The 57671-nt window shown below is 64.3% G+C and carries 51 protein-coding genes and 1 riboswitch (2 of these 52 running past the window's edge); of the genes, 25 read left to right on the top strand and 26 right to left on the bottom strand.

Going from position 1 to position 57671, the window contains the following annotated elements; translation table 11 throughout:
• The 12 genes in view from M2331_RS13720 to M2331_RS13775 are tightly spaced (at most 31 nt apart) and all read left to right on the top strand, a layout consistent with a single transcriptional unit that may run on beyond the window.
• Window positions 1-283, top strand: the end of a protein-coding gene (locus M2331_RS13720; RefSeq protein ID WP_264592403.1) for an SDR family NAD(P)-dependent oxidoreductase. Its footprint begins 494 nt before the window's first position; the window shows 283 of its 777 coding nt (coding positions 495-777); its start codon lies off the left edge, out of view; the stop codon is at window positions 281-283.
• Between the two features lie 17 nt (window positions 284-300).
• A complete protein-coding gene (metC, locus tag M2331_RS13725) occupies window positions 301-1497 on the top strand; it encodes a cystathionine beta-lyase (protein WP_181560795.1) in 1197 nt (398 codons plus the stop codon).
• Window positions 1498-1514: 17 nt separating this feature from the next.
• Window positions 1515-1931 (top strand): DUF3830 family protein, encoded by a 417-nt coding sequence (locus M2331_RS13730; protein ID WP_181560796.1) that lies wholly within the window; start codon window positions 1515-1517, stop codon window positions 1929-1931.
• 4 nt (window positions 1932-1935) lie between these two features.
• On the top strand, window positions 1936-3393 hold the full coding sequence (locus M2331_RS13735; RefSeq protein WP_181560797.1) for an aldehyde dehydrogenase family protein: 1458 nt from the start codon (window positions 1936-1938) through the stop codon (window positions 3391-3393).
• Window positions 3394-3395: 2 nt separating this feature from the next.
• Window positions 3396-4214 (top strand): urease accessory protein UreD, encoded by an 819-nt coding sequence (locus M2331_RS13740; RefSeq protein WP_264592404.1) that lies wholly within the window; start codon window positions 3396-3398, stop codon window positions 4212-4214.
• Between the two features lies 1 nt (window position 4215).
• Window positions 4216-4518 carry an urease subunit gamma gene (locus M2331_RS13745; RefSeq protein ID WP_181560798.1) on the top strand — a complete coding sequence of 101 codons (303 nt, stop codon included), beginning with the start codon at window positions 4216-4218 and terminating at the stop codon, window positions 4516-4518.
• Window positions 4519-4549: 31 nt separating this feature from the next.
• Window positions 4550-4858, top strand: a complete 309-nt coding sequence (locus M2331_RS13750) for an urease subunit beta (RefSeq protein ID WP_181561538.1) — start codon at window positions 4550-4552, stop codon at window positions 4856-4858.
• Complete coding sequence (gene ureC, locus M2331_RS13755; RefSeq protein ID WP_181560799.1) at window positions 4858-6567, top strand: urease subunit alpha; 1710 nt, start codon at window positions 4858-4860, stop codon at window positions 6565-6567. Before M2331_RS13750 ends, ureC begins: the two co-directional genes overlap by 1 nt.
• 17 nt (window positions 6568-6584) lie before the next feature.
• On the top strand, window positions 6585-7094 hold the full coding sequence (locus M2331_RS13760; protein WP_181560800.1) for an urease accessory protein UreE: 510 nt from the start codon (window positions 6585-6587) through the stop codon (window positions 7092-7094).
• Entirely contained in the window at window positions 7030-7782 is a 753-nt protein-coding gene (locus tag M2331_RS13765; protein WP_264592405.1) for an urease accessory protein UreF, read from the top strand. The genes M2331_RS13760 and M2331_RS13765 overlap by 65 nt, the downstream gene beginning before the upstream one ends.
• A 5-nt stretch (window positions 7783-7787) precedes the next feature.
• Window positions 7788-8426 carry an urease accessory protein UreG gene (gene ureG, locus M2331_RS13770; RefSeq protein WP_264592455.1) on the top strand — a complete coding sequence of 213 codons (639 nt, stop codon included), beginning with the start codon at window positions 7788-7790 and terminating at the stop codon, window positions 8424-8426.
• The gene (locus tag M2331_RS13775) at window positions 8423-8992 is read left to right on the top strand and encodes a HupE/UreJ family protein (RefSeq protein WP_220128569.1); all 570 of its coding nucleotides are present in this window, start codon (window positions 8423-8425) and stop codon (window positions 8990-8992) included. Before ureG ends, M2331_RS13775 begins: the two co-directional genes overlap by 4 nt.
• A gap of 14 nt (window positions 8993-9006) precedes the next feature.
• Here the strand turns inward: M2331_RS13775 and M2331_RS13780 are convergent, their stop codons facing one another.
• Entirely contained in the window at window positions 9007-9594 is a 588-nt protein-coding gene (locus M2331_RS13780; protein WP_181560801.1) for a TIGR00730 family Rossman fold protein, read from the bottom strand.
• Between the two features lie 191 nt (window positions 9595-9785).
• Between M2331_RS13780 and M2331_RS13785 the strand changes: the two genes are divergently transcribed.
• Window positions 9786-11114: an aromatic ring-hydroxylating dioxygenase subunit alpha gene (locus M2331_RS13785; RefSeq protein ID WP_181560802.1), complete on the top strand. Its 1329-nt coding sequence runs from the start codon at window positions 9786-9788 to the stop codon at window positions 11112-11114.
• Window positions 11111-12550, top strand: coding sequence for a glutamine synthetase family protein (locus tag M2331_RS13790; protein WP_181560803.1), 1440 nt, complete (start codon window positions 11111-11113; stop codon window positions 12548-12550). Before M2331_RS13785 ends, M2331_RS13790 begins: the two co-directional genes overlap by 4 nt.
• A gap of 291 nt (window positions 12551-12841) precedes the next feature.
• On the opposite strand, the gene M2331_RS13795 is transcribed toward M2331_RS13790, so the two are convergent.
• Both M2331_RS13795 and M2331_RS13800 read right to left on the bottom strand, forming a co-directional pair.
• On the bottom strand, window positions 12842-13621 hold the full coding sequence (locus M2331_RS13795) for a hypothetical protein (RefSeq protein ID WP_181560804.1): 780 nt from the start codon (window positions 13619-13621) through the stop codon (window positions 12842-12844).
• Between the two features lie 107 nt (window positions 13622-13728).
• A complete protein-coding gene (locus M2331_RS13800) occupies window positions 13729-14271 on the bottom strand; it encodes a tetratricopeptide repeat protein (protein WP_181560805.1) in 543 nt (180 codons plus the stop codon).
• A gap of 287 nt (window positions 14272-14558) precedes the next feature.
• Between M2331_RS13800 and M2331_RS13805 the strand changes: the two genes are divergently transcribed.
• On the top strand, window positions 14559-15758 hold the full coding sequence (locus tag M2331_RS13805) for an MFS transporter (RefSeq protein WP_181560806.1): 1200 nt from the start codon (window positions 14559-14561) through the stop codon (window positions 15756-15758).
• Here the strand turns inward: M2331_RS13805 and M2331_RS13810 are convergent, their stop codons facing one another.
• The gene (locus M2331_RS13810) at window positions 15759-16475 is read right to left on the bottom strand and encodes an SDR family NAD(P)-dependent oxidoreductase (protein WP_181560807.1); all 717 of its coding nucleotides are present in this window, start codon (window positions 16473-16475) and stop codon (window positions 15759-15761) included.
• Between the two features lie 131 nt (window positions 16476-16606).
• Here M2331_RS13810 and M2331_RS13815 point away from each other — a divergent pair, with 131 nt between their 5' ends.
• From M2331_RS13815 to M2331_RS13830, 4 genes are all read left to right on the top strand, one after another.
• A complete protein-coding gene (locus M2331_RS13815; RefSeq protein ID WP_181560808.1) occupies window positions 16607-17422 on the top strand; it encodes a D-glutamate cyclase family protein in 816 nt (271 codons plus the stop codon).
• A 5-nt stretch (window positions 17423-17427) separates the two neighbouring features.
• Window positions 17428-18285 (top strand): phytanoyl-CoA dioxygenase family protein, encoded by an 858-nt coding sequence (locus tag M2331_RS13820; protein WP_181560809.1) that lies wholly within the window; start codon window positions 17428-17430, stop codon window positions 18283-18285.
• Window positions 18285-19073 carry an SDR family NAD(P)-dependent oxidoreductase gene (locus tag M2331_RS13825; protein ID WP_181560810.1) on the top strand — a complete coding sequence of 263 codons (789 nt, stop codon included), beginning with the start codon at window positions 18285-18287 and terminating at the stop codon, window positions 19071-19073. Before M2331_RS13820 ends, M2331_RS13825 begins: the two co-directional genes overlap by 1 nt.
• A 442-nt stretch (window positions 19074-19515) precedes the next feature.
• Window positions 19516-20883: a lipase family protein gene (locus M2331_RS13830; RefSeq protein ID WP_220128570.1), complete on the top strand. Its 1368-nt coding sequence runs from the start codon at window positions 19516-19518 to the stop codon at window positions 20881-20883.
• 321 nt (window positions 20884-21204) lie between these two features.
• Here the strand turns inward: M2331_RS13830 and M2331_RS13835 are convergent, their stop codons facing one another.
• Complete coding sequence (locus tag M2331_RS13835) at window positions 21205-23556, bottom strand: TonB-dependent receptor (RefSeq protein WP_264592406.1); 2352 nt, start codon at window positions 23554-23556, stop codon at window positions 21205-21207.
• A gap of 334 nt (window positions 23557-23890) precedes the next feature.
• Here M2331_RS13835 and M2331_RS13840 point away from each other — a divergent pair, with 334 nt between their 5' ends.
• Window positions 23891-25345 (top strand): amidohydrolase family protein, encoded by a 1455-nt coding sequence (locus tag M2331_RS13840; protein WP_181560812.1) that lies wholly within the window; start codon window positions 23891-23893, stop codon window positions 25343-25345.
• A 41-nt stretch (window positions 25346-25386) separates the two neighbouring features.
• Here the strand turns inward: M2331_RS13840 and M2331_RS13845 are convergent, their stop codons facing one another.
• The 7 genes from M2331_RS13845 to M2331_RS13875 all read right to left on the bottom strand — a co-directional run bounded on the left by M2331_RS13845 (window position 25387) and on the right by M2331_RS13875 (window position 33380).
• A complete protein-coding gene (locus M2331_RS13845; RefSeq protein ID WP_181560813.1) occupies window positions 25387-26316 on the bottom strand; it encodes a DUF4402 domain-containing protein in 930 nt (309 codons plus the stop codon).
• 131 nt (window positions 26317-26447) lie between these two features.
• On the bottom strand, window positions 26448-29099 hold the full coding sequence (locus M2331_RS13850; RefSeq protein ID WP_181560814.1) for a hypothetical protein: 2652 nt from the start codon (window positions 29097-29099) through the stop codon (window positions 26448-26450).
• A 16-nt stretch (window positions 29100-29115) separates the two neighbouring features.
• On the bottom strand, window positions 29116-30105 hold the full coding sequence (locus M2331_RS13855) for a hypothetical protein (protein WP_181560815.1): 990 nt from the start codon (window positions 30103-30105) through the stop codon (window positions 29116-29118).
• The gene (locus M2331_RS13860; RefSeq protein WP_181560816.1) at window positions 30098-30670 is read right to left on the bottom strand and encodes a hypothetical protein; all 573 of its coding nucleotides are present in this window, start codon (window positions 30668-30670) and stop codon (window positions 30098-30100) included. The genes M2331_RS13855 and M2331_RS13860 overlap by 8 nt, the downstream gene beginning before the upstream one ends.
• Before the next feature lie 19 nt (window positions 30671-30689).
• Window positions 30690-31217, bottom strand: coding sequence for a DUF4402 domain-containing protein (locus M2331_RS13865; protein ID WP_181560817.1), 528 nt, complete (start codon window positions 31215-31217; stop codon window positions 30690-30692).
• Window positions 31218-31482: 265 nt separating this feature from the next.
• Window positions 31483-31559, bottom strand: a riboswitch (cyclic di-GMP riboswitch).
• A gap of 520 nt (window positions 31560-32079) precedes the next feature.
• On the bottom strand, window positions 32080-33159 hold the full coding sequence (locus tag M2331_RS13870) for an FAD-dependent monooxygenase (protein WP_220128572.1): 1080 nt from the start codon (window positions 33157-33159) through the stop codon (window positions 32080-32082).
• Window positions 33160-33179: 20 nt separating this feature from the next.
• Window positions 33180-33380: a hypothetical protein gene (locus tag M2331_RS13875; protein WP_181561543.1), complete on the bottom strand. Its 201-nt coding sequence runs from the start codon at window positions 33378-33380 to the stop codon at window positions 33180-33182.
• A gap of 294 nt (window positions 33381-33674) precedes the next feature.
• On the opposite strand from M2331_RS13875, the gene glpD reads away from it, so the two are divergent.
• From glpD to M2331_RS13895, 4 genes are all read left to right on the top strand, one after another.
• Entirely contained in the window at window positions 33675-35192 is a 1518-nt protein-coding gene (gene glpD, locus M2331_RS13880) for a glycerol-3-phosphate dehydrogenase (protein WP_181560819.1), read from the top strand.
• A gap of 28 nt (window positions 35193-35220) precedes the next feature.
• On the top strand, window positions 35221-36057 hold the full coding sequence (locus M2331_RS13885; protein WP_181560820.1) for an MIP/aquaporin family protein: 837 nt from the start codon (window positions 35221-35223) through the stop codon (window positions 36055-36057).
• Window positions 36058-36096: 39 nt separating this feature from the next.
• Complete coding sequence (gene glpK / locus M2331_RS13890) at window positions 36097-37584, top strand: glycerol kinase GlpK (protein WP_181560821.1); 1488 nt, start codon at window positions 36097-36099, stop codon at window positions 37582-37584.
• 131 nt (window positions 37585-37715) lie between these two features.
• Complete coding sequence (locus tag M2331_RS13895) at window positions 37716-38504, top strand: DeoR/GlpR family DNA-binding transcription regulator (protein ID WP_181560822.1); 789 nt, start codon at window positions 37716-37718, stop codon at window positions 38502-38504.
• Window positions 38505-38570: 66 nt separating this feature from the next.
• On the opposite strand, the gene M2331_RS13900 is transcribed toward M2331_RS13895, so the two are convergent.
• The 12 genes from M2331_RS13900 to ectA form a co-directional block, all read right to left on the bottom strand.
• Window positions 38571-39908 (bottom strand): hypothetical protein, encoded by a 1338-nt coding sequence (locus M2331_RS13900; RefSeq protein WP_184117278.1) that lies wholly within the window; start codon window positions 39906-39908, stop codon window positions 38571-38573.
• Window positions 39909-39946: 38 nt separating this feature from the next.
• The gene (locus M2331_RS13905; protein ID WP_181560824.1) at window positions 39947-40858 is read right to left on the bottom strand and encodes a LysR family transcriptional regulator; all 912 of its coding nucleotides are present in this window, start codon (window positions 40856-40858) and stop codon (window positions 39947-39949) included.
• Between the two features lie 34 nt (window positions 40859-40892).
• The gene (locus tag M2331_RS13910; protein ID WP_181560825.1) at window positions 40893-41963 is read right to left on the bottom strand and encodes a hypothetical protein; all 1071 of its coding nucleotides are present in this window, start codon (window positions 41961-41963) and stop codon (window positions 40893-40895) included.
• A gap of 34 nt (window positions 41964-41997) precedes the next feature.
• Window positions 41998-43470 (bottom strand): FAD-dependent oxidoreductase, encoded by a 1473-nt coding sequence (locus M2331_RS13915; protein WP_181560826.1) that lies wholly within the window; start codon window positions 43468-43470, stop codon window positions 41998-42000.
• An 80-nt stretch (window positions 43471-43550) separates the two neighbouring features.
• The gene (locus M2331_RS13920) at window positions 43551-46451 is read right to left on the bottom strand and encodes a TonB-dependent receptor plug domain-containing protein (RefSeq protein WP_181560827.1); all 2901 of its coding nucleotides are present in this window, start codon (window positions 46449-46451) and stop codon (window positions 43551-43553) included.
• 179 nt (window positions 46452-46630) lie between these two features.
• Window positions 46631-47977 (bottom strand): MFS transporter, encoded by a 1347-nt coding sequence (locus tag M2331_RS13925; RefSeq protein WP_181560828.1) that lies wholly within the window; start codon window positions 47975-47977, stop codon window positions 46631-46633.
• Window positions 47974-49209: an MFS transporter gene (locus M2331_RS13930; protein WP_181560829.1), complete on the bottom strand. Its 1236-nt coding sequence runs from the start codon at window positions 49207-49209 to the stop codon at window positions 47974-47976. The genes M2331_RS13925 and M2331_RS13930 overlap by 4 nt, the downstream gene beginning before the upstream one ends.
• Before the next feature lie 22 nt (window positions 49210-49231).
• Window positions 49232-50668 carry an aspartate kinase gene (locus M2331_RS13935; RefSeq protein WP_181560830.1) on the bottom strand — a complete coding sequence of 479 codons (1437 nt, stop codon included), beginning with the start codon at window positions 50666-50668 and terminating at the stop codon, window positions 49232-49234.
• On the bottom strand, window positions 50665-51585 hold the full coding sequence (gene thpD, locus M2331_RS13940; protein WP_181560831.1) for an ectoine hydroxylase: 921 nt from the start codon (window positions 51583-51585) through the stop codon (window positions 50665-50667). The genes M2331_RS13935 and thpD overlap by 4 nt, the downstream gene beginning before the upstream one ends.
• Window positions 51586-51617: 32 nt before the next feature.
• On the bottom strand, window positions 51618-52031 hold the full coding sequence (locus tag M2331_RS13945) for an ectoine synthase (protein ID WP_181560832.1): 414 nt from the start codon (window positions 52029-52031) through the stop codon (window positions 51618-51620).
• A gap of 15 nt (window positions 52032-52046) precedes the next feature.
• Entirely contained in the window at window positions 52047-53357 is a 1311-nt protein-coding gene (gene ectB / locus M2331_RS13950) for a diaminobutyrate--2-oxoglutarate transaminase (protein ID WP_181560833.1), read from the bottom strand.
• Window positions 53354-53869, bottom strand: a complete 516-nt coding sequence (ectA, locus tag M2331_RS13955; protein ID WP_181561544.1) for a diaminobutyrate acetyltransferase — start codon at window positions 53867-53869, stop codon at window positions 53354-53356. Before ectA ends, ectB begins: the two co-directional genes overlap by 4 nt.
• 270 nt (window positions 53870-54139) lie before the next feature.
• Between ectA and M2331_RS13960 the strand changes: the two genes are divergently transcribed.
• Window positions 54140-54634 carry a MarR family winged helix-turn-helix transcriptional regulator gene (locus tag M2331_RS13960; RefSeq protein ID WP_181560834.1) on the top strand — a complete coding sequence of 165 codons (495 nt, stop codon included), beginning with the start codon at window positions 54140-54142 and terminating at the stop codon, window positions 54632-54634.
• 23 nt (window positions 54635-54657) lie between these two features.
• On the opposite strand, the gene M2331_RS13965 is transcribed toward M2331_RS13960, so the two are convergent.
• A complete protein-coding gene (locus M2331_RS13965; protein ID WP_181560835.1) occupies window positions 54658-57147 on the bottom strand; it encodes a PAS domain S-box protein in 2490 nt (829 codons plus the stop codon).
• Between the two features lie 314 nt (window positions 57148-57461).
• Window positions 57462-57671, bottom strand: the 3' portion of a protein-coding gene (locus M2331_RS13970; protein WP_181560836.1) for a hypothetical protein. Its footprint extends 93 nt past the window's final position; 210 of the gene's 303 nt are visible here — the last part of the coding sequence; its start codon lies off the right edge, out of view — the gene reads right to left on this strand; it ends in the stop codon at window positions 57462-57464.

Below are 57671 nucleotides of genomic sequence, written 5' to 3' on the forward strand. Positions count from 1 at the left end.
CGTCAAATCCGCCGCGCTCGATGCCGCGCCTTATGGCGTGCGGGTCAACCTCATCTCTCCGGGCGGCGTGGAGGGCGAGCGCCTGTCGCGCATGTTCCGTGAATCCGCGCAGCGCAATGGCGAGCCGGAGGACGCGCCGCTCAAGCGCTTCCTCGCCACCACGGTGCTGGGCCGTCTCGTCACCGAGGAAGATGTCGCAGCGGCGCTCTTCCATCTTGTCGGGCCGGCAGGCAACATGATCACCGGGCAGGACATCGTCGTGGATGCCGGCACCGTCATCTAAAGGGGAAAGCAAAGAGCATGGCCGATCTCAAGGGCTTCCATCGCGACACGCAGGCACTGCACGCCGGGCGCAATCCGGAAGCCAATTTTGGCGTCGTCAATCCGCCGGTCTACCACTGCTCCACGGTCCTGTTCGAGTCCGTGGATGCGCTGCTGGAAACGCGGCGGGACCGGGCTTCGGGCGCGTTCGAGGGCTTTACCTACGGACGCGAAGGCACCGCGACCACGCGCGCGTTCGAAGATGCGATCACCCTGCTGGAAGGCGGCTATCGCGGCATCACGACGAGTTGCGGCCTCGGCGCTATCTGTGCTTCGCTCACGGCCTTCCTCTCCGCTGGAGATCATCTGCTGATCGTGGACAGCCTCTACGGCCCGGCACGCGATTTCTGCGAAAGCTTTCTGCGCAAGTTCGGGGTCGAGGTGACCTATTACCGTCCCGACGTCGGCGCCGGCATTGTCGATCTCTTCCAGCCCAACACTCGCGTCGTCTATATGGAAAGCCCCGGCTCGCTCACCTTCGAGATGACGGATGTGCCCGCCATTACCAGAGAATGCCGTGCGGGCGGCATCTGGACGATCTTCGACAACACGTGGGGATCGCCGATCAATTTCCGGCCGCTCGAACATGGCGTGGACGTGTCGATCAACGCCGCGACGAAATATATTTCCGGCCATTCCGATCTGATGCTCGGCATCGCCGTGACGACCGAAGCGGCCTTCATTCCGGTCAAGAAAACGGCCTCGGCCTCGGGCTATTGCGGCGGGCCGGACGATATCTACATGGCGATGCGCGGCCTGCGTACCCTGCCACTGCGGATGAAGCAGCATCACGCCTCCGGTCTTGCCATCGCGCAATGGCTGCAGGCTCGGCCGGAGGTTCACCGGGTGATGCATCCCGCGCTCCCGAATGATCCGGGTCATGCGATCTGGAAGCGCGACTATGACGGCGCTTCGGGTCTGTTCGGCTTTGTTCTGGAAGCATGTAGCGAGGCACAGTTCGCGGCTTTCATGGACCATATGGATCTCTTCAAGCTCGGCTACTCCTGGGGCGGCTATGAGAGCCTCGTCGTGCCGACCTATCCCAACACGCTGCGCTCGGCGACCGAGTGGTCCGCGCCTGGCCCGGCTGTGCGCATCCATGTCGGTCTCGAGGCGGTCGACGATCTCATCGCCGATCTCGAGCGCGGCTTCGCCCGGCTTCATGCCGCAGCCTGATTTTGATGGAACACCCCATGACCCTGATCGACATTACCGCCGGCCCGTTCAGCTTCGTCGCCAAGCTGGAAGAAGAGCTGGCGCCCGTGACCGCCGCGCGCTTCAAGGCAATGCTGCCTTATGACGAAAAGCTGATTCACGTCCGCTGGAGCGGTGAGGGCGTGTGGATTCCGCTTGGCGATGCAACATACGATCTGCCCTGGGAAAACCCGACGCGCTATCCGGCTCCGGGCCAGTTCATCTTCTACCCCGGCGGCTACAGCGAATGCGAGATCCTGCTCGCTTATGGCGGCGTGGCCTTTGCCAGCAAGCTGGGGCCGCTGGCGGGCATCCATTTCCTCACGATCATCGAAGGACTTGAGCATCTGCCCGAACTCGGCCGCACCGTCTTGTGGGAAGGCGCCCAATCCGTCAGCTTCCGGGTGAGGGGCTGATCGCATGGCGCCGCGCATCGAAAAGCTCCTGATCGACGGCCAATGGACGGAAGCGAGCGGCGGCGAGACGTTCGAGACGATCAACCCCGCCGACGGCAGCCTGCTGGCTCATATCGCGCGCGGTACGGCGCAGGATGTCGACCGCGCTGTCGCCGCTGCGCGCGCGGCGTTCGAGCAGGGGCCATGGTCGCGCTTCTCTCCCGCCGACCGACAGGCGTTATTGATGCGCCTCGCCGACCTGCTTGAGCGCGACGCCGAGCATTTCGCGCGGATCGACACGCTGGAAATGGGGTCTCCCATCCGCCACACGCGCGGATCGGTGGCGATGCTCGTCGATCTGCTGCGCTATTTCGCCGGCATTGCCCGTTCAATCGAAGGTACGACCAACGCCCCTTCCGATCCCGGCTTGTTCGCCTGTACCGTCAAGGAGCCGGTCGGGGTTTGCGGCGCGATCATCCCCTGGAACGGCCCGCTCTGGGCTTCCGTGCTCAAGCTCGGCCCGGTGCTGGCGAGTGGCTGCACGCTGGTTCTCAAGCCTGCCGAAGACGCCAGCCTCGCACCGCTGCGCCTTGCTGAGCTCGCGCTGGAAGCCGGCGTTCCGGATGGCGTGTTCAATGTGGTCACGGGCTTCGGCACGGAGGCCGGCGCCGCCCTCGCCACCCATCCGGGCGTCGACAAGATCGCCTTCACCGGATCGGTGGAGACCGGCCAGCAGATCATCCGCGCCTCTGCCGGCAATCTCAAGCGCCTGTCGCTGGAGCTGGGCGGCAAGTCGCCCAATATCGTCTTTGCCGATGCCAATCTCGAAGCCGCAGCGCGGGCCGCAGTCGGTGCCGCCTTTGCCAATTCCGGTCAGGTGTGCAGCGCCGGCACAAGGCTGTTCGTCGAGCGCCCGGTGCATCGCGCGTTCGCCGCCGAGGTGGCGCGCATCGCGGCCGATCTCAAGATCGGCGATGGCCTCGATCCGCAGGCCGATCTCGGCCCGCTCGTGTCGGCGCGGCAGCTAAGCCGGGTTTCTGCGCATATGGAGGATGCGCTGGCCGAGGGCGCGCAAGCCCTGTCCGGCGGCGCGCGACTCTCCGGCGCGGATTATGATCAGGGCTTTTTCTTCCCACCCACGGTGCTGGTCGATGCGCATGACGAGATGCGCGCGGTGCGGGAGGAGATTTTCGGCCCCATCCTTGCCACACTCCCCTTCGACAGCGAGGATGAGGTCATCGCCCGCGCCAATGCCACGCAATTCGGCCTTGGCGCGGGCGTGTGGACGAGCAGCGTCGGCCGTGCGCATCGCCTGTCGCGCGCGCTCAAAGCCGGCTCGGTGTGGGTGAACTGCTATAACCGCATCGATCCTGCCGTGCCCTCCGGGGGCGTCAAGGCGAGCGGACAGGGCCGGGAATATGGTCGACAGCATGTCGAGGAGCATTTCCAGCTCAAGTCCGTCTGGATCGATACGGCGGTCTGACGGTGCTGCAGGCCGTCCCCTCCTACCTTCGTAGCCATGGGACGCTTTCGCTGCGCTTCGAGCAACGCGCCGGCACGACGGTGTTGCGCCGCCGGCAGGAGGGCGGCTGCCTGCGCGTGCGGGTGCCGCGCGGCCCGGCGGTGGAGGCGGTGGTCATCAACACATCCGGCGGCCTGTGCGGCGGCGATAGCATCGGCCAGAGCTTCGAATGGCACGACGAAACCACAGCGTTGCTGACCACGCAGGCCGCTGAGAAGGTCTACGGCAGTGCTGGTCCGGCCTGCACCGTCGCCACCCGCCTTGATGTCGGGGCTCGTGCCCATGCCGAATGGCTGCCTCAGGAGACCATCCTGTTCGATGGCGCCCGGCTGGAGCGCATGACCGACATCGCGTTGGAGGCCGACGCTGCTTTGCTCTGGTGCGAATCCGTCGTGCTCGGCCGCCTCGCGCGCGGCGAGCAGTTTTCAACCGGCCAGTTGTTCGATCGCGTTCGGGTCCGTCGCGGGGGCGCGTTGATCTATGCCGATGTGCTGGCCCTCGGCGAGGCGCCGGCTGCCCAGCTCGGTCGCCCGGCGCTGGGCGACGGCGCCCGTGCCAGCGCGGTGCTTCTGGCCATTGGCGGCGATGCGGTCACCCGCCTCGATGCGGTGCGCGCCATGCTTGAGGATCATCTCGATGTGCTGGCCGGCGCGAGCCTGTGGAACGGCATCCTCGCCGTCCGACTGCTCGCTCGGGATCCGCCGGCGCTGCGTCGCTGTCTGGCGGCATCGCTCAAATTGCTGCGGGGCCGGCCCGATCTGCCCGGTCTGTGGAGGTGCTGAGATGCAATTGACACCCAGAGAGAAGGACAAGCTGCTGCTCTCCGTCGCTGCCATGGTGGCGCGGCGGCGGCTGGAGCGCGGGGTGAAGCTCAATTATCCCGAGGCCATCGCCCTGATCAGCGACTTCGTGCTGGAGGGCGCGCGCGACGGGCGCAGCGTCGCCGATCTCATGGAAGCCGGCGCGCATGTGCTCACCCGCGAGCAGGTCATGCCGGGCATCGCCGAGATGATCCCCGATGTGCAGATCGAAGCGACTTTTCCCGATGGCACGAAACTGGTGACAGTCCATGACCCGATCCGCTGACGCCCCGGCCCACCCCCTCGCGCCGGCCGAGATGATTCCCGGCGAACTTCTCCCCGCCGATGGCGAATTGGAGCTGAATGCCGGTCGTCCCGTGCTGCGGCTAACCGTCGCCAACACCGGCGACCGGCCGGTGCAGGTCGGCAGCCATTATCATTTTGCCGAGACCAATCCGGCGCTCGATTTCGACCGTGCTGCCGCGCGCGGGCACCGGCTGGATATTCCCTCCGGCACGGCCGTGCGCTTCGAGCCCGGGCAGAGCCGCGAGGTCGATCTGGTGCCGGTGGCCGGCGGGCGCACGGTCATCGGCTTTCGGCAGGACGTGATGGGAGCACTGGACTGATGGCATATCGCATGACCCGCGCGGCCTATGCCGACATGTATGGCCCCACCACCGGCGATCGCCTGCGCCTCGCCGATACCGATCTTGTCATCCGCATCGAACACGACCTCACCGACTATGGCGAGGAGGTAAAGTTCGGCGGCGGCAAGGTTATCCGCGATGGCATGGGCCAGAGCCAGGTCACCCGCGCTTCCGGGGCGGCCGATACCGTCATCACCAATGCCGTGGTGCTGGACTGGACCGGCATCTACAAGGCGGACATTGCGCTGCGCGATGGGCGCATCGCCGCCATAGGCAAGGCCGGCAATCCGGACATCCAGCCGGGCGTCGATATCGTCATCGGCCCTGGCACGGAGATCATTGCAGGTGAGGGCAAGATCCTCACCGCTGGCGGCGTCGATGCCCATATTCACTTCATCTGCCCGCAGCAGGTGGAGGAGGCTATCGCCAGCGGCGTCACCACCATGATCGGCGGCGGCACCGGCCCGGCGACCGGCACAAACGCCACCACCTGCACCCCCGGCCCCTGGCATATCGAGCGGATGCTGATGGCCGCCGAGGGCTTGCCGGTGAACCTCGGCTTTGCCGGCAAGGGCAATGCCAGCCAGCCCGATGGCCTCATTGAGCAGATCCGCGCCGGCGCCTGCGCACTGAAGCTGCATGAGGACTGGGGCACCACGCCTGCGGCCATCGACTGCTGCCTGAGCGTCGCGGATGCGATGGACATTCAGGTGATGATTCACACCGACACGCTTAACGAGAGCGGATTCGTGGAGGATACGATCGCCGCCTTCGCCGGGCGCACGATCCACGCCTTCCACACCGAGGGTGCAGGCGGCGGCCACGCCCCGGACATTATCCGCCTCGCCGGGCTGGCGCATGTGATCCCGTCGTCAACGAACCCGACCATGCCCTTCACCGTCAACACCATCGACGAGCATCTCGACATGCTGATGGTGTGCCATCATCTCGATCCGTCGATCCCGGAGGATCTCGCCTTTGCCGAGAGCCGGATTCGCAAGGAGACGATTGCGGCCGAGGACATCCTGCACGACCTCGGCGCGCTTTCGATCATCTCGTCGGACAGTCAGGCAATGGGCCGCGTGGGCGAGGTCATCACTCGTACCTGGCAGACGGCGCACAAGATGAAGCGCCAACGTGGGCCGCTGGATGGCGACGATGCGCAGGCCGACAATGCGCGCGTGAAGCGCTATGTTGCCAAATACACCATCAACCCTGCGCTGGCGCAGGGCCTCGCGCATGAGGTCGGCTCGGTCGAGGTCGGCAAGCTGGCCGATCTGGTGCTGTGGCATCCGGCGTTCTTCGGCGCCAAGCCAGAGTTGGTCATCAAGGGCGGCATGATCGTCCATGCGATGATGGGCGATGCCAATGCGTCGATCCCGACGCCGCAGCCGGTTCATGCCCGGCCGATGTTCGGCAGCTACGGCCGCGCCATGGCCGCAAGCTGCATCACCTTCGTGAGCGCCGCCTCACTGGACACCGATCCTGCGGCACGCCTCGATCTCTCGCGGACGCTCAGCGCGGTGCGCGCCACCCGCAGCATCGGCAAGCGCGATATGAAACTCAACGATGCCCTGCCGCATATCGAGGTCAATCCCGAGACCTATGAGGTACGGGCGGATGGCGAATTGCTGGCCTGCGAGCCTGCGTACGAGTTGCCCCTCGCCCAACGCTACTTCCTCTATTGAAAGGGTCGGGACGCAATATGCTCCGTATCACCGCCATCCAGCCGGGCCACAGCCATGACGCCACCGACACGGTGCTGCTCGATCATGACCAGCGTCGTCGCCGCCGCATCGTCTATCGTACGCAGGCCGGCCACGCGATCCTGCTCGATCAGCCCAATGTCGTGCATCTGCGCCATGGCGATGGGCTGCTGCTGGACGATGGCACGCTTGTCGCCGTCGAGGCGCTGCCCGAGCGACTCACCGCCATCACGGCGCCGGACCTTCCCGCGCTGGTCCGCATCGCCTGGCATCTGGGCAACCGCCATCTGCGGACCCAGCTCGATGGCGAACGGCTGTTGATCCGTGAGGATCATGTGATTGCCCATATGGTCGAGGGGCTGGGCGGCACCTGCCATGCGATCGAGGCGGCCTTCGATCCCGAGGGTGGCGCCTATGAGGGCGGGCATGATCATGGGCATGGCCATGCGCACGACGATAGTGATCACGATCACGCTCATCGTCACCACCACCATCACAGCCATGGATGACGGCGCGCTCTTCGATTTGCTGAGCTGGATGTCGCCCGCCTGGCCCATCGGCGCCTTCGCACATTCCGGCGGCATCGAGTGGGCTGTGGAGGCCGGGCATGTCACCAGCCGCGACGAGACGGTGGCGTGGATCGGCGACTTACTGGAGCACGGCCCGCTGTTCAACGAGGCGGTGTTTTTCCTCCACGCCCTTCGCGCCGCGCTGGCGGGTGATGTCGCACGGCTGACCGAAGTGGCCGAACTGGCGGTTGCCGCCCAGAGCGGCTTCGAGCGCCATCTGGAAACCACGGCGCAAGGTGCGGCCTTTCGCCGCATCGCGCTTCAGTCGACGCAGCCTTCCGCCTTTGCAGCGCTGATCGCGCATGTGCCGGATGGCGCGCTCGCCTATCCTGTAGCGGCGGGCTGCCTCTTCGGCTGCCAGGGCATATCGGAGCGGCATGGTCTTGTGGCCTATCTCCATGGCTGCGCCGCCAATCTCGTTTCCGCCGCCCAGCGGCTCGTGCCGCTCGGTCAGACCGATGGCCAGCAGGCTTTGCTGGCCTTGCGCGGACCGATCCGCGCAATGGCCGCAGAGGTGATCGCTCTGCCCGACGGCGATCCCTTCCTCGCCCTGCGCGGCTGCACGCTCGTCGCCGAGATCGGCTGCATGGCGCATGAAACCCAATATACGAGGCTGTTCAGGACATGACGACAATGGAACAGAATGGCGCCATGCAGGCGCAGACCACCGGCGCCCTGCGCGTCGGAATTGGCGGGCCGGTCGGCTCGGGGAAGACGGCGCTGATGGACGCGCTCTGTAAATCGCTGCGCGAGCGCTACCGGATCGCCGCGATCACCAACGATATCTACACACGCGAGGATGCCGAGTTCCTCACCCGCGCAGGCTCACTGGAGCCGGAACGTATTCTTGGCGTCGAGACCGGCGGCTGCCCGCATACCGCGATCCGCGAGGATGCGTCGATGAATCTGGCGGCGGTGGACACGCTGGAAAAGCGCTTCCCGGGCCTGCAACTGGTGCTGATCGAGAGCGGCGGGGACAATCTCGCCGCCACCTTCAGCCCCGAGCTGGCGGACTTGACGATCTACGTCATCGACGTGTCGGCGGGCGACAAGATCCCGCGCAAGGGCGGACCGGGCATCACCCGCTCGGACCTGCTCGTCATCAACAAGATCGATCTCGCGCCCCATGTCGGTGCCAGCCTTGAGGTGATGGACCGGGATGCGCGCAAGATGCGCGGACAGCGCCCGTTCGTCTTCGCCAATGTGCGGGCGGGCCAGGGCGTCGCGGAGATCGAGGCATTTATCATCGAACATGGAGGGCTGAACGGATGATCAGACATTGCAAAACGGCGCTCGTCGCCATGATCGCGCTGATGCTGCCGGCGGCGGCACAGGCACATCCCGGCCATGAGGTCGCCAGTCCGCTGGTCTCGGGCCTGCTGCATCCGCTCACCGGCGCCGATCACCTCGTCGCGATGGTCATGGTCGGACTGTGGGGCGGCATGTTGGCGGGCCGTGCGAAATGGGCCGCACCGGCCGCCTTCGTGGGCGCGATGGTCATCGGCTTTGGCTATGCGCTGCTCGGCCAACCAGCCGGCCTTGCCGAAGGCGGCATTCTGCTCTCCATCCTCCTGCTTGGTCTGGCGCTGGCCCTTCGACTGAAGGCCTCATGGGCTGTCGCGGCGGCAGTGACGGGTGCTTTCGGCTTTGTGCACGGCATGGCGCATGGTCTTGAGGCTCCGGCTGGTGACGTCGCCACATTCGCGCTCGGCTTCATCGCGGCGACAGCGGCGCTGCACGCGCTGGGCGTCGTGATCGGAAGCCGCGTTCCCGCACAGGCCTTGCGGGCGATGGGTGCGGTGGGCGCCGGTTTCGCGGTGTTCCTGCTCGCGGCCTGATCGCGCTCAGGCAATCAGAGCCACTTCGGCACGTCGGGCTTTTCGAAGGCGATGAGGGCGTCGATGAGCGCATCTGGATCGCCTTCGACGACGATGCCGTTGCGATGCTCAGGCGGGAGGAATTTCTGCCCGATCATCGTGTCGATAAAGGTCATGAACGGCTCGTGGAAGCCGCCGACATTGTAGAGGCCGACCGGCTTGTCGATCTCGCCAAGCTGATTGAGCGTCCAGGCCTCCATGAACTCCTCCAGCGTCCCGATGCCGCCGGGCAGGGCGATGCAGGCATCCGCGACGCTGAGCATCCGCTCCTTGCGCACCCGCATCGTCTCGACGATCTCGTGCAGGGAGAGCTTGGGGTGAAGGTGCCCCCGATCGAACAGCCGCTGGTTGATCACGCCGTGAACATGGCCGCCGCCCGCCAGCGCGGCATCGGCCAGGATGCCCATCAGCCCCTTGTGCGTGCCGCCATAGACGATGCCGATGCCGCGCCGGGCCAGCGCCGCACCGAGATCGGCCGCCGCGCGTTCATAGGTGTCGCCAAGGCCCGGATTGGATCCGCAGAAGACGGCAACGGTACGGATGTCGCGCTTTGGCTGGCTCATTGATGTGCTCGCATGTTCGAATGGTCGATGCGCGAGCCTATGTTTCGAAATCCGTCACGGCAAGCGCTGATGGGTTCTGATTCCAGCAACGCAGCGGGCGCCAGTCGGCAACACGCGCGCGCGAGCGGTTGAGGCAAAACGGACGTGATCAGGGCACCAGCACCGCACAGACGACCCACGGGAAGCCAAGCATGACACCAGCACAAAATGATCTCATCACCCTGAGCGCCAAGGGTACGCCGCTCGGCGCACTCCTGCGCCGCTACTGGCAGCCCATCGCATTGCTGGAGGAGCTGGAAGGGCCGCGGCCCGCCAAGGCCGTAAAGGTGCTGGGGCAGGACATGGTGCTGTTCCGCGACGAGCAGGGCCGCCTCGGCCTGCTCGATCGCGATTGCCCGCATCGCGGCGCCGATCTCGCCTTCGGGCGGCTGGAAGATGGCGGCCTGCGCTGCCTGTTCCATGGCTGGCTGTTCGATGTCGATGGCAATTGCATCCAGACCCCCGGCGAGCCGGCCGGCTCCAGCCTGTGCAGCCGCGTCAAGCAGCGCAGCTACCCGGTGGTCGAGCGTGCCGGTATGATCTTCGGCTTTCTGGGCGAGGGCGATGCGCCGGCCTTCCCCGGCCTGGATTGCTTCGCCGCGCCGGACAGCCATGTCTTTGCCTTCAAAGGCTATCTGGATTGCAACTGGCTGCAGGCGCTGGAGGTCGGTGTCGACCCGGCTCATGCCAGCTTCCTCCACCGTTTCTTCGAGGACGAGGAGGCGGACGCTTATGGCAAGCAGTTCCGCGGCCGCTCGGCAGACAGCGACCTCACCATGATCCAGGTGCTGCGCGAGTTCGAAAACCCGGACATCACGATTACCAAGACGGATATCGGCTTCCGCCTCACCGCCTTGCGCTCGCTGCCCGAGGGCAAGACGCATGTGCGCATCACCAACCTGTTCTTTCCGCAGGCCTTCGTCATCCCGCTTTCGGAGACGATGACGATCACGCAATGGCATGTGCCGATCGATGATCACAGTTGCTACTGGTACGCCGCCTTCACCAGCTTCACCGATGCGGTGGACAAGGAAGAGATGCGCCGGCAGCGGCTCACGCTTTATGAGCTGCCGGACTACAAGCCCCGCCTCAATCGCCAGAACGACTATGGCTATGACGTGGTGGAGCAGCGCAGCCGCACCTATACGGGCATGGGCGAGGACATCAACGTGCACGACCAGTGGGCGGTGGAGTCCATGGGCCGCATCCAGGATCGCACCCGCGAGCATCTCGGCACCACGGACAAGGGCATCGTCGCCTATCGCACCATGCTCATCCGCGAGATCGGCAAGCTGCAGAAGGGCGAGCGCCCCCTGCTCGATCTGACAGCGGAGGAAGCGCAGCAGGTGCGTGATCCGGGCACCGTGGATGGCGTCGCGCCCGCCGGAGCGGATTTGGAGGCCTATTGGCGTGAGGTGGACCGCCGCCGTCGCGATGCCGCACCCTGGGCCTCCCAGCCGACTCCTGTTTCCGCGGAATGAGCGACTTCATCGCCACCCATGGCCTGTGGAACGACGAAGCCCGTCGCCAGGCCTCCGACGTCCTCAGGCGCGTTGAAGCCGACGGGATCAATACCATCCGCCTCGTCTTTGCAGACATGCACGGGATCACTCGCGGCAAGACGTTGCTGGCCGGCTCCCTCGCTGGGGCCTTCGAGGATGGCTGCGCGATCACCTCGACGCTGCTGCTCAAGGATACCTCGCACCGCACAGTGGTGCCGGTCTTCGCCGCCGGCGCCGGGATTGGCGATGCCGATCTGCAGGGCGGCGGCGATGTCATCATGGTGCCCGATCCGGCAACCTTCCGCGTTCTGCCCTGGGCGCCCGGCACCGGCTGGATGCTGTGCGATCTCTATCATCATGATGGTCGCCCGGTGGTCGCCTCCACCCGCCAGCTCGCCCGCGCGGCGGTGGACCGGCTGGCGGCGCGCGGCTTTGAGTATGTGAGCGGGCTCGAAGTGGAATTCTACCTCACCCGGCTGGAAGACGCGGCGCTCGCGCTGGGTGATGCCGGCCAGCCCGGCCGCCCCCCGCAGGTCTCATTGCTCCATCAGGGCTATGCGTATCTCACCGAGCAGCGTTACGATCAGGTCGAGCCAATCGTCGAGATCCTGCGCGAAAACTGCCTCGCGCTCGGCCTGCCGCTGCATTCGCTGGAAGTGGAGTTCGGCCCCAGCCAATGCGAGTTCGTCTTCAAGGCGGGCACCGGCATTGGCCCGGCGGACGACATGATTCTTTTCCGCAGCGCCGCCAAGCAGATCGCCCGGCGCCATGGCTATCATGTCAGCTTCATGTGTCGCCCCCAATTGCCCGAGGCGATGGCGAGCGGCTGGCACCTCCACCAGTCGCTGCGCAATATCCGCACCGGCGAGAATGCCTTCGCACCCTCGGACGGGTCGGATGGCCTTTCCGGCGTTGGCCAACAATTCCTCGCCGGCCTGCTCGCCGGCGCAGCCGGGGCCGCGCCCTTCTCCACGCCCACCATCAACGGCTACAAGCGCTACCGGCCCAACAGCCTCGCGCCCGACCGCGTAGCCTGGGCGGAGGACAATCGCGGCGCCATGCTGCGCGTGCTCGCCAGAGGCGCCGCCAAGCTGCGCCGTATCGAGAACCGCGTGGGCGAGCCGGCCGCCAATCCCTATCTCTACCTCGCCTCTCAGATGGTCACCGGCCTTGCCGGAATCGAGGGCGGCATGGACCTGCCCCCGCCGGTGGACTCACCCTATGCTGCGCAGGTCGAAAAACTCCCCCAGACGCTCGATGCCGCGCTCGACCGGCTGGACACAGACCCCCTCCTGCGCGCCGCCTTCGGCAATGATTTCGTCGACCACTTCCTCCTCATCAAACGCGCCGAAGTCGCCCGCTACAACCAGACCGTGACGGACTGGGAACATCGCGAATATTTCGATTTGTTTTGAGGGACGAAGGCAGATCGACAGGACGGGCATCCCCCCAACCCACGGCCCAGTCCTTCGGTACGCTGCTTCGATAAGCTCAGCGGCTACTCACGATGAACGGACTGCCGTCCACTATGTTTGTCGTGTCCGGTCAGCCCGCTTTTAAGCGCTCATGAATGGCCACGAACAGAAAAAGTTGGCGTAGGAAGCGGAACGGAAGCTTTCCGCCAGTTGATAGCGAAAGCTGCCGGAATGATCCGTGGACAGGGATGTACTTTAACTTCTATCCGAAAATCGGCATCTCCAAAAATTCTACTTCGCAATCCCTGGAGGTAATAGCTGAATTGTCAGATGCACGACCTGCTCGGGCTTGTTCAGTTCATCCGCAGTTACGGTGACGCGAGCGATGCGTCCATCAACAGGCAATCCTAGCCATACGCCATATCCATACTTGGGTTTATCTACGCGTTTCGCAACCGTATATCCGGGCAGGGCAGCTTGAATTGCATCGAGAAGCTCATTGCTTTGCGTAACCCCGTTTACCTTGACGATGAGGTTGCACTGCGGGGCATAGCTTTTTTTCGCTTCGAACGGTCCCGTAATGATGAGGCTACCAGAGAAACGCGCATAGGGGCGGTTGTTGAGTTTTTCTCCGTTCTCGCCCAGCCAGATATTGGAAATTCCATAACCTGCGACATTCTGTGAAAATGTCACCGCAGGAACACTGAACGTTCCGATCAGCGGTTTTGGCGCCGAGAAATCAGGAAGGTTGCTAACCGTGGCGTGAAAGTCAGGAGCGCTAGATTTCACGGCCTCGGCGTAGGCGGCTACGTCGAAGGGTTTGGAGAGACAGATTTTCTGAAAGAGAGAAGCCACCTCAGGGCCGGACATGCTCCGCGCGGAGAAGCTATCCATGGGATCGTCCACTGACCTCTCGCCATAAGCCGGCACCAGGCCGACATAGCTGGGACTGCCGTATTTATCTGTAATAAGCATGTAATCCGCGCCCTGCCCGGTCTGGGCAAGTGCCACTGCTGGCAGTGCGATTGCGGAAAGGATGCTGAGACTGAAATAAACCTCATATTTCATCATAAGCTCCGAAAAGGCCAAGTTCCGGCACCCGTGACTTAAGTAAGGGGTGGCTCGGAAGTCTATTATGAGATTGCGGGTTAGAACAGGATTGAAGGGGTCGGCCGTGCTCAGCCCGGTACATAGATCCAGACATGGCGGGGGCCGCCAGCAAGGGATCTCAGTGTCTTTGCCGCTTCCCACTGGACAGGACGCCCCGGGCAGGGGTCGGCATACAGGTCCGACATGGCCAGTAAGGTGCCCGGGGGCGCGTTATTCAGTTCGTAGGTGCCGTAGACCATGTTGCGGTACAATACCAAGCTGCCCCACAGATCGTGAAGTTTTCTGTCCTTGGAGCATAGGGCGCTATTTTCCAGCATCTGCCGGATAGCCGCTACGGCACGAGGATCGCCGCCCACAGCGGCGCCGGTTAGGAGCAGTTCGGCCTGGACGGGGTCTTGCGCCACACCGTTGCCGTCGCGATAGGCCAATCCCAGAGAATAACGAGCAGAAATATCGCCCTGCTCAATTTCTTTCTTCAGTAGCGGTATAGCAGTGGCGTAGTCGCCATTACTGTAGGCTTTCATCCCCTCGGTGCGTTTAACCCCGATAGAGCAACCCGACAAGCATAGCGCAAGCGAAGCTGACAGTAACAATTTTATGGTGAATTTCATGTCACCCCTCCCCGAGGTGGGGCTAAAAAAGCCTATGCTGGTTGTCCAGCAAAAATGTTGGCTATCGAGCACTTCAAAATTGCGACTTAGAAGCCGGGACTATTGGATCCGTCCCATAGCTATATCAGCTAAAAAACTAGGTGAGTGACAGGTTGGCCTTGATCCCCCAAAAAATGTGAACACCTCGGTGCAGATTGCGAACCCCGCTTGTGGGCACCGGGCGTCTCCTTATCCTGCCTCCTCATGCCGGAGCGCTCGTCCGGTCGTCGCATGATGAGGGACTGCCGATGCTGCCGCCGCGAACGCAAGGAAACTGGAGCACCATAGCGCTGGTCTATCTCATCGGCCTGATGAGCATGGCGCTGGTCGGCATTCTCTCTCCGCTGGCGCTGCGCATTACCGAGGCGATGGATGCGCCCGCTGCCGCGATTGGCCTCACCATTGCGCTCTTCTCCCTGCCCGCGACGATCGTGGCGACGGTTGGCGGCGGCATTGTCGATCGCCTTGGTCCGCGCCTGGTGCTGCTGCTCACCTCGCCGGTCTTCGTGCTGGCGGACGTAATCCTGTGGTTCGCGCAGGATATCTGGCTGTTCAACCTGGGCGTGCTGATGGCAGGCGTGGGATATCTCGGCATCCTGAACGGCGGCGCGGCGATGCTGATGGGCTCGCTGGAGGGCGGCACGCGCACCCGTGCGCTCACCTTGTGGTCTACTTATGCGCCGACCGGCTTTTCGCTCGGGCTGCTGATGGCAGCGCCATTCACCACCAGTGACAGCTGGCGGCTGGCGATTGCCTTCCACGGCGCGATCATGCTCGGATGCACTGCGCTGGCCTTCATCCTCCCGCATGTCGCGGCAATCCGCAAGGAAGGGCAGAGCGGGCGTGAGAAGCTGGCTGCCCTGTTTGCCGGCCTGCGCCGTCCGCCGATTCTGATGCTCGGCTTTGCCATGGCGATGCCGGCGATGATCTCCTACGGCACCAGCCTTGCCGCGCCGACTTATCTGGCAAAGGTGCATGGCGTCTCGCTTGCCGCGTCTGCGAGCATCGTGGCCATTGCCAAGATCGCCGCGGTGCTGCTCGGCGGCACGATTACCGGTGCGCTGCTCTCGCGGGATTTCCCGATGCGGCGGCTGCTCGGCATCGTCGTGGTCATCGGTATCGTCGCGCAGATCGCTTTGTTCCTGCCGTCCAGCCCGATGATCATCGCCATTGCAGGATTGATGGCTTGGCTATTTACTTATGGCGCCGCCACCGGAATCTGCATGGCGACTATGCCGGCGCTCGCGACCGGAACGGTCGGCGGCGGTACAGTGGCAGGTTCGGTCAACCAGTTCGTGTCGCTGGCCTCGTTCCTCACCCCCACCGTCTATTTCGCGCTGACGCACTGGTCAGGCTATGTCGGCGTCGCGATCGTCGGCCTGCTGGTCTGCTTCATTGCGTTGCCCCGCGTGCCGACGGCGCCCAAAGCGGCCACGTCGGCGGCTTGATCAGACCGCCGTGTCGCCGCCGTCCACCGGCAGGATGGCCCCGGTGAGATAACTGGCGGCGGGTGACGCGAGGAAGCAGACCAGCGCCGCAGCCTCCTGCGCTGAACCATGCCGCCGCAGCGGAATGCGCGCCTCGATCTGCGCGCGCTCATCGGCGGCATTTTCCCGCGTAGTCCAGTATGCGTCAGTCAGCGGCGTATCGAGCCAGCCTGGCAACACCGCATTCACGCGGATGCCGTCCGGCCCCAGTTCGGCAGCGAGGCTGCGCACCAGCCCCGCAACACCGGCTTTGGTCGCCTGATAGCCATGAGTGAAGGGCTGCCCGCGCAGTGTTGCGGTGGATGAGAGCAGGGTGATGCTCGCATTGGCCGATTGGCGCAGCTCCGAAAGCGCCGCTTGCGCCGCGAGGAAAGGCAGGCGCAGGTTGATCGCTGCCGCCCGGTCCCACATCGCCGCGGTCCAGCGTTCGATGGGTGCACTCTCCATGGCGCTGGCGGCGATCACCAGCGCATCGAGCGTGGGGAGGTGGGTGAGCGCTTGCGCGACGGCGTACGCTGGAGCCTCAGGATCGGCGAAGTCGATGGCGACGTAGGGATAGACACCTTCAGGCGCTGCTCCTTCATCCGCCAGCGCCACCTGATGTCCAGCCCGCGCAAATTCCCCTGCAATCGTGCCGCCCAGTCCGCGCGTGCCGCCGATGATCATCATGCCCGCCATATCTGCGCACTCCCGCAACCGAAAGGCGCAGCCAAGCACGGCCGCGCGGTGCCGCCCATGGCCGGATCGGCAACGGGGGAGGCATCAAAAAGCAACTCTCGGCAACGCCCCGCGCGCGTAAAAGAGCAAATATGACCCAAGTCCTCTCCGCAGGGGCGTCCACGCCCGCATTCGACCGCGCCGATCCGCGCGCCGTGCGGCGTGCGATCCGCGCCGGGGCATTCACCGATTTCACCAACCACGTCGCCCGCGACTTCATGCAGGGCAATCTCGTCGCTGTACCCGCTGCCTATGCCGATGATTTCGAGGCTTATTGCCGCGCCAACGCCCAAGCGCTGCCGATACTCGGCCGCAGCGAGCCGGGCGTCCGTGCGATCCCCGCGCTCGCCGACGATCTCGACATCGCCCGCGATACCGGCGGCTATATGGTGTTCCGCGATGGCGAGTTGGTCGAGACCCCGCGCGATGCCTCTGCCGTCTGGGCGGACGATCTCGTCGCCTTCGTGCTTGGCTGCTCCTTCTCCTTCGAAGCCATTCTTCAGCGCGCCGGTGTACGTCTGCGCCATCTCGATGAGGGCAATGTCTCGGCCATGTACGAGACGGATCGCGAGACCACCCCCGTCGGCCCGTTCGGTGGGAAGCTCATCGTCTCGATGCGCGCGCTCAGCCCCGCCGATGCCATCCGCGCGACGCTGCTCAGCGCCCGCTACCCGCAATGTCACGGCGCGCCGGTTTCGCTCGGCCTGCCTGGCGATCTGGGGATCGCCGATCTTTCGCACAGCTATGGCGGCCACGGCCTCACGACCCTGAACCCCGGCGAGTTGCCGGTCTTCTGGGCGTGCGGCGCGACGGGCCAGAATGCCGTGCGCAACGCCCGTCTGCCGCTCTGCATCACGCACCACAAGGCGCACATGGTCGTCACAGACCTGCCGCTCCCCAAGGACTGACCCTCATGAACATCGATCAGATCGTCTCCGATTATTACGAAAACGGCTATGTCGTCCTGCCCGGCCTGCTGGCGGGTCCGGTGCTGGACAATCTGCGCGCGCTCACCGACCGCGTCGCCGCCAAGGCGGAGACGGTGGAGGGCGATGACGCCTGGTTCGATTTCGACACGGACGTTCGGGGCAACCGCACCATCCAGCGGATCAAGAAGCCCAACCGCATCGACCCCTATTATGCCGAGCAGGCGGGCAATGCGGATATTCTGGCGGTCCTCACCCGCATCATCGGCGCGAACGTGCGCCTCTCGCACACCAAGATCAACATGAAGTCCGCCAATGGCGGCGCCGCGCTGGAGTGGCACCAGGACTGGGCCTTCGCGCCGCACACCAACATGTCGACCTGCGTCGCCTCGGTGATGCTGGATGGCGCCAATGCCTCCAACGGCGCGATGCAAGTCATCCCCGGCAGCCACAAGGGGCCGCTGCTCGATCATCATGACGAGGAGGGCTATTTCTGCGGCGCGGTCGATCCAGCGGCCTTCGACATGACGAAGGCTGTATTGCTGGAAGGTCCGCCCGGAACCGTCAGCTTCCATCATCCGATGACGCTGCACGGCTCGAGCGTGAATCGCTCGGGCGATCCGCGCCGCATCCTCTTCTATGAATATGCCGCCAGCGATGCCTTCCCGCTCTTCTACAAGGTGGATTGGGACGAGTATGAATCGCGCCTCGTCTGCGGCCCCTCGACGCGAGAAGTGCGCTTCGAGCAGAATTATGTGCGCCTGCCCTTCCCTTCGCGCGCGGGCAGCTCGATCTACAAGATTCAGGCCGGCTCGAAGCGCAAATTCTTCGCGGACGCGCAGTGATGGCGGGCAGAACCCCCATCGCTTTCGTCACCGGTGCCAGTGCGGGCACGGGGCGGGAGATCGCGCTGGCGCTGGGCGCGCAGGGCTATGATGTCGCGATGGTCGCGCGGCGCACCGCCGCCATGGAGGAAGTCGCCGAGCAGATCCGCGCGAATGGCCGCCGAGCGCTGGTGCTGACCGCAGACGTGCGCGATGCGCCCGCGCTGGAGGCCGCTCTCGATAGCTTCCTAGGCTGGTCGCAAGGCGTAGTGGACGTCATCGTCAATGCCGCCGGCCACACCGGCCCGCTGTCACCGCCCATCGGCGAGTTTGGCATCGAAGAGTTCGACAGCACCATCGCCACCAATTTGCGGGCGCCGTTCATCGTCATGAGCCGCCTGCTGCCGGTGATGCGCGCGGCGGGGCATGGGCGCATCGTCAACATTGGCGGTAATCACGGCATGCGCGGCCGGGCCGGTCGCTCGAGCTACTCCGCCTCCAAATGGGGCCTGCGTGGCCTCACGCGCAGCGCGGCGCTGGAAGCGGGACCGGACGGCGTGACCGTCAACTACGTCGCGCCCGGCCCCATCGCCGTGCCGCGCATGAAGGCCAATTGGCGCGCCATGGCCGAGTTGAAAGGCCTGTCGGAAGAGGAAGCCCTGCGCGCCTATGTGGCGGACATGGGCATCCCGCTCAATCGCCCCAGCGAGATGGCGGACATCGTCGGCATGGTGCTTTACCTTGTCGGCGACGGCGGCCGCAACTTGACAGGGCAGGAACTGGTCGTGGACGGCGGCGCGACGCTTTGAGGCTTGGACCATCCGATCAATCGATGATGCGGTGAGTCCAGTTTGTCGATCATCCCGGCAGCGCTTTTGCAAGACTGAGTTCCAAATCGGCTGGACGCCCCGCCGTTCGTCCTGAGTAGCTACTGAGCTTGTCGAAGCGGCGTATCGAAGGACCGCTACGTGCGCTGCGATGCTTCGATACGGCTCTTCGATCCGCCCCAGCGGCGCTACTCAGACCCTACTCAGCACGAACGCGGAAGACCGGCGAAGAGCGCTCCCCAACGACTTTTAGTCATGGCGCTAGCGTTCCGCGAGACCCAATAGCGGACGACCGGGCAGGCAAGGATTTGTCCGCGTCAACCAACCCCGTTGCCCCACCAGCACCTCCCCGGTGCCACAATCCCCCGCGACACTGTCCCCCAGCGGGTTAGAACGGCAGGATGCACAAGGAGTGACTCCGCCGATGATGACCCGCCCTCTGCGCCCTGCGCGCTCGCACCGATCAGATCGATTGGCCCGCCTTGCGCTGTGGTCCGTACTGCCTCTGGTGGCGCTAGCCCGGCCGGCGATGGGACAGGAGACCGCGCCCGCGCCTGAACAAACGGCGCAGCACGCTGCCAGCCCGGTTGACCTGGGCGATATCGATGGCGATGGCGGCGTTTCAGCTTTCTATCAATGGACCGGCGAAATCCCCGCACCTGGCCAGATGCTGCGGCAAGAGCCGTTGCCGGCGGATCGCAGGCAGCCGGAAAGCGGCCAAGCACTGCGCATCCTCTATTCCTCTATGAGCGGCGTGGGAGGTCAAGGGCCGATCGTCGTTTCGGGCATGCTATTCCTGCCCAAGGGAAGCGCACCGAACGGCGGTTGGCCGCTCGTCTCGTGGGCGCATGGCACGACCGGTTTTGCCGATGTCTGCGCGCCCTCGTGGAATGGCACGTCGCTGCGCGATCAGGGCTATCTGCAGCGCTGGCTGGAGGCGGGCTTTGCCGTCGTCGCGACCGACTATGAAGGGTTGGGGACAGATGGCGTCCACCCCTATCTCATCTGGCGTTCCGAGGGGCATGCCGTGCTGGACGCCGCCCGCGCCGCCTCCGCCGCTTATCCCGCTGTGCTGTCGCGCCGTGTGGTACTCGTCGGTCAGTCGCAAGGTTCGGGCGCGGCGATTGGCTCTGCCTATCTGGCAAAGAGCTATGCGCCACAGCTAGACCTGCTCGGCACCGTCGCGACCGGCCTCGTCATGACCTTCGATACGCCGGAGGCCGCCGGGCAGGCAGCAAAGGGCGAGAAGATGACCGATCCCCGTGCGATGGACCCGGGCTTTGCCATGCTGCGCATCGCCGGCACAGATCGCGCGCTCAATCCCGATCTTGATCCGGCTGATTTCGTCACGCCCGCGGGCTATCCGCTGCTGCGCCTTTCGCGGCGCGGCTGCCTGCGCGACCTGATGGCCAAGGCGGAGGAGATGGGACTCAAGGACGGGCAGGCGGTCTTCGCAGCGGATCTCGCGCCGCTCGACAGCAAGATGGACGCCGCCTTCGCCTTTACCGATGGGCGCATCCCCGGCCCGCTGTTCGTCGGCACCGGCCTTGCCGACGACATGGCCGGCACGCAGGGACAGTACAACGCCGTGCGCGCCATGTGCACGGCGGGGACGCAGGTCCATTGGCACACCTATCCGGGTGAGGACCACAGCACCGCCGTCACGGTTTCGGCTGCCGACTCCATCCCCTTCGCGCAGAATCTGCTCAAGGGCCATGTGCCAGCCTCTAACTGCGCAAGCATCCAGCACCCTGGGCCAGTCCAGCAGCGCAAGGGCGCTTATATCGACTGAGCGACGGGCGACTTCACAAGCCCTTTCCCGGCGGGCGAGCCCGCTTTTGCGCGTGATTACTGCGCGCGCAATTCGGCGTAAGCCCCACCCTTAGCCCCCTCCAGTCAGGAGACGCGTTGGGTGAAGGACAGTCGCGCGCCGGAACCGCCTCGGCTATACATCCCGTCCCGCCATTTCTGCCAGGCAGGCGCCCAGCGCGCCTGCGCCGATCAAGTCGGCCCTCGACTTTCGCGCATAACAAAGCAGAACGGCGGAAGCATCGCTGCTCCCGCCGTCCGCGCGACCCGAAGGACTATTTGCCCTTCGTCTCAAATCCTGTCGTCAGTAACGATACTGGAACGTCAGCCCCACCGTGCGCGGGCGGTAGGTCTGGTTGTAGTAGAGCGGCGAGCCTACCGAGTCGTGATTGCGTGCCAGCAGGTCGTTCGAGTTCAGCAGATTGTCGACGAAGACGGAAAGGTCCACGCCGCTGAACCGTGCGCCGGCACGGGCCGAGACGAAGTTGCGGCCGGGCAGTTCGGTCAGGCCGGCATCATAGCCATAGGTGCCGGGCACCGCGCCGCGGAAAGTGTGGCTGGCGAAGGAATATTCGCCACGCACATAACCGTCCACACCTGCGCTGAGCTCCCGTTCGTAGCTGCCATAGACGCGGCCGGTCCAGGCCGGTCCGCCGATGTGCTGCCCGTCGGCCTTGAGCACCAGCCCATTGCCGCCGAGCACGTCGCTGTCATAGGTCAGATCGACATAGGCCACGTTGCCGCCAATGTTCAGGCCGCGGGCCGCGCGCAGATCCAGCGAGAGTTCGCCGCCCTTACCCGTCGCGTTGCCGAGATTGTAGATGAACGAGAAGGCGCAGGTCGGCAAACGCACGGATTGCTGGATGTTCTTCCACTTCATCACATAGGCACTGGCACCGACCTGGAGCGCACCGCCGAACAGCGAGTTCTTGGTGCCTGCCTGATAGGACCAGAGGTTATCCGACTCATAGGCAGTCGGGCTCTCGGTCAGGCCGAGCGTGGCAAGGTCGCCCGTGCACAGGTCGCTGACGATCTTCGCCTGAGCACCACCGGGGCGGAAACCCTTGGTCGCCGAGGCATAGATCATGTTGTTGGGCGCGAACTTGTAGGAGATGCCGAAGTTCGGCGTCCACGCGTGTTCCTTCATGCTGGCCGTCGTGACGGTGCGCACGCCCCGTGAGGTCGGACCATCGGTGATGTTGGTGAAGTCGAAATCAACATGGCTGTAGCGGATCGCGGCGGTCAGCGTCAGCTTGTCGGTCGGCTTGAAGTCCAGGCTTGCGTAGCCGGCGATCTGTTCGTCCTTGGCATCCACCAGGTTCACATAGCTGTAGACGCCTTGATATTGCTGGAAGCCGTTCACCAGAACGCCAGGAATACGGCCAGAGCCAGTGTAGTTGGCGAATTCCTGTTTGCTCTTCGAGTAATAGACGCCGGCCGTCCAATCGAGCAGCGCGTTCTCGTAGGACTGCAGACGCGCTTCCTGAACGAAGTTCTTCTGACGCATGTTCAGGTATACGCCCATGTTGTTCAGGTCCTTGTTGGCGTAGGTGCCGAAAGGACTGCCCGAGCGCAGGACCGAGAAATAAGTCGCGTAGTTCAGCGTCTGCTTCTGCTTGCGATCGAAGTAGGACGTGTTGGTGATCAGGTCGATATTGGGCGCAACTTCCCATTCGACCTTCAGGGCCGGCAGGTAGAAGGTGTCCGTGCTCGGTTCGAGCGCGTAGACGCCGCTGTGATAATCATTTTCCGCAGCCAGGCCGTAGCCTTCCCAGAAGTCATCGCGCGAGCGGGTGTGGACGCGCTGATAATAGAAGCTCGGGGTGATGGTGAGCGTCTCGGTCGGCTTCATGCCCAAAGCGGCACGGAAGACGGCGGCGTTGCCGGAATTGATGTCCTTAGCCTTCACCACGTCGGTGCCGTGCACGACCTGATCGATGTAGCCGCCCGTGTCCTGATACCAGCCGCTGAGGCGGAAGGCGACCTTGTCGCTGATCGGCGCTCCGAAAGCGAGACCGGCCTCGTAGCTGGGCGAGCCCTCCTGCGTGAAGGAAACCTGCGCGCGGCTGTAAATTTTAAGCGAGTCATAGTTCGGTTCCGGCGTGATGAAGCGCACCGCACCACCCTGCGCACTGGCGCCAAACAAGGTGCCCTGTGGGCCGTACAAAACCTCGACACGGTCGAGGTCGAAAATCCGGGGATAAGGGTTGCCGCCATAATAGCCAACGTTGCGGATCTGGATCGGCGTTTCGTCGATATAGATCGCGGTGGTGGCAGAGCCGACGTCCGAAGAAAGGCCGCGGATCGCGATGTTGCTGCCATTATTGGCGGTAGAACCGGCGCTCGAAGTGAAGTTCAGCGCGGGAGTCAGGCGGGAGAGGTCGTCGATCGTGCGCACGCCCTGCTGATCCATCAGGCGCTTGTCATAGCTGGTAATCGAGAGCGGAACCTCATTGATTGCCTGTTCGCGCCGCGTTGCGGTGACGACGATGACGCCCTGATCGTCAGCCGCATCCGCTGCGGCAGCATCGGTGGCGTCAGCAGCATGGGCCGTGCCGATGCATGTCGCCAGCGCAGCGACTGCGCAGGATATGGAAAGGGCACTGAATGTGCGCCCGGTTCGCGTCGACCCGATTTCGTTCTTGATGAGAGACATGACTCCGACCCCTTTTTCTCGATACTTGCGAGTAACCTCTCTTGCGCCACGCACCGTCCAGATGTCCTCGCGTGTAACCTCCCTGCTGTTGACCAGCATTTCTGGGCACCGCGTTCCCCGGCGCACGCACATCAAGACAAAGTTTTGCCCGCTGCACCATTGCAAGAAGCGAACCGACCTGTTGCTAAATGTGTAAGAGGAGCGCCCGGCGTTGTTGCAAGCGGCGTCGAGCGATCTCTTTTTTGCACCGCCTGGAGCGCCCAGGCGCTTTAGAGTGATGGCAGATCAAGGCCGTTGGGTTTTGGGTGAGCACAGGCAGAATAGGAAACCCGTCATGACACTGCGGACACTGCTGGCGGGACGCGTCCTTGTGGATGCGCAAGGCACGCTGCTCGGACCGAGCCGGATCAGCATCGGTACCGATGGACGGATCGTGACGGTCGAGCCGGTGCCCGCGGAGTTGTTAAGTCCGGAGGAGGCCGGGCGCCTGATCATGCCCGCACTGTCCAACGCGCATGATCATGGCAGAGGCCTTCGGACCCTCGCCTTTGGCGCGCCCGATCAATCTCTGGAAAGCTGGTTGCCCGACCTGCGCCGCCACCCTCGAGTCGATCCCTGGCTCAACGCTGTCGTGGCGCTCGGCAGGATCGCGTTGAGTGGTGTCGCCGCCGTCAACCATTGCCACAATACGCAGGACGGGCGCGCCTTGCTCGCTGAGGCGGAGGCTGTGTCGCGGGCCGCACGCGATGTGGGAATCCGCGTCGGGTTTGGCTGGCCATTCTTTGACAGAAACCCCCAAGTCTACGGCGATCTGGCCCGTCTCGCGGCTTTCTATCCTGAAGAACAGCGCGCGGAAATTCTCGCGTCCGCTGATGGAATGCGGGATTGTGCCACGAATTTCTCATGGTTCGAGCAAGCCAAGGCACTCGAGCACGACTATTTCACGCTTCAGTACCATCCGGTGGCGCCGCAATGGACAAAACCCGAGACGCTCGAGGCGATCGCGCGTGCATCAGCAGCGGACGGACGACGGGTGCACACACATATGTTGGAAACCGAGCTTCAACGGGATTGGTCGCGGGCCAATTGTCCGGGGGGTGTCGTGAGCTGGCTAGACAGCCTGGGCCTGCTCAATGAGCAGCTCACTGTCGCACATGCAATCTGGCTCGATGATCGCGACATCGCGCTACTCGCCGAACGCGGCGTCATCGTGAGCGTCAACCTTTCCTCCAATCTGCGTCTCCGGGCGGGCATGCCTCAGATCGGCCGTCTGCTCGATGCTGGCGTGCGTGTCGCGTTCGGGCTGGATGGCATGGCCCTGGACGACGACGAGGACATGCTTCGGGAGCTGAGGCTGGCATGGCATGTGGGCGCTCGCGAGACGAAGTGGGGCATGGGCCGCGACCCCGGCTCAATCCTGAAAGGCGTTTTCGACTGGGGGAGGCGGTCTATCCTCGGCGCTGCTTCGACGCCTGCCCATGCGGTCGCAGCAGGCCAGGATGCGGATCTTTTGATCCTTCGCTTCGGCGTTCTGGCAGCCGATTGCATCATGCCTGATCCCGATCCTGTTCGCCTCGTGCTCGGACGGGCCAGAGCCGAGCATGTCGAATGTCTGCTCATCGGCGGTCGCCCCGTCGTTCAGGGAGGGCAATGCACCGGGATCGATCTGAGCGCACTAGAAGTGCGCCTCGTCGAGGAAGCGCGAGACGCCTCCGCCTGGTCACCGGCGTCTGAGCGAGACATCGCGCAGGCAAAGTCGGCCATAGGGCGCTACTATTGTTGCGAATAGATACATCGATGCTGGTTCAAGCGAGCCCTGCGGCAGCTTCGTCAATTATAGCTCACCGTAACGGCAAAGCTGCCGGCGTAATCTCCCGAGGCTGTGCTACTCGGCACCGTGAGAGTACCCCCTACGCCCAACGTGAGGGAGCCCGACGTATTCAGTGTCTGTGCGCCGCTCGCGGATGGAGAAAGTGCAACGCTGAGCGTGCCCCCGCCGCTCCCGCTCATCGTCAGGCTGCCCGGCGTCGTGACCGTGATCGCCGTGCTTGCCTGTCCGCCAATGGAAAACTGCGCGCGACCGCTGGTGAGGCCGGGAAGCAGGACGGGGCTTCCCGTTCCGATGGACCGGGCGCCATTCACGTTGCTGATCGAGACAGTGCCGCTACCACTCGCAGGCGGCCGGATCGCGCCGAACGCCAGATCGCTGCTCTTGGTGAGGGTCAGCGACTTGCGAATGGTCGCGATTGCGTTTCGGGAAAGCGAGGAGGCGGAGGGGATTGTCGGCGATTTCGCGACGCCCACGCCCCATGAGGCTGACGCGCTCGTACTGGTAGAGGCATTATCGCCAAGAATCGGCAGGGTCATTCCAACGAGGAAGGTGCGGCTGCTCGTTGAGGAGAAGCCGGTCAGGGGAAAGGTGATCGAGCCATCGGGATTCGTGGTGACAGCGCCCACCGTTCCAGTGCCGGAAGCCACGGTGAAGTTCTTCACTTTCTGAGCCCGGCCACTGATCGTCGTCAGCGAAAAGAGGCGGACGATCGCCGTCGCGCTCGTGCACGCGCTGCCGCCCGAGCACCGGATGGTGACGGTGGCGGCCGACTTGGTGCCCGAGGCGATATTTCCCCCGCTGCCCGCCGCCGAGGAGACCGCGCCGCTCGTCGTAATGGCGAAGTCGGTGTCGCCGCTCGCCGCCGCCGCCACATTGCCGAAGTTCGGCGTGTTCGTTGTGATAGTGTTGACTGTGAAAGACTGGGCCAACGCCGACCCTTGTGGAAGCGCCACCCAGAGCATTGCCGCACAAGTCGCTGCCAGTGTGCGCAGCCGCCGCACCGGCGCCGGCTGCCTGGTGGGCCAAGCGCTGCGCGCCGCCCCAGATGCGGTCGCATGTCTCAATGCCTTGTCCCTTCGAAAATGACGGTTGCGTTCGCGTCCGGAGCCATGCCTCCCGCTTCCGGAATGGTGACGGAGACCGGCGCGGCCATGGCCATGCCCAGCCGCCCGGCCTGCTCGCGATCGAGTTGCAGATCATAGGTGCCAGGAGGCAGGCTCTCGAAATAAATGCTGCCGTCGAACTCGGAAACCGCCTCCTTCCGCGTGCCATCCTCACCCACAAGCGCAGCGCGCACGGACGACAGGCCCACGAGCTTGCCAGTCGGTTGCCGCAAGACGATGTGGACAAGCGCTTCCCCTACCGGCTTGAACGGATAAGCCAGCACCGCCACCTTGCCCCGGACGGGCGCAAATTCCACAATTTGGGGAGGGACGGCGACATAGGGCAAATCCACATCATCCAGCCCTATCGTGACTCGGGCGGAGGGGCCATATCCCAGGCCGGTCACCAGCGCTCGGCCGTTCGCGTCGGTGACTTCCTCCCTGGTCCCGCCTTTCAGCTTGAGCCCGGATACAGGCAATTCGCCCGGATCTCGTCGACCGTTGCCATCGGAATCGAAGAAACTTTCGAACGCCAGATTCCCACCCGATGCCGCCCCGGAGCGCCGCACAGCATAGCGCCTGCTCAATGGATTGGGTGCCAGACTGAAGCTTAGCTGGATGCCGACGCTCCAGTCCCCTCGGGGTCTGGAATAATCCGCGCTGAAGGTAAGATCGGCTATCGGCAAGCGGACATTCAATCCCGCTTCCGCCGTCGTATCCCAGGTCGTTACAAATGATTGTCCGGCCGCGAGCCGCAGGGAGGAGCCTTCTCCCACGCTTCGGTCGACTGCCAGGTTGAAGGATCGGGCCTGAGGAGAGGGCTGCACATCATAGTCAAAGCCGCCCCGAACTTGCCATTCATAGCCCGGATTGAAAGAAGCCGAGACATTCCCGGTCAATCGGTTCTGAGCCCCTGGTCCGGTCACGCGGTTATAATCCCAGCTGGCAGAGACCAGCGCACGGGCAATCGGAAGCGACATGCTCAATGTCCCATAGACGGCGCTCTGTCCGTCCACATAGGCGTCTTGACCGATCCGCAAGGCCACCGGAATGATCGAGCGGTTTCCGGCCTTCAAGCCAAAGTCGAAAGTTGCTTCGGTTCCAGATCGCAGAGCGCGCCCGTCACCACCATGGGGGGCGGCGTCATCGACAAAGCCATTTCGGAATTCGGCGCGTCGTATCGTCGATGCGATCCCGAACGGCTTGCCAGCGATGCCCACAGCAGCAGCATATCCGCTCAGACTGTCTCGCGCTGCATCGCCCTGAACAGCCAGGCCGAATGCCGAACCTCGCACGCCGGCCGAGAGGAGGAAGCGCGCGGCATCCTGCGTGGGCGAATAGCGCGCGAAACCGACCGCGCCTGTCCAGCGCTCGGAAAAGCCGTACAGCACATTCAGCGTACCGACGAGCCGCCCAGCGCCCACGGATGGCTCCTGCGAGCCCTCAAAGCCAACGAGGGTCTTGCCCTGCTCGCCAATGCCAAAGTCAATGATCATTTCTCCGGGAGCGGCCTGTCCGCTGCCGACGGAAATGACCCGGGTGGTCTCAGTGCGGCTGCCATTGGGGCCATAATCCACAATCCGGATGACATTGAGGCCACGAACCAAGGGGACATCGTCAAATTCATAGCGTCCTTCGACCGCCGTCGACTGCGCACCGCTCAGAATGTCGTTCACATAGATCTGGACGTCATGCCCACGCGCGAGCTCGCCGCGAATATCGACACGTTCGAAGATGCTCGCCTGCTCCAAAGGCCGGGTTGAAAACGCAAAGCCACGCGCGGCAACACTTCTGGGGCCCAGTGCGAGGGCCGGCAGGAATGTATCGCCCAAGGAAGCACTGGTCGCCCGCAGGGGGCCCAGCAAGCCACCCTTCGGCTCACGTCGCTCAAGAAGCAACCGCGCCAGAGCTGGCTTCCCACGATCGTCGGAGGCGAGATAACCTTGAAACCCGGCGTTCAAGAATGCGGCCGAAGCCCGCACGTCGAACCGCCTTTGAAAGGGTTGCCCCCGCGTATCCGAGCCCAAATCCATGGTTACATCGAAGGCGGGAAAAGACAGCATGCCAGCTGGCGCCGCCACCGAAAGAACCGGCTCCAGGACAGCGCCAGAATGTGCGATGCTCTTTCCCTGCGCCATCCGCTCAGTCCGCATCTGAACGGGCAGCTTCTCTCGGGCCTCCAGATTGAGCGTCAACTCCGACACATCCAATGTCATTCGAACCGGGAGCAGCCGTTCCATCAGGGAAAGGGTCAGGTAGATGTCGCCGCTGTCTTGCAGCGCGTCACCCGGCTTCAGAATGATGCGCGCAGTGCCCGCCCGCGCCTCACCCAGTGCAATGTCAAGGAAGATGGACTGGCGAGCCTGGCCCACTTGCCCCGTCAATCTACCATCTGCTGGTGAAACCTGAACATCCAGATCGAGAAGGCGCGTGAGCGCGCCGACGGGGATGAGCACGACATCGTCGCCCACCTGAAGTGCGGGAAGCGCATCCGATAAAGATGCCCGGTCAAGGACAACCTCAAGCAGCAAGAGTTGATTATCGTCAGCGGCCAGTTCGCCGCTGTCCGCCCAAAGAGGAGTAGGCTGAGCAGTGGCGATCATGAGCATCAGTCCAATCCACAGGCTACGGCAAGGAGATCTGGCTCTGCGCAAGTATCTTCCCCGGAGCTGTGTCTTGGTCGGTGAACACAACGCTGATTTGCTCGCCTCGCTGCGGATGAGAGCGCAAAGCGATCTTTACCTGTCGCCGCTCTATCTCAGGATAGACACCGATCCCCCGCACGACACCCAACGGCTCGTCCTCACGGCGCGCCTTCGCCTTTCGGATTTCGATATCGCCGAAAAGGGAATTCGGCCCACGCCTCACAAGGTCAAAAGTGACGACTGGCATAGGGCTGTTCAGCTCAGACCCCGGCCCAGGACTCTCCATCGTAAACCGTGTGTTTTCGATCGCGGCCTCAACCTGGGGCGTGCCGATGCGCACGATCACAGGGATGGAAATGCCCAGGACAGATGCGATGCGGAACGAAACAGCACCGGGCTCTGCATTCGCAGCCTGATCGGCGGTTAGGCCCGTGTCAGGTGGCGGCACCGCCGTCACCGTCAGATGCGTGCGATATTCGCCGGCGGGCCAGTCGCCGGTGCCACCTGCACGAAGACGGATTGTCTGCCCCGTCCCCGGCTTGAGCAGCACGCGCCTGGGCGTCACCAGCATCATGGAACGCGCGGACTGAAGCTTGGCACTGAGGTCCTTCACCTCCGACGCGCCGTCTGCTTCATCCGTCGGGCGGATCTGGCCGGTGGGCAACATGACCCGGTCGACAAAGCTTATGTCATATACCCCGGCAGCGGTGCCTTGGTTGAAGAGGAATATGCTCGCCGTTCGCCCCAGCCGATCAAAGGTGATCCGCTTTGGATTGATGTTGAGGCTGGCGCTTCCGCCGGCTTGCTCTGTGGTCGCAGGCTGGGCAGAAGAGGAAGTGCAAAAAGCGGATGGGAAGGCGCCAGCGACCAACGCGATAGCGATAGCGATGCTCTTGCGTTGGTTCGCGGATCGCGTGAGACGCTTCACGACGCCTGGGAGAGTCATCACCGGCGTCTCTCGCTCAATCATATTGCGCCAGGACCAGCAAAGGCCCGCCGTCGGATCCGTAGCTGTCGCGCAGTGCTTTCAAAAGAAACGGCGGTACAGACAGAAGGCCATCGCCGCTCAACCTGCCCATGAGAACATCTTCGAACCCCGAGGGACCGGCTTCAAAGGACGGGAAATTATCATCGCTCAGCGGCGCAATCGGGACACTAAGCGAACCCCCTGTGCCTGGCTGGACGAATGCTCGTGAGACCAGGAGCGAAAACGTCTGGTTGCTGCCCCCGGCGATTTGAATAGGAGCGGCCCGGGAAAGACCGGCCTTTTGGTCGCTCTCGTTTGACTGCGGCCCTGGCGACAAGATCATGACCCGGAGGCTCGACTGGAGAACCAGCACGGGTTGCAGAGCAATCTCTTTCGCCGATTGCGTGATCGAAGCCGGCTCCACGATCGAAACCTGGCCCTTCGCGGTCGCTTCAGCCGCATTCACCTGTGAGGCCGGAAGCGCCGCGCAAATGCACAGCGCTCCCAGCGCAGGAGCGGTTGCCAGCAACAGGCGCGCTCCCATCCGGATGGATGATGAGACCGTCACGAGACGCTCCTGTCACAGGTCAGTTGTAGGCGACGGTCGCCGTGAAGGTGCCCGAGTAATTGCCAGAGGCCTGCGTATTGGGCAGGGAGAAGCTACCGCCAACGCCGAAGGTTGCGGTGCCAGCTGTGCCGATGGTGCTGGACAATGTGCCTGTCGCTGCACTCGGCGTCAGCGTGACGGTGATCGTGCCGCCGGGCGTACCAGTCATGGAGAAGCTGGCGGGCACCGAAATCGAGAAGGTCTGCCCCCCTTCACCTGAGACCGTATAGGCTGCGCGCGACGTCGTGCCGCCAGCGGCAACTGCGTCGCCGGAACCAGACAGGCTGCGATTGCCTGTCGAAGCATCGACAGTGACCGTGTTGGTCCCTGCTACAGAGGGTTTCACGATCGTGCCGAACGCAAGGTCGCTGGTCTTTGAAATCGAGATCGGTTGAACGATCCGGGCCGTACCCGTGGTCGACACAGATGCTGAGGACTGAGCGTAGCTTGCCGCCGGGATGGAACCCAGAAGCGCAATTGTCGCGATAGACTTCAAGTTCACGAACATGACGATGTCTTTCTCTTACTTGATATGCACATGAATTTAATCGGAAAATATTAGACCCCGCGCGCCTTGGAGGCCCTCGGGCGGCTGCGTTTCGCGGAGCTTTGGATTGCAAGCGGGTGCGTCTGGCGAGCCAGTCGCAAGCAACTGGATCACGTGATGATCGGTACGGGCGCTCGCTGACCGTCGCCAAAGACGGGCCCTTGCCCGACGAGAGCGGAAAGGATCTGGAATGCGCGAGGACGACAGGTCCACAATAGTTCTCCGTTTCGGTAACCCCGCTATCCCTGTGAGGGACCGGAGGCTTTGCGTCCCATCGTCGCCGATGGTTTGCCGTTTCGACCGAGAATCTCGGGCGCTATTAGGTAAATTTTGATTTAACTATTATACACTACACAGTCAACGGCTATGTGCTGAACGACCAAATGGAGAATTGTGCGACTACTCCCATGTTGAACCGCAGATCGAGTGCCCGACTGGGAGACCGTTTGTTTTCAATGAAATAAACGCGAGTTTTGGATCACCAGAGCCTAAGCAACTCGCCAAGAACTTCGCGGACTGAAGCGAACCGACGATGCGCTTAGCTCGCGCCAACCCGAATTCCATGAGGATGTATTTCGTTGCAGCCGCTATGATCCCGACGAATTGCACATCCGGGCTAAATGCCAAGGCCCCTCCCGCGAAAAACGCCGCTTGGGCTCCTCTCCCCTCGCTTCGCCTGTCAGGGCGTGGAGCGCGCGACGCTGCCAAGCGTCGGTTCTCATCTAAGCGCTTCTGCGGTGGGCCGCTGCCTCAAGATGTCGGCGCAATGCCGGAGGGCGACGAAAGGCAGGCTTGAAAAGGTCTTCGTGCTACCGGCCCACCGCTATGTCAGAGCAACCGCCTCAACCACAGAGCCCACGAAATTCCGGCTGATCTGCTGGCCGGACCGCGCCAGTCTACGCACCTCGGGCAGCCGGGACGCTTCATATCGCGCGAGTGCGGCTTTGGGGTCGGCCCGCAGGGCCGCCGGGTCGAGGCAGCGCGCGAGGGTGAGAGCATCTTGCGCGGCGGTTGCAAAGCCATTGCCTGTCATCGGCGTGCAGACATGGGCAGCGTCGCCAACCAGACACATGCGGCCGGCGACGAGTCGGTCGGGACAATATTCCACGACCGGTGTGCCGAGCACCGCTTTGCGGGCGATACATTCCAGGATCGCGTCGCGCCAGGGCGATGGCCAGTGCCGGCGCGCCAGTGCGGCCAGCTCGTCGAACAGCGCATCCGACATGTCGTTCGGGCGTAGCGAATGCCGCACCAGCGCGCCCTCGACGGCCCCTGTGCTGCGGAGGATTGCGTTATGCCCGGCGTCGTACCAGCCCCAGCCGACCCGGCGGCGGCCGCGCTCCGGACTGCCATCGGCGGCGGTCAGCGGAAAGCCGAGAAGCACATAGGGCCCGGACTCGAGGAACTCCAGATTGGGCGGATAGCGGACAGACAGGGCCGACTCTTCGGCAAAGCCGACCCAGGCCAGATACTCCGCGAAGACCGCATCGGGGCGCTCCGGACTGATCTGCCGCCGCACGACGCTCTGATAGCCGTCCGCGCCGACCAGCACCTTGCCATCGAACTGCCGACCATCGGCGGTCCTTGCCCAAGCCCGATCCTCCGCCTCTCCCGTCGCTTCGACGCGGGCGTTCTGCAGGACCACAATGCCCGCCTCGTCCGCCGCTGCGCGCAGACCGCGATAGACCGATTGCCATGCCTGGACACCCGTGGCGAGCGCGCCCGTAGCGTGAGGACGCCCAGTCAACTGCTCAAGCAAGCCATAGCCGACCTGCAGCGCTGCCCCGGTCCGGTCGGTATCGGTCGAGCGCTCCAGCAACGTGATCGAGAAGCCATGCCGCGACAAGGCGAGGCCGGTCATGAGGCCAGCGAGCGAGCCGCCGACGATCAGAATGTCGCTCATCCGCTCCGGGCCCGACGACATCAGCTTTTCGGCGTCACCCAGACCTCGACGGGGGCGACGAACTTGCCGGGCGCCGGTTTGCCGACCTGCACGCGATCGATCGTCACCAGCTCGCCGCTCTCCAGATTGAAGCTGGCCCAGGGCTTGGGCATGCGACCGAAGGTCATTTTCTGAACGGGTTGGCCGGTGGCCGAATTCATGATGGTTGCGATGACACTCATCGCCCAGCCGATAGCCATCACGGCGTGCTGCGGTCCAGCGATATTGATAGCCTGCCGACGCCGCGCGGGTACATCCGACCGGTTCGTTTGAAATTTCGCTTTGCCGGTGCGCTGATAGGTCCCGTATCTCGCGCCGACCCCGTCGTCCGGCCAAGCTAACGGGAAACTCGCTAGCCAATATAGTCTTGCGAGCGAAATTCGCTCGCGCCGGGGGCCGACCATCTACTCATCTCAAAATAACGAAATATACGAAAGTAATTGACTTTCGTTATCAGGCCCTGCGAAAGTCGCTTCATGGCTATCGAGTATGATGTTCTGGTCGTTGGGGGAGGCATAAACGGCGCTGCGATTGCGCGCGATGCGGCGGGTCGTGGCGCGCGTGTCATGCTCGTCGAGCAGGACGATATCGCCGCGCACACCTCCTCGGCCAGCACCAAGCTCATCCATGGCGGGCTGCGCTATCTCGAGCAATATGAGTTCCGGCTGGTCGCCAAGGCCTTGGCGGAGCGGGAACGGCTGATGCGTGCGGCGCCGCATCTCATCCGCCCGCTCGAGTTCGTTTTGCCCCATGATCGCGGCATGCGCCCCATGTGGATGATGCGCATCGGACTGTTCCTCTATGATCGGCTGGGCGGGCGCAGCAGCCTGCCTCACTCGCGGGCGATCAGGCTGGCCGGGGATGGCTATGGCAGCGCCATTCAATCTCGGTTTGGCCGCGGCTATGTCTATGCCGATTGCTGGGGCGACGACAGCCGCCTCGTCGTCGCCAACGCGCAGGATGCCGCCGAGCATGGCGCGACGATCCTCACCCACACAAAATGCCTCGCCGCACAAAGGGATGAGCATGGCTGGCGCGTGTCCTTGCTGGGCACTGACGGCACGCCGTTCTCCGTGACGGCGCATGTGCTCATTAACGCCACCGGCTCCTGGGCCGCTGATTTCCTGCCCGAGCGGGCCGGCGTTGCGGGCGCGGGCACATTGCGGCTGATCAAGGGTAGCCACATCGTCACCCGCAAGCTGTATGAGGGCGACCATGCCTATATCCTGCAGAATCCGGACAAGCGCATCGTCTTTGCCATTCCTTATGAAAACGACTTCACGCTGATCGGCACGACGGATGTGGAGTGGCAGGGCGCGCCGGACGTCGTGACGATCGACGCCGCCGAAACGGATTATCTCTGCAACTCCGTGAACCGCTGGTTCGCAACGCAGATCACGCCGCAGGATGTGATGTGGAGTTTTGCCGGCGTGCGCCCGCTCTATGACGACGCGACGACCAACGCGTCGGAGATCAGTCGCGACTACGTCCTCTCGCTGGATCATGCCGGGGGCGCGGCGCCGGTTATGAGCGTTTTCGGCGGCAAGATCACCACGCACCGCGCGCTGGCGGAGGAGGTGATGGATAAGCTCGCCCGGCACCTTCCGAGCCTGCGACCGGCCTGGACAGCCACCGCTCCGCTGCCCGGCGGCGACCTGGACGCGCGAGGGCTGGATGGCCTCATTGCCGACCTGCGGAAGAAGGTCGGTTTTCTCGGCGAAACCACCATCCGCCGCCTGGCGGAGAGCTACGGCTCACGCATCTTCAAGCTGCTCGCGGACGTGAAGACGGCGGAGGAGCTCGGGCAGCATTTCGGCGCCGGGCTCACGCAAGCCGAAGTGGATTATCTTCTCGCGCATGAGTGGGCACGCTCGGTCGACGATATTGTCTGGCGTCGATCGAAACTTGGGCTGCATATGCGCGAGGAAGAGGTGGCGGCGCTGGAAGCCTATCTCGCGAACCATGCGAGGGTGGACGTCAACGCCGTCGGATAAATGACAATCGATAAACGTGGAGGGGCCAATGTCACCGGGGAAGGCATTTATTGGAGAACTGATCTCCGAATGCATTGCAGTGTTCATCATCATCACCATCGGCTGTTCTGCCGCCGCGATGTATTTCCTTTATGATCCAAGCCCTTACAGCACAGCCTATTTCGGGGTGTGCATCACCTGGGGCCTTGCCGTCACCATCGCCATCTATGTGACGGGCGCGGTCTCCGGCACGCACGCCAACCCGGCAGTCACGCTTGCGCTCATGATCTATCGGGGCTTCCCCGGGCGCAAGGTCGTGCCGTTCTGGCTGGCGCAGATCTTCGGCGCATTTCTGGGTGCTGCGGTGGTCTATATGATGTTCTCACCGGTGATCGACGCGTTCAACGCCACGCAGGGCGTGGAGCGGGCGGCCGGTGGCGGCGCCGGTGTATTCTTCACCGCGCCGGGCGCGCACATCACGCCGATCCGGTCGTTCTTCAACGAGATCGTGCTGACCGGCTTCCTGCTGCTCGGCATCTTCGCGATCACCGAGGAATATAACACGCAGGCGCCCGAGGCCAATTCGAGCGCGCTCATCATCGGCCTGCTGGTCGCCATGATCGGCGGCGGCGCGGGATATCTGGAAGGTTGGCCGATCAACCCCGCGCGCGACCTTGGTCCCCGCATTTTCGGCTATCTGGCGGGCTGGGGCGAATCCGCTTTCCCGGGGCCGGGCAATTACTGGTGGGTGCCCATCGCCGGCCCGTTCTGCGGCGGCGTGCTGGGCGCCAGCGTCTATCATTGGCTGATCCGGCCGTTCCTGCCCGCACGCCACAAGCGCGCCCTGCAGGAGACGATCCCCGCCGAGGCAGACGCGGCCAACTGACAATCGCGCCGCGCAGCCGGCGACCACAGGAGAGCAATCATGGCCCAGCCACCTTATATTCTCGCGATCGACCAGGGCACGACCTCGACGCGGTGCATCCTGTTCGATGCCGCCGCCAATCCGGTCGCTACGACGCAGCGCGAATTCAAGCAGCATTATCCCAATCTCGGCTGGGTGGAGCATGATCCCGAGGACATCTGGACCGACACCGTCGCCATGATGCGGGATGTGGTGGCCAAGGCCGGCGTCGATGTCGCGGATGTCGCCGCGATCGGCATCACCAACCAGCGGGAGACCGTTGTGGTGTGGGACCGGGCGACCGGCAAGCCCATCCACAACGCGATCGTCTGGCAGGACCGGCGGACCGCCGATGAATGCGCGCGGCTGAAGGACAGCGGCGCCGAAGAAATGGTCACCGCCAAGACCGGGCTGCTGATCGACCCCTATTTCTCGGCGACCAAGGCCGCGTGGATATTGGACAATGTCGCGGGCGCCCGCGCTGCCGCCGAGCGCAGCGAACTGGCCTTCGGTACGATCGACAGCTTCCTGCTCTGGCGGCTGACGGGCGGCGCGGTCCACGCAACCGACCCCACCAATGCAGGCCGCACCCTGCTGTTCAACATCATGGACCAGGCCTGGGACGATGAGTTGCTTAGCCTCTTCCGCGTGCCTGCCGCGATGCTGCCGGAGGTTCGGGACAATAGCTGCATCTTCGGCCAATGCGATGTCGACATTCTCGGCAAGGCCATCCCGGTCGCGGGGATGATCGGCGATCAGCAGTCCGCGCTCTTCGGGCAGGGCTGCTTCCGCACCGGCATGGCCAAATCAACCTATGGCACAGGCTGCTTCGCGCTCATGAACATCGGCACGGAGCCCGTGCTCTCGAAAACGCGCATGCTCACCACCCCTGCCTATCGCTTGGCCGGAACGACGACCTATGCGCTGGAGGGCTCGATCTTCGTCGCCGGCGCGGCGGTCAAATGGCTGCGCGACGGGCTCAAGATCATCACCCATGCCTCGGAAACCGACGGCATGGCCACCCGCGTGCCGGACAGTCACGGCGTCTATATGGTGCCCGCCTTTGTCGGCCTGGGCGCGCCATATTGGGATCCGCACGCGCGGGGGCTGATCTGCGGTCTTACGCTGGATGCGACGGACGCACACCTGGCCCGCGCCGCGCTGGAATCCGTCGCCTATCAGACCATGGACCTGATCGACGCCATGAAGGCCGATGTCGGCGAAGGCGAAACTGCCTTGCGCGTCGATGGCGGCATGGCCGTCAACGACTGGCTCTGCCAGTTCCTCTCCGACGTACTGGTCGCGCCGGTCGAGCGGCCCGCCATTGTCGAAACGACGGCACTGGGCGCGGCGTTCATGGCCGGGCTGGCGACCGGCGTCTGGAGCGGTCTGGATGACCTCGACCGGATCTGGACCCGCGAGCGGCGCTTCGAGCCGAAGATGCCGGAAACGACCCGATCGGCCGCCGTGGAGGGCTGGCGCAAGGCGGTCGAACGCGCCATTTCCTGAGCCGCGCTTTCCCACCGCTGTTCCACCGCATGAAGGGCAGGCCGCGCCGCCATTTCAGCCCACCCAATGAGGCCACGCGCCCGGATACAAGGACGCTTGCAACTCAAGGATCGAGGCGTCAGAACGCCGGCATGACGAGCGCATCCAACACCCGCCACCGCCAGATCCTGGATCTGGCGCGCCGCAACGGCAAGGTGACGGTCGAGGATCTCGTCGGCCGCATGAATGTGACGCCCCAGACTATTCGCAAGGATCTCAACGATCTGTGCGAGCGCGGTTATCTGTCGCGCGTGCATGGCGGCGCCATTCTCGGCTCTGGCGTCGAGAATCTGGAATATGAGGCGCGCCGCCGCCTGTCCGTGGCCGAGAAAAAGGCGATCGGCAAGGAGGCTGCGGCCCGGATTCCCGATGGCGCCTCCCTGTTCATCAATATCGGCACCACGACCGAGGAAGTCGCGCGGGCGCTGGCCGGCCGCAGCAATCTGATGGTCCTCACCAACAATCTGAACGTGGTCGATATCCTCTGCCGTAACAGCGCGATCGACCTGATCGTCGTCGGCGGCCGGGTACGTCATGCCGATCGGGCGGCGGTCGGCCCCACTGCGGTCGATTTCATTCGAAACTTCAAGGTCGATTTCGCGGTCATCGGCGCGTCCGCCATCGATGAGGATGGCTCGTTGCTGGATTTCGACCTGAACGAGGTGCAGGTCTCGCACGCCATCGTCGAGAACTCGCGCTCCGTCATCCTCGTCGCGGACAGCAGCAAGCTCACCCGCAGCGCGCCGGTCCGCATCGGCCACATCAGTGCCGTCGACATATTGGTGACCGACTATCTCGACAGCCCGGAACTCGCCGCAGTCTGCGCCGAGCATAATGTCGAGGTCGTCAACGCAATGCCCGAAAGCGCCACGACGGAATAAGGCGCAGCGCAGGAGGTTCGTGGGGTGGGCTCCCCTCCTCTTCCGAAGAGGGGTTCAAGATGGCGCCTAACCCCTCACTGCCCGCGCGACGGCCGCTTCGACCACGGCGCGATGAGCTTCCACAACCGGTTCGAGCAGCGCGGCATCCACCTTGTCGATGGTATCGTCCTCGACATGGCACCAGCGATGGATGCCCAGGCCGGCAAAGGCATTCACATAGCCGCGGTCGATGATCGAAGACAATTCGCCCGCGCCGCCGACGACTTCGATCGGCCGCTCATACCCCGCAAGCCCGCGAAACGCCTCAGTGGTCTCTGCCATTAAGCCCGGCGACGTCATCAGGACGCGCTGCGGATCGGCGCAGGAGAGAAGCTGGTGATTGCGGCTCAGCACCTCATAGGCATCGCGGGTGGCGAGCCCGGCGCCCAGATGGGTCCAGATCTGTGTCTGGGCGGCTGGCGGCCCCTCGGAGAGAGAGTAATGCGTGCCGGCGAAATCGAGCTCATGCCCGCCGGCGTTGATGGCGAAGAGCGAATGATCCGGGTAGCGGATCGCCGCCCAGCGGCACAGCTCCAGAAAGGCGGCAGTCCCGGGCGCCCGCTCGCCGACGCTGACGCCCCAGCCCGAGCGGGGCGTGGAGAAAGCCAGCCACTTGGGGCCCGCCTCGCGTCGCGCGATGATATTGCTGCTGTGGCCGGTCGCGCTTTTCCCCGTGAGAATGAGGGTCAGGGGTCGGCGCGCGGCAACGGCCTCGGCGATGATCGGCAGGTCGCGCGGCGCCATGAGCGCGATGGGCACGTCGGCGATGGGCTTCAGCCGGGTGTTGAGCGCCACGATGCTGCCGGTCGGCCCGGTCGTCACGATGACGATCGCGGCCGGCTTATTGGGGATGACCCGATCCAGCATCGGCTTGACCTCGCCCGAGAAAATCGCCGCGTGGCGACCATAAGACAGGACGACGATGGCGATCTTCCCGGCGACGCCCCGCGCCTCGAACGCATCGCGGACCAGAACGGCCGGTGCGGTAATGCCCTTCGCCGGCGTGGGGACGACGACCGGCTGCGCGGCCACCGCGACCCGCTTGTCCCCGGCGCGCAACTCCGTCACCGCCGGCTCGAATGTGGGGATCGGGAACTTGACCTCATCGACCTTGAAGCCGGCCGTCGCGAGGCGCTTGCCGATCCACGCCGCGGTGGCAAGATCGCCCGCAGAGCCCGAGACCTTGCTGCCGAACGAGGCGTAGGTCTCCATGTCTTCGCGCAGCTGCTTTTGAAGCGGAGACGCGAAGGGCGCGGCGCCGGTGGGTGCCGGAGCGGATGCAGCCGAGGCCGGCGCTCCGCCAGCCCAGACGGCAACGCCCGCCAGCCCGACAGAAGCCTGAAGCATATCACGCCTGCTCTGCATCGATGTGTTCCTTCTATGGGTCGCCCGCAGGCGCTGGTTCAGTTGGCCGGGTCCGCCCGGTCCCAGGGCGCCACGGGCTGGGTGAAGGCGAGGAGATCTTCGATCAGCGCCTGCACCAGCGGCAGGCTCATTTTGACATTGGGAACCAGGGCTTTGAGCCAGAGAGATTTGACTGGAAAGTCCGGCAGCAGTTGCACCAGCCGGCCAGCGCGCACGGCCTCGCGCGAGACGAACTCGCTCAGCATGACGATCCCCGCGCCCCTTAGAGCGGCATCGCGCAGGACGATGGCGGTGTTGACCGCAAAGCGCGAACTGACATCGACCGCCAGATCGCCTGACTCGCTTTCGAAGACCCAGGTCCCCCCGATCGACTGCGAGTTGAGGCAATCATGCTCGACCAGCTCGCGCGGATGTTTGGGGTGCCCCCGCCGGGCCAGATAAGAAGGCGCGGCGCAGATCACCATCGGATGCTCGCACAAAGGCACATCCATCACCCCGGCATAAGAGGCGGCCATGGCGCCGATCGCCAGATCGAAGCCCTCCTCGATGGGGTTTACGGAGCGATCGACCAGCATGAGATCGATGCTGACGCCGACATGGCTCTGCACGAAATCCGCGAAGAAGCGGCCGAAATAGCTGCTGGCCACCGTGGTCGGGCATTTGATCCGCAGATGCCCGTCCAGCGCCTGGCGGGATCGACGCGCGCCCGCGACGACATCGTCGGTCTGGCGCACCAGCGCGCGGATGCGCGGCAATTGGCGCTCGCCAAAGGCCGTCAGCTCGGCCTTGCGCGGCGTCCTGACGAACAGCACCGCGCCCAGTTCATCCTCCAGCCTCCCGATCCGCTTGGACATGACCGACGGGGCGATATTGAGCTTGCGCGCGGCAGCAGCGAGGCTGCCGCATTCAACCACGGCCAGAAAGGCGCGCATGTTAAGCAGCGTATCCATCAGGGCGCGCTCACGAACGGCCGCCCGCGCGTCATCATTTGAAAGTCACTCGCGCCACCGCAATCCCCTTCTCGCCGGAGACGGCATAATAGAGATAGATGCGGCCATCGTCGTTGAGAACGCCGGGATCGCGCAAGGCATGCTCCGCGCCCGTCGCCATGCCCCCGCGCGAGGAGACCAAAGGCAGATTGGCGCCTTCATAGGCCTTTTCCGGGCGCATCACTTCCGTCGGCGTCGAAGCCGTCCACTCCGACCAATCCGGCCGCAAATCGACGCTGGCATGGAGGATGCGTTCGGGCGAGTCCCCTACATTGGTGTAGAAGACATGCAGCGTGTCGCCGATGCGCGTCACGCCGGCATGACGCATCTCATCGAGAATGCGCGGGCCGGCTTCGAACGGCGGCAGGAGCGATGCCGACCGGAAGAACTGGCCACTGCGCAGCCAGACCGGATAGGCGCTCGCCTTGTCGGCCATGCCCAGGCCGTAGCTGCTGCCCTTGTAACTGAACACGCGAATATAGGGCGCCCCGAACGCGCCGGACGCAGCGGTAAAGCTCAGACCATCTGGCGACGTCGCAGCGAAGCTGCGCTGGGCATAGGGCCGGCCGCCATAGTCGCCACCAGGCATCTCGGTGGCGCCATGATAATAGAGCACGATCCGCTTATTCTCTTCATCCACGACAGCATCGGGAGACGAGATGTGGTGCAGCGCCGAGGTCTGCTCCAGCCGCAATGTGCCATCCTTATAGACGGTCCAGGGGCCTTCGGGCCGATCGGCATAAGCCAGGCGGATGTAGCCGCCGCGATGATGGCCGAAATACATATAATATTTGCCGAGCGGATTCTTGATCCAGCTCGGCACCCGGATCACCGACGGGCCGTTGATGTTGTTGCCCAGATCGCCTTCCAGCCCCGGCATGTCCGGATAGATGACGGGGCCTGAGCCGATGCGCTCGGCCACCACGGCCGAGACCTTGACGCTCTCGGTCGAGCGCGATGTCGGCGCCTGAGCCGTCGCGGGAGAGGCACCGGCGAGGATCGGAGAGATCAGGAGGCTGGCCAGCAACCCGGCATATGTTCGCTTCGTCCTGTTACCGCTGCGCATCTCTCTGATCCTCTCCATCGTTTCTATGGGCGCGTCAGGCCTGCCGGCTGGCCGCCTGCGCTGTCTGGCTCATCTCACCGGGCTGGTCATGCAGGAACACGCCCTGCCTGCGCAACTCTGCCTGCAGGCTGGCCACATCCAGCGCGCGCGGCTGGACGCCGGCGTTCACGCTGAGCGCGGCTGCGGCGCCAGCGGCCTGTCCGGTCAGCCAGCATTGCGGGATCTCGCGCATGAAGCCATGCGAGTTGGCATCGCAGCTGATGTGCTTGCCGCCTGCCAGCAAGCCATCGAGCTTGCGCGGCACCAGCGCGCCATAGGGCACCGAGATCACCGGATATTTGAGGCTGACCGATGGGCTGACGCCGACCTCGTCAGGCAGCGCAATGCCGTCGGCCCACTGGCTGCGCAGGATCTTGCCCATGCCGGCCAGACGCCTTGTGTGGCGCACGCCAAGCTGCGAGCCGCTCTGCAGCATATAGCATTGCTCGAAGCCCGGCGCATGCTCGAGGAAGAACTCGCAATGCGTCTGCATGAAGCGGTGCGAGCGGATCTCCAGTTCGGTCTGGTCATCCACGTCCAGCGCTGACAGGCCGGACTGGCGCGGGCCGAGGAACAGCGCGATGTCGTTGCGCCAGGAGACATAAGGCGGCTGGAAGAAGCCGAGGCGCTCACGGCCGAGCTTGGCGAATTCGGCATATTGCTCGGGCTCATTGGCGCGGAAGGCCAGCCAGCGGTCCATGTCCACACCGCCCAGCATGAAGCCGGTGTTGGCGCTGTGATGGACGTCGCCTTCCTCGATGTCGGTGTCGAACTCGGCCCCGGCGCGCGCGAAGATGTCGCCATCGCCAGTGGTGTCGACCACCACCTTGGCGCGCAGCGCCTGACGTCCGGCCTTGGATTCGAACACCACGCCCTCGACCTTGCCGTCGGCGACCATCGGCACCGCCGCCCAGCTGTGGAACACCAGCCGCACGCCGGCCGCCAGCAGCATCTCCTGGCTGATCAGCTTCAACCGCTCAGGATCGAGCGTGGGCGACCAGCAGACCGTGCCGTGGAACGCCGCAGTGCGCTGGCCCCAGTAGCTCGCCTTCTTGGGATCGCGCGAGCCCCAGTCGGCGCGCGGCGGCCCGGCGAGGCCCGCGGCGGGCAGGCGCCCGAGCACATCATTGGCAAAGCCCTGGATGACCTGGCGGCCGGTCCAGTCGGTCATCCGGTCGATCCAGATGACGAGGCCGCCGGTGGAAAGGCCGCCCAGATGATTGTAGCGCTCCATCAGCACCACATCGGCCCCGGCCTGCGCTGCCGCCCAGGCCGCCGCCGTGCCCGAAGGCCCGCCGCCGACCACCAGCACGTCGCAGCTGTGATACACCGGAATCTCGCGCGCGGGCTCGACCCAGGTCCCCGTGCCATTGGCCCGCGGCAGCACCCGGCCACCCGTCTCGAACACGTCAGAGGCCAGAAAACGATCCTCCGACTGGCGAACTTCCTGAACTTTAGGTCTGTCCATAATCGGCGAACCATATCCTTTCTGGGGAGGGATGGCGCTGCGGGCGCCATCCCATGAGTGTTGGTGAAGCGCGGGTGCCCTTACATCTTGAACCGCAGACCGACCCGGAATGCGCGGCCGACCTGATCGAACAAGGGCGATGCCTGGTCCGGGAAGGGCGGCGCGACATTGAAGATGTTGTTCAGGCGAATGAACATCTCCCGGCTCCGGTCGGCGTCCCGCGAGACATCGACCGTGAACGTCGCGTTGGTGTAGAAGGTGTTCTTCGTATCGTTGAAGTTGATGCTGTTCAGCGTGCCGGTCCCGACAACGAAATCATTGTCGATCTTGCCGCCCTGCAGCCAGCGCAGGTCCAGCGTGCTCGTCAGGCGGCCCAGTTCATGCGTAACCAGGCCGGACACGCGCCAGTGCGGCGTCACATATTCGCCCGCCCGTTCTTCCGTGCTGGCGGTGGACACGGCCGTGGTGGCCAATGTGTCCAGATATGTCCCCAGCAGGCGAATGGAGAGCGAGCCGGCGCCCTGACCGAAGATGTTCTCCAGCGAGGAGCGATACGCGGCTTCGAAATCGACGCCCTTGGTCTTCAGGCGATCCAGATTCTCGAAGCGGACCGTCACACCGGTGATGTCGCCGGCCGGGGCACCGCCAGAAGTCGTGACAAGGCCGCAGAAGTCGGAAATGCCGTCGACATAGCAGCGCTCAAGCACCTCGTTCGCGGAGATCGTCCCGATCACGCCCTTGATATCGATATCGTAATAATCGACCGAGAGACGCAGGCCGTCCAGCCAACGGGGCTGATAGACGATGCCCGCCGTGAGCGTATCGGCCTTTTCGGGATCGAGATTGGGGTTGCCCAGAGATGCGACCTCGACGGTGTAGTTGGTCGACCGGCGCGGATCGCGAATGTTCTGGCGCGCCACCGTCGTCGGCGCGAACAGCTCGGCAAAATTGCCCGCCCGGATATCGCGGGACCGCGTGGCGCGAAGCCGCAGTTCGCTCGACAATTCCCATGTGCCGCCGACCTTCCAGGTCGTGACGCCACCCGATGTGCTATAATCCGTGTAGCGCGCGGCAAGGTTGAGATCGAACGAGCGAATGAACGGCAGATCCTTCAACAGCGGGATCGCCAGTTCGCCGAACACTTCCTTCACATTGTAGCTGCCGGAGATCGGCTGGCGCGCGCCGCTCTGCCACTGGCCGGCCTGCGAAATGGCGTCCACCGTCGCATCGATCGACTCTTCGCGATACTCCGCGCCGAACGCGGCGTTGATCGGGCCGGCCCAGCCCTCGAACAGCGCGCCATTGGCGCTGAACGCTGCGACTTGCTGCTTAGTGACGAGGTCGAAGCGCGACGTGCCGGTGATGTAGGCAATGGCTTCCTGCGAGGGCGATCCAAAGCCGAACAGATTGAGCGGCGCGCATGCCGGGTCGTCATTGAGCGGATTGGCATCGGCATTCACGCGGCAGACGATGTTGCTGCCGGAGCGCACGGCGTCGATCGCCTTGCGATAATTGATCATGTTGATCTGGCCGACATACTCCTGAACGAAGTGGTTGCGGCCATATTGGTAATACGCATCGAACGACCAGTTCCCGAGCGTCCCTTCCACGCCGACGACGCCGCGATAGACCGACGGCGAACCGACATGTCCGCGCACGGCGCCCAGGCCCTGCTCGCGCAGGGAGCGGCCGAAGTTGAAGCAGGTCACGCCGGCGGCAAGCGCACGCGTGCGGAAGTCGTCGCTCAGATAGGGGTTGGTGATCGGCACCAGCACATTGCCGGTCTGCCCGCCGGGAATGGTGGTCGCCGAACAAGTGGGGTTGCCGGTGACGGAGCCCTGCTGACGCGGCTCGGCGAAATAGCCATTGGTGATCGACCGCGCGAAGCTGCCTTCCGCGAACAGAGTGAGGTTGTCGACCACCTCATAGGAGACGCGGGCCATCGCCGAATAGCGCTCGACCGGCTGCTGGAGGTTGCCGCCCGGATTGATGATCTCGGTGTAGTTGCTCGTGCCGCCGATCATCCGGTTGCCGAACACTTCGCCATAGCCGAACTGGCCGGTCTGCTGCCCCGGGAGGAAGGTCGTGCCACGCAGCGGACCGCTGGTGATCAGGCCGCCTTCCCACAGGTCGGTGCGGCGCACGTCGTCCGCGTAGATGGTCGCAGGCAGGCCATTTTGCGCATAAGCCGAGTTGCCGGCGACGCCACGGCTCACCCAGGGACGCGGGCGATAGGGCGTCTGGCCGATCCCCTCATTCTTGGAATATTCGCCGCCGATCAGAATATGGCCGCGCCCGCCGCCAAAGCTGGTTCCGGCCGCCAGCCCTGCCAGCACGTTCTGGGCATCGCCATATTGCGAAATGCCGCTCTGAACCGTGCCCTCGACGCCTTGGAGTTTGGACTTGAGAATGAGGTTGATCACGCCAGACACGGCGTCCGACCCCCAGGACGCCGAGGCGCCGCCGGTGACGACTTCCGTGCGTTCAATGAGAATGGCCGGGATGACGCCGAGATCGACGGTGCCCTCCGGCGCGGTCGCGACATGGCGGCGGCCATCCACCAGCACGAGCGTGCGCTGCGCGCCGACATTGCGCAGATCGGCAACCACCGTCGCGGATGACAAGGCCCGCGCAACGCCGTTGCCGGTCGTCGAGAAGGCCGGGATGAGGCGGAGCGCGTCATCGACGCGCGTCGGCGCCACGGACTGAATTTGCGCGGTGCTGATGACCGAGGTCGGCGTCGGCGCCGTGAAGCCGCTCGCCTGAATGCGTGAGCCGGTGACGACGATGTCCTGATCGGCCGCTGCGCCGGCAGAAGAGGCCGCACCGGCGACTTCCGGCTGCGCGCTCGTAACTTGAGCCGTCGCCGGCTCGGCGGCATCGTCGCTCACCTGCGCCAAGGCGCCGCTGAGGGGGCACAGCATTGCCGCAATGCAAACGCCCAAATGGAACCGCGAACGGGCTGCGCTGATAGCTTTCATCTGATCCTCTCCCTGCTCAAGCTCTTATTGCGCATCGCCAGACCGAAGACCCGAACCAGCAGAGCTGGGTTCGACACGATTCCCGTCCGGGCTGAGCGCGATAGGATCTGCGGTACGCGCGAGAGGGCCAGTTCAGAAGGCTATGTAGCTTTGGCGGTGCATTCTCGATTCGAGAATGGTCAGAGGCGCTTCGACCTCCCGGGGCGGTCACCGCGAGCAAAAACATCTTCGTGAAGCGAGCGGCCCGCCGTCTCCGGCATGAAGTGCAGGGCAAGCAGCCCGACCAGACAGGCCAGCATCATATAGAAGGCCGGCATCAGCTCGTTCCCGGTCAGCGTGATCAGGCCGCTGCCGATGGCCGGCGCCGTGCCACCGAAGATGGAGGTGGACACATTATAGGCGATGGCGAAGCCGGCGAAGCGCGCGGCGGTCGGGAAAAGCGCGGGGAATGTCGCCGAAATCGTCGCCAGCTGGGGCACATAGAGGAGGCCGAGGAGCACGAATGCAATCGTGGCGCCGAGGAAGCCTGTGCCCATGAGCAGATAAAGCGGCACAACACAGACCAGCAGGCCGATGAGCGAGAAGCGCCACATTGGTTTGCGCCCGATCCGGTCCGAGAGCGAACCGGCAAAGGGCAGGAACAGCATCATGAACAGCATGCCGACAATCGGGACGATCAGCGCATGTTGCGCCGTGAGGCCGATGCGCCGCTCGAGATAGGTCGGCATGTAGCTGAGCAGCGTATAGTTGACGACATTGAGCGCTACGACCAGTCCGCCCACGACCAGCATCGGGCGCCAGTGGCTGTGCATGAGCTGGCGGAGCGAAACCGAAGGCCGCGCTTCGCTCTCATGGGCGCGGAAGACCGGCGTGTCCTCCATGCGCGAGCGCAAATACATGCCGACAAGTCCCATCGGCCCCGCCACCAGGAATGGAATGCGCCAGCCCCATTCATACATTTGCGCCTCCCCGAGCAGCATCGAGAAGCTGAGCATGAGGATCGCGCCGAAGGAGAAGCCGGCCAGCGTGCCGAATTCGAGAAAGCTGCCGTAAAAGCCGCGCCTTTTGTCCGGCGCATATTCGGCCATGAAAGTCGCCGCGCCGCCATATTCGCCGCCCGTCGAGAAGCCCTGCACCATCCGCAGCAGGATGAGCAGCGCGGGCGCCCAGAGGCCGATGCTGGCATAGGACGGGATAAGCCCGACCGCGAGCGTGGCGCCCGACATCAGCAGAATGGTGAATGCGAGCACCGACTTGCGCCCCAGCCGGTCGCCCAGCGGTCCCCAGAACAGCCCGCCGAGCGGACGCACCAGAAAGGAGATGGCGAAGGTCGCGAGCGCGAACAGCACCGCATCATCCAGATCGCCCGGGAAGAGCGCAGCCGAGATATAGGTCACCCCATAGGCGTAGATGCCGTAATCGAACCATTCGGTGGCGTTGCCCAATGCCGAGGCCGCGATCGCGCGGCGCAGCGTGGCAGTCTCGACCGGCTGGTCGGGGGAGGCTGATAGCGAGGGAGCGGTCATTCGGTGTGTCCGTCGACAGTGTTGGGGTCCAGCAGCGAGGCCATGGGGGTGGTGCGCGGGACGATCTGGAAATCCTGCTGGTCGGGCGCCGGCACAGGCGGCGTCGATGCCTGCCGCCAGAGGCCGAAAGCGAGCGTCAGGCCCGCGCACAGCGCGATGAAGAAGAACAGGCCGCCCACGGGCGCCGCGCTCATCAGCAGCGCCGCACCCAGCGGACCGGCGGCAGCGCCGGCCGAGTAGAGCAGCACTAGCCGCCCGCTCGCCGCGACGCGCTCGGCCGCCAGCAACCGGTCGTTGCAGTGCGCGACGCAGAGCGGATACAGCGCAAAGCTCAGCCCACCGAATAAGGCGCCGAGCACCAGCAGGTCCAGCCCGCGCGATGCCAGCGTGGCGAGCATCAGGCTGACGACCAGCGTCGCGGTGAAGCAGCCGACGATGACGCGCCTCCGGTCCAGCCGGTCGGACAGGCGGCCCAGCGGCCATTGCAGGGCCACGCCGCCGAGGATCACGATCATCATGAACGTAGCCGTCGCGCTCAGGTCCAGCCCCAGCCGCCGTACATGGACTGCTGCCATGCCGTAAAAGGCGCCGAGCATCAGGCCGGTCGCCACCGCACCGACCGTGCCCAGCGGCGAGGCGGCGTAGAGTCCTCGTATCGTGAAGGCCTCTGCATCGACCGGCGCCGGCGCGCTGCTGCGGGTGAGGCAGAGCGGAATGATCGCCAGCGAAATGAGAATGGACGCGAGCAGAAACGGCGCGGCCGGCAGCGTGCCACTGGCGCCGAGCAGCAATTGCCCAACTGCCTGCCCGAGATAGAGCGCGACCATATAGGCAGCGAGGATGCTGCCGCGCGTCTCCATCTCCGCCCGGTCGTTGAGCCAGCTTTCGAGGCAGATGAAGACCCCGGCCACGCACAGGCCGTCGATCAGGCGCAGGCCTGCCCAGAACGGCGCGGACTGGATGAGGGCATAAGAAAGCGTGCTCGCCGAAAGCAGCGAGACGAACACCGCAAAGGCGCGGATATGCCCCACCCGCCGGACGATCTCGCCGGCCCGCAGCGCGCCGACGACCAACCCGGCGAAATAGGCCGTGGCGACCACGCCGATCACGATCGTGCCCGCCCCGGCTCGCTCCAGCCGCAGGCTGATCAGCGTCGACAAAAAGCCACTGCCCGCCATCAGCATGAAGATGGCGAGCAGGAGGCTGCGGACGGGCTGGATCGCGGCGAGCATCAGGGGTGGAGCAGCGCGCGGATCACGCCGCGCGCCGGTCCTCCGTCATGGCCGCGTCATCTTCCACCAAGGCGCGGTGGAGAGCGCCGACGGCGGTCTCATAATCCTCGACAGCGACGATGAACTGCACGTCGACATTGCGGATCTGGTGTTGCATCGCGATGATCGGCACGCCTTCATCCGCGAGCGCGCGCAAGGCATCGGCCAGCAGCCCCGCCCGCGAGATGTCGCTGCCAATCACCGAGACGATCGCCACCGGCTGGGCGGAGATCGCGGCATCGGGGTAGCGTCCCTGCAGATCCGCGATCACGCGCTTCACCGTCGGGGCGTCCGTCGAGAGATAATGGGTGATGGTGTTGGCATTAGAGGCCTTGCTGACGATCCACGCGCCATGGCGAGTCAACGCCTCGAGGATCGCGGCGTCATAGCCCTTCACCCCGACCATATCCTGCTCGAAGAACTGCAGGGCCTGCGCCTGGCGCACGCCGGTCACGATTTCAACGCGCGGCGTATCGGAGACATATTTGCCGCAGATGAGCGTGCCGCCATCCTCCCGGTCGAAGGTATTGCGCACGCGCAGCGGGATCTCCGTCTGACGCAAGCCCCGCCCGGCGCCGGGGTGAATGGCCTCCATGCCCAGATTGGCGAGCTGATCGGCCACGTCATAATTGGTGCGGCCGATCTTGCGGGCCTTGTCCGTCCCGACGAGGCGCGGGTCGGCGCTCGAAAGGTGGAATTCCTTATGGATGACCGCTTCGCGTGCGCCGGTCAGCACCGCGATGCGCGAGAAGGTCATTTCCGAATAGCCACGGGCATAGAGCCGCACCATGCCCTCGCTGCATCCGGCATAGCCGGTCACGATCGGCAGCGTGTTGCTGAGATCGATGGACGCGAAGGCCTGCAGGATGCGCTCATCCAGTTCGCGCATGTCCTGCTGGTCCCACAAGGTGAGATCGACGAACGCGGCGTTGACGCCCCGGTCGCGCAGCAGCAGCGCCGTCGAATGCGCGCTGTGCGCCTCGCCGAGGCCAGCGAGCAGCTCGCGCACCGTCACCAGCTGCTCCTTGAGGCAGAAGCGGCCGTGACTGCGCAGCCGCGCCAGATCATCGAGGCAGGCGGCGACGGTGGCGATCCGCATCTCGACAAAGGCGTCCGCTTCGGCGAGGCTTTCTTCGCGCACGAACATCCCGGCGTTTCGCGTCTTCATCGCGTCGCGCACCGCATCCATGGCGTGGCGCCAGCCATCGGCATCGTCATCCGCGACGAAGCGGGCATAGACCCCCGGCTCGCCGCTCTTCTTGTGCTCCAGCAGCAGGTCGGTCATGCCGGCATAGGCCGAGACGACGAAGATGCGGTTGTAGAGATCGGCGCCCTTGCGGCCGGCGATCAGCACATTGTCGAACAAAGTCGTTGTGGCGGCCATGGATGTGCCGCCGATCTTTTCCACACTATGGCTCATGCCAGCGCCTCCTCCATCAACGGTCCCTTCACAGGCGTAATCGCCTGCGACTCGCCTCGCGCGGCAATGAAGGCCGGGCGCGGCGTCTCGACACCGAACGGCGCGACCAGTCGGTTGCAGACGGCATTGTAGACCAGAAAGGCATTGGCGCGCGGAAAGGGCGTGATGTTGCCATTCGACCCATGCATGATGTTGCAGTCGAAAATCACCACTGATCCGGGCTTGCCGGTCGGCGCGACGATGCCGAACGTGTCGGCCAGCTCGGCGAGATTGTCCTCGTCCGGCACGCCATATTCCTGCTTCTTGAGAGACTGGCGATAATGATCCTGCGGCGTTTCACCGACGCAGGTGAGGAACTGGCGATGCGATCCGGGGATCAGCATCAGCGGGCCATTATGCGGCGTGTTTTCGGCCAGCAGCACGGACATGGACAGGGCGCGCATGCGCGGCATCCCGTCTTCCACATGCCACGTCTCGAAATCGCTGTGCCAGTAGAATTCCTTGCCGCGAAAACCGGGCTTATAGTTGAGCCGGGACTGGTGGATGTACACCTCGTCGCCCAGCAGGAAGCGGGCGACCTCGGCCAGGCGCGCATCGGCGGCCAGCCGCCCGAGCACCGGACTTTGCGCGTGGATGCGGAAGATGGAGCGGATCTCGCGGCTGCCCGGCTCGCTGATCACAGTTTCGTCTTCCAGCGCATCGGGATCGGCCAGCAGCTTGCCGGCGTGGCGCTGGAGGAACGCGACTTCCTCGCCGGAAAACAGGTCTTCCAGCACCAGATAGCCGTCGCGGTCGAAGCGCTCGGCCTGTGCGCGGCTGATGGGTGCGTCCTCGCTCCAGTCGCTGTGAACGACGGGGTCGCGGCGCGGCGAAAAGGCCGCCACGCTATCGTGGCGGGATGGGTAGAGGTCTTGCATGCTTCTCCCCCTTCTAATGGTTGAAAGATGGTTCAGTCGGCGAGCGCGGGCTCGCGCGGGGCACTGGTGTCGGCGGGATAGGCACCATGTTCGTCATGGACTTCCTTGCCGGTCACCGGCGGATTGAAGGTGCAGGCGCACAATATGTCCGTCTCCGGGCGCACGATGTGCCGGTCATGGTCGTTGAGGGCGTACATGACGCCGGGCGAGAGCTTGTGCGTCACGCCGGTGCCCAGATCCTCGATGGTGCCGGTGCCCTTGAGGACCAGCACCGCCTCCAGATGGTTCTGGTAGTGCATGTGCAGTTCCTCACCCGCCTCCATGGTGGTGACGTGGAAGGAAAAGCCCATATCGTCGTCCTTGAGCAGGAGGCGTGCGCTCTCCCAGCCCTTGGACTTCACGTTGCGGTCCGTCTTGCGGATGTCCTGCAGCTTGCGAACGATCATATTGCGTATCTCCTCTTACTCTGCGGCGACGCCATAAGGGACGCTGAGCGCGGACCGGATGCTCTCCTCGAGAATGTCGAGGCCGGCCGACAGCACGTCGTCCTCGATCACGAGAGGCGCGAGCACCTTCACGATCTCGTCATGCGCACCGCTGGTTTCGATGATGAGCCCCTGCGCAAAGCAGGCGGCGGTGATGGTTTCGGCGACCTCGCCCGAGCCGACATCGATGCCGCGCATCATGCCGCGACCGCGGGTGGAGAGGCCATGTTCGGCGGCCATCGCCTCCAGCCGCCGCTCCAGCAGCGCGCCGCGACGGGCGATGTTCTGCTGGAATGTGTCGTCGCTCCAGAAATGGCGAAGCGCGGCGGTGGCGGTCACGAAGGCATGGTTGTTGCCCCGGAAGGTGCCATTATGCTCGCCCGGCGACCATTGATCGAGCGCGGGGCTGAACAAAGTGAGCGCAAAGGGCAGGCCCATGCCGGAGAGCGACTTCGCCATCGTCACGATGTCCGGCGTGAAGCCCATGCCCTCGAAGCTGAAGAAGTTGCCGGTGCGGCCGCAGCCCGCCTGAATATCGTCGATAATCAGCAGCGCGCCATGGCGCTTGGCAATCGCCGCGATCTTGCGGAGCCATTCCGCCGACGCGACATTGAGCCCGCCTTCGCCCTGCACCGTTTCCACCAGAATGGCGGCAGGCGCATCGAGACCGCTTGAGGGATCAGACAGGCGGCGTTCCAGCAGCTCGGCCGTGTCGACGTCCGGCCCATGATAGCCATCATAGGGCTCATGCGCCACATGACTTAGCGGCACGCCGGCGCCACCGCGCTTGGCGGCATTGCCGGTGCAGGCCAGCGCGCCCAGCGTCATGCCATGGAAGCCGTTGGTGAACGCGATCACCATCTCGCGACCGGTGATCTTGCGGGCGAGCTTGATTGCGGCCTCGACGGCATTGGTGCCGGTGGGCCCGGTGAACATCGCGCAATAATCCAGCCCGCGCGGGCGCAGAATAACCTCCTCCAGCGCGGCGAGAAAATCCGCCTTCGCATCGGTGTGAAGGTCGAGGCCATGGGTAATGCCGTCGCTGGCGACATAATCGACCAGAGCGCTTTTGAGGACCGGATGGTTGTGGCCGTAGTTGAGCGTCGAGCAGCCCGACAGGAAGTCGAGATAGCGGCCGCCCTGATTGTCGTGCATCCAGACGCCCTGCGCCCGGTTGAACTGGCGCGGCATGGAGCGCGCATAGCTGCGCACCCCGGATTCGCGCCGCTCGTAAATGGCGGTGTCGGGTTTGCGAGCCGTGGGGTGGGGCAAGATGTTGGCGGTCATGCTGTCAGCGTTCCTTCTTCTGTTGCGGCTGCCAGATGAGGCAGCGGGCCGAGGCGCGCCTGCCACTCGGTGGTGTGCGCTCCGGCAAAATGTGGCTCGCGCTCAAAGCGCGCGGTCTTCTCGATGAGGACGTTCCACCGCCGCGCCAGTCCTTCGAACAGCGCCCAGGATGCACGGTTGTCCTGCGTGATCGTGGTCGTGATGTGGGTCACCCCATGCTGCTGCGGGCGCGCCAGCAAGGCCTCGATCATCCGGCCTGCGAGGCCGTGGCCCCGCATGGCGGCGGCGATGGCCACCTGCCAGACGAACAACGTCTCGGGCGATTGCGGCACGCGATAGCCAGACACCCAGCCCACCAGGGCGCCATCGCATTCCGCGACGGCACAGCTGTCGGCGAAATCGGTGCATTGCAGGAGGTTGCAATAGGCGGAGTTCGCATCCAGCGGCGGTGACGCGGCAATCAGGGCACTGACGGCAGGCCCGTCCGTGGCGGCGGGCTTTCGAAGCGAAATAGATCGCCCCTCGCGATCTAAAAAGTGCGCAGAAGCCCTTGGCGGCTCAAGAGCCGCTGTAGCTTGTCGATCAAAGATTGTTTATCTCCCGAATTATCTTTTCTGAGACGCGACGCTGTGCAGAGCGTCGTTCGGCGCCATATATGGCACCGATCTCGCTCACTTCAACCGGAAGAGGCAAATTTTAGTTCATCTGATAAAGTATATGCCCGCCCACTCCCGTCATTGCGGCGAATTGGCGTGGGGCGCGCCTTGCGCTATCGACGCGGCATGAGCCTCGATATTGCTTCATCCACTTTACGCGCCTTGCGGCGGATTCTCCGCGCCACGGAGATCGGCAGCCGCCAGCTCGCCACGGCCACCGGCCTCACGCCCTCGCAACTGCTGGTGCTGCGGGAAATCGCCGCCGCCCCCTCCGCCACGCCAAGCGCGATTGCCCAATCGCTGCAGTTCAGCCAGGCCACCATCACGGCGATCGTCGACCGCCTTGTCGCCTTGGGCTTTGTTCAGCGCGAGCGCAGCGAACGCGACAAGCGGCAGTTCCATCTGCATGTTCTGGCGGCGGGAGAAACGGCTCTCGCAGAAGCGCCCGATCCCCTTCAGGCGACCTTTACCGAGCGCTTTTCAGCTCTGCCCGTCTGGGAACAGGCGATGGTCCTCGCCGCGACCGAGCGCCTCGCCATGTTGATGGACGCCGAACATATCGACGCGGCCCCCTTGCTCGACAGCGGCCCGATCGACCGGGCGCGGCCGCATTCGTCCTGACCCCTGAGCGCTGATCCCGGCGCTTACAGAGCCTGCCGGACTTCCGCCATGGCGCGGGCGATGGCCGCCTTCAGCTCACCCTGCGAGAAAGGTTTGCCCAGCTTGAGGACGTTGAGGCCGCTATCCGTCGGCACCTCGCCATAGCCCGTGGCGAGGATGATCGGCAGGCGAATGTCATCCGCCATCAGCTGCATGGCAAGCTGCACGCCAGTCATGTTCGGCATGGCCTGATCGGTGACGAGCAGGTCGATGCCCGGATTGTCCCGCAAGATCTTGAGAGCATCGGCCGCACAATCGGCTTCCCACACCTGATGGCCGAGATCTTCCAGAAACGCCGCCGTGTTCATCAGGATGAGCGGATCATCATCCACGGCGAGAATTTTGAGCGGGCGAACCTTGCCGTCCGCAGACAGCGCCGGCTCCGCCTCCCGTGCCGGCCGGTTGGCGTCGTCGCTGGAGACGGGGAACCACAGCGCCGCCGTCGTCCCGACCCCGGGCGCGCTCGTCAGGGTAAAGGTGCCTCCGAGCTGGCGCACAAGGCCATGGATCATCGACAGGCCAAGACCCGTCCCCTTGCCGACGCCCTTGGTGGTGAAGAAGGGCTCGGTCGCCCGCGCCAGCGTCTCGGCATCCATCCCCGTGCCCTGGTCTATGACCAGAATGCGCACATAGCTGCCCGGCGCCAGTTCGGCCGATTCGCCCGGCGCAATCCGCTTGGTATCCGTCTCGATCCGGATCGCGCCGCCATCGGGTGAGGCATCGCGCGCATTCACCAGCAGGTTGAGCAGCGCCATCTCGATCTGGTTGGGATCGGCCACGATGAACGGGCCGTCCGCAACGCCATGAAATTCGAGCGGCCAGAGCGGCCCCAGCGTCCGTTGCGCCAATTCCTTCAACCCATCGAGCAGCGAGGAGACGTTGACCGGTTCGGGCGAGAGGTCCTGCCGCCGCGCAAAGGCCAGCATGCGCTGGGTCAGTGCGGCGCCACGCTCGGCGCCCTGCTGGGCATTGTCGAGGAGCCGCTTCGACATGGGGTCATCGGGGATCCGCTTGCCGAGCAGCGAGAGGCTGCTCGTGATGGCCATCAGCAAGTTGTTGAAATCATGCGCGACGCCGCCGGTCAGCTGGCCGATGGCTTCCATCTTCTGGCTCTGCCGCAGCGCATCTCTCGCCGCTTCGAGCTCCGCATTGCGGGCCTTGGTTTCGCTCAGGTCACGGCCGACCGCGACGAAGTTCACGCCATCGGGCTCCGGCGCGACGGTCCACTCGATATGCTTCCAGCCGCCATCGCGCGTCGCAATGCGGTTCTCGAACCGCGTCGGCTCCCCGGTTTGGGCCATGCGCTCGATGGCCTCCAGCGTCGGTGGCATGTCTTCGGGATGCATGAATGTCGCGTAACCGCGAGTGAGCAGCTCCGCTTCCGTCCAGCCCAGCACCTGCGTCCAGGCCGGGCTCACGGCCGACATCATGCCCGTGAAATCGGCGCGGGCCAGCATATCCTGCGACAAGGTCCACAGGCGGTCCCGCTCCGAGCGCGCGCGCTCCACGGCGACCTTGACGCGTTCACCCACCTCCTGAACGAGCGTTTCCTCCTCCGCCGTCCAGACGCGCGGCGTGGCATTCTGGACCGCGAGCAAGCCCACCCACTGTTTTTCCTCGAACAGCACCACGTCCACGAAGGCGCCGACCTCGCGCGCGCCAAGGCCGGCCTTTGCCTCGGCGCTCAGGCGCGCGTCGGCCTGCACATCGCGCACCACCACGGGCGTGCCGACGCGATAGGCGTTCAGCAGATCCGGGCCGAAGGCTTCGAGCGAATGTTCGCCGACGATCGATCCGACACCGCGATGATGATCGCGCTCGACGGTCATGCGGCCGTCGGTGATTTCCGCGTAGAACACCCGGCTGGCCGAGAGATACGCCCCAAGGCGTTCCGCTGTCAGGGCAATGACGTCGGCCGGCGTGGTCAAAGGGCGCAACGCGTCGGACAGCGACATCAGGAACGCTGTCTTGCGCTCGGCGGCGACGCGTTCGGTCGTTTCGGCGAGAATGCAGATAACGCCTGCCGGTTGCCCCTGCTCATCGAGCACCGGCGAATAATCGAGGTCCATCCACACCTGCTCGGGCCGGCCATGGCGGTGCAACGTCAATTCCTGATCACGATAATGGAGCGTCTTGCCGGCCAGCCCGACCTTCATGACATTGTCGTTGAAGTCGGCAACCTCGCCCCATCCTTCGCGCACATTGGAGCCCAGAAGCTCGGGGTGGCGCCCGCCCGCGAAGCCGGAATAGGCGTCATTATAAAGCATGACGCCTTCCTCGCCCCACAACATCACGATCGGCACCTGCGAGCGAAGCAGCAGCGAAACGGCGCATTTGAGACAGGGCGCCCAGTCTTCGATCGGGCCGAGCGGCGTGGCGCTCCAGTCCCTGTCCCTGATCAACGCAGCGCACTCGCCCCCGCCAGCCAGGAAGGCCAGATCGGCAGAGGCCAGATGCTGAGCGCGCGCAGGCATATTCTGGAGCATTCGTATCGAGATCCTATCGAGGGCCGCCTGCGAGATTTTGCGATCTTCGCCGATACGCCAAGGTCTGACGGTCTATCGCACCACCTACGGTCGCGAAATGCCATTTTGTACAGAGTCTGCTCGGCGCGTTCACCCAAAGACTAGCCTGTGCCCGCTCTGAAACAGGGAACAGGCTACAAACAGCAGAAATCTCGGGGCGTCTTGGAATGCAGAGGCGCCAAAAATGGCGGGCGCTGCGGCGTCATCCGACTCAGATGAGCCTGGACGGGAAGAAGTCTTAAGGGCGTACGCCCCACCCAGACTCAGTCCGCGTCGATCATGAACAGCGTATTTTCGCGATATTTCGGGTCCATGCGGTCGAACAGCGGATGGACATCGAAGGTGGTCTCAAGAACGTCCAGCTCGCTCAGGCCCGCCAGATTGTAGCTGCCGACCTTGGGTTCGCGCGGCTCGGCGCCGTCGCGGGTGATGGTGATGGCATCGATGAAGTAGCTGTCGTTGCGCTTGTAGAG

It is taken from the genome of Sphingobium sp. B10D7B, from assembly GCF_025961955.1.
Lineage (GTDB): Bacteria > Pseudomonadota > Alphaproteobacteria > Sphingomonadales > Sphingomonadaceae > Sphingobium.

Excerpts from the sequence above, each read along its gene's own strand:
- metC (WP_181560795.1), top strand. The coding sequence starts at position 301 with ATGGCCGATCTCAAGGGCTTCCATCGCGACACGCAGGCACTGCACGCC.
- M2331_RS13730 (WP_181560796.1), top strand. The coding sequence starts at position 1,515 with ATGACCCTGATCGACATTACCGCCGGCCCGTTCAGCTTCGTCGCCAAG.
- M2331_RS13735 (WP_181560797.1), top strand. The coding sequence starts at position 1,936 with ATGGCGCCGCGCATCGAAAAGCTCCTGATCGACGGCCAATGGACGGAA.
- M2331_RS13745 (WP_181560798.1), top strand. The coding sequence starts at position 4,216 with ATGCAATTGACACCCAGAGAGAAGGACAAGCTGCTGCTCTCCGTCGCT.
- M2331_RS13750 (WP_181561538.1), top strand. The coding sequence starts at position 4,550 with ATGATTCCCGGCGAACTTCTCCCCGCCGATGGCGAATTGGAGCTGAAT.
- ureC (WP_181560799.1), top strand. The coding sequence starts at position 4,858 with ATGGCATATCGCATGACCCGCGCGGCCTATGCCGACATGTATGGCCCC.
- M2331_RS13760 (WP_181560800.1), top strand. The coding sequence starts at position 6,585 with ATGCTCCGTATCACCGCCATCCAGCCGGGCCACAGCCATGACGCCACC.
- M2331_RS13765 (WP_264592405.1), top strand. The coding sequence starts at position 7,030 with ATGCGCACGACGATAGTGATCACGATCACGCTCATCGTCACCACCACC.
- ureG (WP_264592455.1), top strand. The coding sequence starts at position 7,788 with ATGGAACAGAATGGCGCCATGCAGGCGCAGACCACCGGCGCCCTGCGC.
- M2331_RS13775 (WP_220128569.1), top strand. The coding sequence starts at position 8,423 with ATGATCAGACATTGCAAAACGGCGCTCGTCGCCATGATCGCGCTGATG.
- M2331_RS13780 (WP_181560801.1), bottom strand. The coding sequence starts at position 9,594 with ATGAGCCAGCCAAAGCGCGACATCCGTACCGTTGCCGTCTTCTGCGGA.
- M2331_RS13785 (WP_181560802.1), top strand. The coding sequence starts at position 9,786 with ATGACACCAGCACAAAATGATCTCATCACCCTGAGCGCCAAGGGTACG.
- M2331_RS13790 (WP_181560803.1), top strand. The coding sequence starts at position 11,111 with ATGAGCGACTTCATCGCCACCCATGGCCTGTGGAACGACGAAGCCCGT.
- M2331_RS13795 (WP_181560804.1), bottom strand. The coding sequence starts at position 13,621 with ATGATGAAATATGAGGTTTATTTCAGTCTCAGCATCCTTTCCGCAATC.
- M2331_RS13800 (WP_181560805.1), bottom strand. The coding sequence starts at position 14,271 with ATGAAATTCACCATAAAATTGTTACTGTCAGCTTCGCTTGCGCTATGC.
- M2331_RS13805 (WP_181560806.1), top strand. The coding sequence starts at position 14,559 with ATGCTGCCGCCGCGAACGCAAGGAAACTGGAGCACCATAGCGCTGGTC.
- M2331_RS13810 (WP_181560807.1), bottom strand. The coding sequence starts at position 16,475 with ATGGCGGGCATGATGATCATCGGCGGCACGCGCGGACTGGGCGGCACG.
- M2331_RS13815 (WP_181560808.1), top strand. The coding sequence starts at position 16,607 with ATGACCCAAGTCCTCTCCGCAGGGGCGTCCACGCCCGCATTCGACCGC.
- M2331_RS13820 (WP_181560809.1), top strand. The coding sequence starts at position 17,428 with ATGAACATCGATCAGATCGTCTCCGATTATTACGAAAACGGCTATGTC.
- M2331_RS13825 (WP_181560810.1), top strand. The coding sequence starts at position 18,285 with ATGGCGGGCAGAACCCCCATCGCTTTCGTCACCGGTGCCAGTGCGGGC.
- M2331_RS13830 (WP_220128570.1), top strand. The coding sequence starts at position 19,516 with ATGATGACCCGCCCTCTGCGCCCTGCGCGCTCGCACCGATCAGATCGA.
- M2331_RS13835 (WP_264592406.1), bottom strand. The coding sequence starts at position 23,556 with ATGTCTCTCATCAAGAACGAAATCGGGTCGACGCGAACCGGGCGCACA.
- M2331_RS13840 (WP_181560812.1), top strand. The coding sequence starts at position 23,891 with ATGACACTGCGGACACTGCTGGCGGGACGCGTCCTTGTGGATGCGCAA.
- M2331_RS13850 (WP_181560814.1), bottom strand. The coding sequence starts at position 29,099 with ATGCTCATGATCGCCACTGCTCAGCCTACTCCTCTTTGGGCGGACAGC.
- M2331_RS13855 (WP_181560815.1), bottom strand. The coding sequence starts at position 30,105 with ATGATTGAGCGAGAGACGCCGGTGATGACTCTCCCAGGCGTCGTGAAG.
- M2331_RS13865 (WP_181560817.1), bottom strand. The coding sequence starts at position 31,217 with ATGTTCGTGAACTTGAAGTCTATCGCGACAATTGCGCTTCTGGGTTCC.
- M2331_RS13870 (WP_220128572.1), bottom strand. The coding sequence starts at position 33,159 with ATGAGCGACATTCTGATCGTCGGCGGCTCGCTCGCTGGCCTCATGACC.
- M2331_RS13875 (WP_181561543.1), bottom strand. The coding sequence starts at position 33,380 with ATGAGTGTCATCGCAACCATCATGAATTCGGCCACCGGCCAACCCGTT.
- glpD (WP_181560819.1), top strand. The coding sequence starts at position 33,675 with ATGGCTATCGAGTATGATGTTCTGGTCGTTGGGGGAGGCATAAACGGC.
- M2331_RS13885 (WP_181560820.1), top strand. The coding sequence starts at position 35,221 with ATGTCACCGGGGAAGGCATTTATTGGAGAACTGATCTCCGAATGCATT.
- glpK (WP_181560821.1), top strand. The coding sequence starts at position 36,097 with ATGGCCCAGCCACCTTATATTCTCGCGATCGACCAGGGCACGACCTCG.
- M2331_RS13895 (WP_181560822.1), top strand. The coding sequence starts at position 37,716 with ATGACGAGCGCATCCAACACCCGCCACCGCCAGATCCTGGATCTGGCG.
- M2331_RS13900 (WP_184117278.1), bottom strand. The coding sequence starts at position 39,908 with ATGCAGAGCAGGCGTGATATGCTTCAGGCTTCTGTCGGGCTGGCGGGC.
- M2331_RS13905 (WP_181560824.1), bottom strand. The coding sequence starts at position 40,858 with ATGGATACGCTGCTTAACATGCGCGCCTTTCTGGCCGTGGTTGAATGC.
- M2331_RS13910 (WP_181560825.1), bottom strand. The coding sequence starts at position 41,963 with ATGCGCAGCGGTAACAGGACGAAGCGAACATATGCCGGGTTGCTGGCC.
- M2331_RS13915 (WP_181560826.1), bottom strand. The coding sequence starts at position 43,470 with ATGGACAGACCTAAAGTTCAGGAAGTTCGCCAGTCGGAGGATCGTTTT.
- M2331_RS13920 (WP_181560827.1), bottom strand. The coding sequence starts at position 46,451 with ATGAAAGCTATCAGCGCAGCCCGTTCGCGGTTCCATTTGGGCGTTTGC.
- M2331_RS13925 (WP_181560828.1), bottom strand. The coding sequence starts at position 47,977 with ATGACCGCTCCCTCGCTATCAGCCTCCCCCGACCAGCCGGTCGAGACT.
- M2331_RS13930 (WP_181560829.1), bottom strand. The coding sequence starts at position 49,209 with ATGCTCGCCGCGATCCAGCCCGTCCGCAGCCTCCTGCTCGCCATCTTC.
- M2331_RS13935 (WP_181560830.1), bottom strand. The coding sequence starts at position 50,668 with ATGAGCCATAGTGTGGAAAAGATCGGCGGCACATCCATGGCCGCCACA.
- thpD (WP_181560831.1), bottom strand. The coding sequence starts at position 51,585 with ATGCAAGACCTCTACCCATCCCGCCACGATAGCGTGGCGGCCTTTTCG.
- M2331_RS13945 (WP_181560832.1), bottom strand. The coding sequence starts at position 52,031 with ATGATCGTTCGCAAGCTGCAGGACATCCGCAAGACGGACCGCAACGTG.
- ectB (WP_181560833.1), bottom strand. The coding sequence starts at position 53,357 with ATGACCGCCAACATCTTGCCCCACCCCACGGCTCGCAAACCCGACACC.
- M2331_RS13960 (WP_181560834.1), top strand. The coding sequence starts at position 54,140 with ATGAGCCTCGATATTGCTTCATCCACTTTACGCGCCTTGCGGCGGATT.
- M2331_RS13965 (WP_181560835.1), bottom strand. The coding sequence starts at position 57,147 with ATGCCTGCGCGCGCTCAGCATCTGGCCTCTGCCGATCTGGCCTTCCTG.